Source organism: Rhizobium sp. Leaf321 (genome assembly GCF_001423215.1).
Classification (GTDB): domain Bacteria; phylum Pseudomonadota; class Alphaproteobacteria; order Rhizobiales; family Rhizobiaceae; genus Neorhizobium; species Neorhizobium soli.
This window is the reverse complement of sequence record NZ_LMOF01000008.1, coordinates 56,548-114,218: the sequence shown is the minus strand read 5'-3', so window position 1 is coordinate 114,218 and position 57,671 is coordinate 56,548. Positions and strand designations below refer to the sequence as shown.

The following is a 57,671-nucleotide window of genomic DNA, read 5'->3' as shown; positions in this document are numbered from 1 at the left end:
TTTTCAGGATTGCCGAACGAGACGCGACTGGAGGCCCCGATCACCTTGTGGACGGTCTTTAGATCGACGCTGGCGTTTTCTTCGACCGTGATGACGAAGAACTGGTCCTTCTTGTCTTTGACGAACAGATTCTTGGTATGCCCGCCCGGGATCTCGTCACGCAGACTGGCTGATTCCGATACCGTAAACACCGGTGCATGCGCTTTCGTCTTGTGGGCAATATCGAGGCTATCGAGAAAGGCGAACAGGTCTTCTGCAGTTTTTGGCATGATCGATCTTGGCTGCTCTTGAGGTGTTGGCCCCGGCCGGCGGGGTAAGGATGGCGGACTATAGACAGATTGTTCGGACCGGCCAAGATGCACGCTTTGGCGCAAACCCTTGTTTCGCAGGGGCTTTCGAAGCTCCTGAAAAATTCTTCATCGAGATCGTCATTTCCCTGTTGCATTTGAAAAAAGTCTGGGCCATATACCGCCCGTCGCCGGCAACGAGCGGCACCGACGATCCAGACTACCACCGGGTCGACGGTTTATGAGCGGGTGTAGCTCAGTGGTAGAGCACAACCTTGCCAAGGTTGGGGTCGAGGGTTCGAATCCCTTCGCCCGCTCCAAATTCTCCCAAAAAACAAAAAGTAATAACGACGGCGCGGCTGGGCCAAGGCTCAGCATTGTCGGTCCTATGTCCGCCACCAGTAGCGGGACAGAGGCCACCTTGTGGCAGCCTCCGCTCTCACGGCCTCAGCTCTTCGAAAAAACGTAGTCGGTTTCCTGGCGCAGGGTTTCGCCCGGGCGCAGCACTGCATTGGGGAAAGTCTCGTGGTTGATGGCGTCGGGCCAGATCTGGGTTTCCAGGCAGAAGCCGGCGTAAGGCGCGTAGTGGCGGCCTTCCATGCCGGGCATCGGCAAGGCGAGCTTGAAGCCCGCGTAGAACTGGATCCCCGGCTCCGTGGTGCGCACTTCGAGCGACACGCCGGAATACAGGCTGCGGGCAAGCGCGACCGAGCGCTTGGCAGTCCTCTCCTCCGAGAGGCAGTAGTTGTGATCGAACGGCACCTGCTCGCCATCGGCACCGGTCCGCTGGATCGGACCCATCTCGCTCAGGTCGAACGTGGTGCCAGCAAGCGGCATCAGGACGCCGGTCGGCACCATCCTTTCATCCACCGCCGTCAACTCAGCCGCGGCGATCATCATGTCGTGGCCGAAAATGTCGGGACGACCGTCGAGATTGAAATAGGAGTGCTGGCAGACGTTGGCGGGCGTCGGTTGGTCGGTCACCGTGTCGTAGATCACCGAAAGCACCCCGTCTTCCATCAGCTGGTAGGTCGCGGTGACGGTGCAGTTGCCGGGATATCCGGCGCGTCCATCCGGGTCGGTGATCTGCAGCACGACTCGGTCTTCCGCGTGATCGACGATCGACCAGATGCGCCGGGCGATACCGTCGGATCCGCCGTGCAGATGGGTTACGCCGTCTTCGTTGAGTTCCAGCTGGTATTCTGTGCCGTCGATCGAGAAGCGGCCATCGCCGATGCGGTTGGCGCAGCGACCCGGCGTGGCGCCGAAATAGGGTGAATAGGCTTCATAATCCGCGAAATTGTCGAACCCCAGCACCAGAGGCGGCTCGTGGCCGGCAAGCCGCAGATCCTGAATAACCGAGCCCCAGGTAAGAACCTGGGCCGTCAGCCCGCCGCCCGATAGGGTGATCCGATGCACCGCCTTGCCGCTCTTCGTCGTGCCGAAAATCTCGAATTCATGACCCGTCATAACCCATCTCCCGAATGTTTGCGGCAAACTGCGTGATTTCGGTCAAAGCTGCAACGAGGCCAGCGGAAAAATCCGTCAGGCTATCATCCAGCAAGGATGACGGGGCAGAAACCGGTCTCCATCACTCGGTGCCGATTTTTTCGACGTCGTAAGGCGTCGTCTGGTAGATCTCGTTAATCCAGTTTCCAAACAGCAGATGCGCATGACCGCGCCAGCGGTTGAGCGGAGCCAGCGTATCGTCGTTGTGCGGAAAATAGTCGTGCGGCATCTTGATCGGTATGCCGGCATCGACATCGCGGAAATACTCGTCGGCGAGCGAGGTGGAATCGTATTCCACGTGATTGAACATGAACAACCGCCGGCCGGCCCGCTCATGCACGAGGCAGAGGCCCATCTCGTCGGATTCCATCAGGATCTCGAGATCGTTGCCGGCCTTCTCAACATCCTCCCGACGAACTTCCGTCCAGCGCGACACCGGAACCTGGAAATCGTCGGAGAAACCGTTGAGATAGACCGACGCCGGCGACAGGTTGCGGTGGCGATAGACCCCGAATGCCTTTTCCTTCAGCCCGTGCTTTGGAACGCCGTGGAAATGATAGATGGCGGCCATCGCCCCCCAGCAGACATTCATGGTGGAATGCACGTTGGTAGTGGTCCAGTCGAAGATTTCCTTCATTTCCTGCCAATAGGTGACGTCCTCGTATGGCAGGGTTTCCACCGGCGCGCCGGTGATGATGAAACCATCGAACTTGCGGTGCTTCACCTCTTCCCACGTTTCGTAGAACGACAGGAGATGGTCTTCCGACGTGTTCTTTGCCTTGTGGCCGCCGATGCGAACCAGGGAGAATTCGACCTGCAGCGGCGAGGCGCCGACAAGGCGCGCCATCTGCACCTCGGTCTTGATCTTGTTGGGCATGAGATTGAGAAGCCCGATCTGCAGTGGCCGGATGTCCTGCCTGACCGCCATCGTTTCGGTCATCACGCGCACGCCCTCGGAAACGAGCGTGTTGAAGGCAGGCAGCGTATCGGGGATCTTGATCGGCATCTCTTCAACCCAAAAACAAAAAGCCGGCACGAAGAATCGCAGCCGGCCCGTGGGAAGTTTTTGAAACTCTTCTCGCGGCCCTTTAGCGACTTTTTTTACGTGGCTGCAAGCCGGCCGGCCAAATCACCACGGAATTTCGACTTTTCAAATAATCCTTGCCACGCCCGCCGTCAATGGCAGCAAAAATACCCGCTTTCGCCGCATCAATGCGACACGCGCCTTTCCCTTGTCAGCCGGTTTAGGATAAGGGCATGGGCAATGGCCAACTCGACCTTCACGATCCTGCTCGGCGGTGACCTCACCGTAACCGACCGACTGCAAAAGGCAGTTGCCGCAAGCCGCTTCATCGCGGCCGACAGCGGCATGCGCCATGCAGAGGCGCTGGGTGTGATGCCGGAGCTCTGGGTGGGCGATTTCGATTCCTCCGACGCAGACCTGATCGCGCGCTTTCCGGATGTCGAGCGCCGGACCTATCCGCCGGAAAAGAACGAGACGGATGGCGAGATTGCGACGGCTGAAGCGATCGAACGCGGCGCGACGCGGCTGATCCTGATCGGCGCGCTGGGCGGCGAACGGTCCGACCATGCGCTCCAGCATTTTCTGCATGCGATGAGCCTTGCCGAGCGCGGCCATGACGTTCTCCTGACATCCGGTGAGGAAGAGGCCGTGCCGTTTCTCGCCGGCACGATGACGCTCGACCTGCCCAAGGGCACGTTGTTTTCCGTCATCGGTTTCACAGGCCTTGCAGGCCTCGACATTCTTGGCGCGCGCTATCCACTCAAGGATTACACGCTGCCCTTCGGTTCCTCCCGCACCGTGTCCAACGTTGCAGAAGGGCCCGTCCAATTCCATTTACGTGACGGGAGGGCGATGATCCTTGCCCGTCCAAACGATTTTTCCGGAGCATAGACGCCGCATGGCACCGCCAATTCTGAAACTCGACGATATCGTTCTAACCTTCGGCGGCACGCCGCTTCTCAACGGAGCTGCCCTGCAGGTGGAGCCCGGCGACCGCATCTCTCTCGTCGGCCGCAACGGCTCGGGCAAATCGACGCTGATGAAGATCGCCGCTGGCATGGTGGAAGCGCAGTCGGGTGAGGTTTTCCGGCACCCCAATGCGACGATCCGCTATCTCGAACAGGCGCCGGATTTTGCTGGTTACAAAACCGTGCAGGCCTATGCGGAAGCGGGGCTTGGACCTGGCGACGATCCCTACCGCGTCACCTATCTGCTGGAGCATCTCGGCCTGACAGGAGAGGAAGACCCGGTCAGGCTTTCCGGTGGCGAGGCGCGACGCGCAGCACTTGTCCGCGTCATGGCACCGGAACCGGATATCCTGATGCTGGACGAGCCGACCAACCATCTCGATCTTCCGACCATCGAATGGCTGGAAGACGAGCTGCGCAAGACCCGCAGCGCGCTCGTCGTCATCAGCCATGACCGTCGCTTTCTCGAAAAGGTCTCCAACGCCACCGTCTGGCTCGACCGCGGTACGTCCCGCCGCCTGTCGCGCGGTTTCGGCCATTTCGAAGCCTGGCGCGATCAGGTTCTCGAAGAGGAAGAGATCGAGCAGCACAAGCTCGGCAAGGCGATCGAGCGCGAAGAACACTGGATGCGCTACGGCGTGACCGCAAGGCGCAAGCGCAACATGCGCCGCGTCGGCGAGCTGCAGAGCATGCGTGCCGACTACCGCGGCCACAAGGGACCGCAGGGCTCCGTTCAGGCCTCCGTCGCCGAAGGTCGCGAGTCCGGCAAGCTGGTGGTGGAAGCGGAAAACATCACCAAGACCTATGACAAGCCGATCGTCGCGCCGTTCTCGATCCGCATCCATCGCGGCGACCGGATCGGCCTGGTCGGCCCGAATGGTGCCGGCAAGACGACGCTTCTCAAGATGTTGACGGGCCAGCTCGCCCCCGACAGCGGCTGGATCAAGCTCGGCACCAATCTCGAGATCGCCACGCTCGACCAGAAGCGCGAGGACCTAGATCCCGCCGACACGCTGTCGCATTATCTGACAGACGGCCGCGGTGAAACGCTGCTGGTCAACGGCGAACAGCGGCATGTGGCGGGCTACATGAAGGACTTCCTGTTCCAGCCGGAACAGATCCGCACGCCGATCAAGAACCTCTCCGGTGGCGAACGCGCAAGGCTGATGCTGGCCCGCATGCTGGCAAAGCCGTCGAACCTTCTGATCCTCGACGAACCGACCAACGACCTCGACATCGAGACGCTGGACCTCTTGCAGGAAATCGTCGCGGGCTATGCCGGCACCGTCATTCTCGTCAGCCATGACCGCGACTTTCTCGACCGGACCGTGACTTCGACGATCGCCCCGACAGACCCGGATGCGCCTGATGGCCGCTGGATCGAATATGCCGGCGGCTATACCGACATGCTGCAGCAGCGCAAAGGCATGGCCGACGAAAAGCGCCGCGCCGATAAGGCGGAAAAGGCGAAGACGGACAGCACTGCTCCGGCTGCCACCAAGTCAAAGGGCAAGCTCTCCTTCAAGCAGAAGTTCGCGCTGGAAAACCTCCCCAAGGAAATGGCCAAGGCGCAGGACGAGATCGCTACATCCGAACGCAAGATGGCCGATCCCAAACTCTTCGCCAAAGACCCGTCGGCGTTTTCAAAGCTTGCCGCAGAGACGGCAAAACTACGCGATCGTGTCGCCAAAATGGAAGAAGAATGGCTGGAGCTTGAGATGCTCCGAGAACAGATTGAAGGATAGTTAAAGAATTCCTATACTTAACAAATAAATATCCACCGTTTTATTTGTCGCGAGCCGGAACAAACATTCCCCGGTGACGTTCGGCATCCATCAAGTGGTCGAAATGCGTAGTGCGGTATGAATGCCGACATGCCGACCAGATGGAAACAAAACGGTTAGGAATGTCCAATGCTGACTAATGTGATGCGTCGTCGGCTGGCGAGTGATGCAATGGAACAGCGCGTTCTGATCGTCGAGGACGAATTCCTGATCGCGCTTGATGTTGCCGAGACTGTCGAGAGCATGGGTCTCAAGGTTGCAGGCTTTGCCAGCGCCCGCAAGCACGCCCTGTCGCTCGGTGCATACGCCGATATCGCGCTGGTCGACGTCAATCTCTCCGACGGCCGGACCGGTCCGGAAATCGGACGCGAACTCGCTGCCGAATACGGCCTGACGGTCATCTTCATGACGGCCAATCCGGAAGACGTGAAAGACGGCGTCGAGGGATCGCTCGGCGTTCTGACCAAGCCTGTCATGCCGCATGTGGTAGAGCAGACAATCGACTATGCCATCGCCAACCGTCTTGGCGGCATGGCGATCGTGCCGCGTGACCTCAAGATATTCCGCAACGACTCCCAGTCAGGCTACGCGCTCAACGCCTGAACCTTGTTGTCAAAGAACTACTAGCAAGAAAGCCGTCCGGCACGCCGGGCGGCTTTCTTGCTATCGAGACTGCTATCGCACGATGCCTTTCGGTCCTTTGGCCCTGAACGCAAGACGGCAGGGTTCGACACCACTTGCCAGACAATTCCTTCACCGTTACATCTACTCCCGCTCTAACGGGGTGCTGCGCGGTAACGTGCGGCTGAGAGGCTTTCAGCCAACCCGCGGAACCTGATCCGGCTAACACCGGCGGAGGGATTAGACGGCTCACGCTCAGCGCCTATTCCCCTTGTAGATTGATTTTGAAGGAGGCGTTGATGCGCAAACTCTTGCTATCGCTCACCGTGGCTGCGGCCACCATCATCCTGACGCCGGCCGCAAGGGCCGAGGACAAGGTGCTGACTATCTACACCTATGAAAGCTTCACCGCCGACTGGGGCCCCGGCCCCAAGGTGAAGGCGGCTTTCGAAAAGACCTGCGCCTGCAAGGTCGAATTCGTGGCTGTCGCCGATGGCGTCGCACTTTTGACCCGGCTGAAGCTGGAGGGTGAGACGACCAAGGCCGATATCGCGCTCGGGCTCGACACCAACCTGATTTCGGAGGCGAAGGCCACCGGCCTGTTCGAACCGCATGGACTGCAGGCATCGTCCGGCGACGGCGGCATCAGCGTTCCCGGCAATTACGCGGACGATACGTTCCTGCCCTATGACTACGGCCATTTCGCCGTCGTCTACGACACGAAGACCATCAAGAACCCGCCGAGGAGCCTGAAGGAACTGGTGGAAGGCGATCCGTCGCAGAAGATCGCGATCGAAGATCCGCGCACCTCGACACCGGGCCTCGGCCTGCTGTTGTGGATGAAATCCGTCTATGGCGACAAGGCGCCGGAAGCCTGGGCAAAGCTGAAGGGCCGCATCCTGACCGTCACACCCGGCTGGTCGGAAGCCTATGGCCTGTTTACCAAGGGCGAAGTGCCGATGGTGCTCTCCTATACGACCTCGCCCGCCTATCACATGGTGGAAGAGAACGAGAACCGTTACCAGGCGGCCGCGTTTTCCGAGGGCCATTACGTGCAGATCGAAGTGGCCGGCATGCTGAAGGGCGCCCGTGACAAGGATCTCGCCCGTGACTTCCTCAAATTCATGGTGTCGCAGGGTTTTCAGGACGTGATCCCCACTACCAACTGGATGATGCCGGTGACGAAGACGTCGCAACCGCTGCCCGACGCTTTCGGCAAGCTGGTCATGCCGGAAAAGACATTCCTGATGGGATCCGACGAAGTCGCGAAGAACCGCCAGGCATGGATCGACGAATGGCTGAACGCCATGAGCATGAACTGATCGGCTGAACCGGGCATGCTGCTGACCGCTGCCGAGCGAAGACGGGGGATTTCCGGAGGGGTGCTGAGCCTCGTCGCGATCGCGCTTTTCGTCGGCATCGCGGTCTCGGCCCTGCTGCTCTGGGATGCCCCTGATACGCAGGGGCGATTGTTCACGGCCTATACCGGCCGGATCCTGCAGTTCACGCTGTGGCAGGCGGCGCTCTCGACCCTGTTCTCCGTATGCCTGGCGCTTCCCGTCGCACTTGCTTTGGCAAGACGGCCCCGTTTCATCGGTCGGGTCTGGATCGTGCGGCTGATGGCGCTGCCGATGGGCCTGCCGGTTCTGATCGGTGCGCTGGGTCTGATCGGCATCTGGGGTCGCCAGGGTGCCGTCAATGGCCTCCTATCGACATTGGGGCTGGAGCAGCCGATCAGCATTTACGGGCTGACCGGCATTCTTCTGGCTCATGTCTTCTTCAACCTGCCGCTGGCCGCCCGGTTGTTTCTCGTGGCGCTTGAGCGGCAGCCGGCGGAATACTGGCTTCTCTCGTCCAGCCTCGGCATGAAGCCCCTGTCGATCTTCCGTTTCATCGAAGCGCCGGCCCTGATCCGGGTCGTGCCGGGGATTGCCGGGCTGATCTTCATGCTCTGCGCCACCAGTTTCACGCTGGTCCTCATTCTGGGCGGTGGGCCGGCGGCAACGACACTGGAAGTGGCGATCTACCAGTCGCTGCGCTTCGATTTCGATCCGCCGCGTGCCATCGGACTGGCCGTGCTGCAGATTGCGGTGACGGGCCTGATCCTTGCCGCACTCGCGTTTTTCCCCGCCCCCGACGGCACGCATATCACTGCCGGCCGCGCCACCCGCCGCTTCGATGGACGAACATGGGGCGCAAGGCTGTGGGACGGCTCAACCATCCTTGCAGCAACCCTGTTCCTCATCCTGCCGCTCGCCTCGATCTTCCTTGCCGGCATCAAGGCCGATCTCTGGCGGCTGGCGTCCAGCCCCGCATTCCTCAACGCCGCCTATACAAGCCTGTCGATCGCGCTCTTGTCCGGGCTGCTGGCCGTCAGCGTCGCATTGGCGATCATCCATGCGCGCATTGCCATAAGGGATCTCCGTCATCCCGGCATCCCGGCGCGCGGGCTGGCGGCGATGCTGGGTGCGACGTCGTCGCTGGTGCTGCTGGTGCCGCCGGTCGTGATCGGGACAGGCTGGTTCCTGCTGCTTCGCCCGTTCGGAGATGTCTCGCGTTTTGCCCCCGCACTGGTCGCGGCCATCAACATGCTGATGGCCCTGCCCTTCGTGATGCGGGTGCTGGAACCGGCGATCGAGGATCATCGGCGGCAGACGGCACGCCTGGCCGCGAGCCTCGGCGTAACAGGCTTCTCGAGGCTGCGGCGGATCGACCTGCCCTTCCTGATCGGCCCAATCCTTACGGCACTGTCGTTTGCCATGGCGCTCTCGCTCGGCGATCTCGGTGCTGTGGCCCTGTTCGGATCCTCGGAACTGACGACCCTGCCCTGGCTCGTCTACAGCAGACTATCCAGCTACCGAACCAACGACGCCGACGGGCTTGCCCTGCTTTTAGGCATGATATGTCTAGCGCTGACGATCCTCGGAAGTCTGAGCCGCCGAAAGGGATACGATGGCTGACAGCATCCGCCTGGAAAAGATCGCGCTGCAACTCGGCACCAAACGGTTCAGCTTCGATATTGCCATGACCGACGGCGCGATTACCGCCGTGACCGGGCCGTCTGGTTCGGGGAAATCGACCCTCTTGAACCTGATCGCGGGCTTCGAGATACCGGAGTCCGGCCGCATCCTGATTGCCGGCGAGGACGTGACCCACGCCCATCCCTCAAAGCGGCCGATCTCGCTGGTGTTCCAGGACAACAATCTGTTCGCTCACCTCGATCTCGTCACCAATATCGGCCTCGGTGTCGATCCGTCGCTGAAGCTTTCGCGTGAGGACAGGGCGAGAATATCGCAATCACTCGAACGTGTCGGGCTTTCAGGCTTCGAGACACGCAAACCGGGAACGCTGTCCGGCGGCGAGAGGCAACGCGCTGCCTTCGCGCGGGTGCTGGTGAGAAAGAGGCCCGTTTTGCTGATGGACGAGCCGTTTGCGGCGCTTGATCCCGAACTCAGGGCTTCGATGGCATCGCTGCTTCTGGACCTGCACCGCGAAACCGGCAATACGGTGGTGATCGTCAGCCACGACCGCGCCGAGGTTCAAAAGCTTGCCGATGTGGTGGTCGCCGTCGACGATGGCACGATCGTGAACTCCGCCGCAAACACGGCTATTCCTTACGCCCGCTAGAGGCCAGTCGACGGAGCGTCGTCACGAATAGAGACAGGCGAAAACCAACGTTATCGCAGTGCCACAATTTGGTCTTGCGGCGATGTCATCGCCTTGGTTTATCAGAAGTCAATTGCAAACGCGCCGGCTGAACCTATCTCTTTTATCTGTGCATGCGATGCGAAAATCGGTACGAAGCGAAGGTGAACAGGACTGACGGTGCAGAAGACACGGATCAAAACACGCGAGGACGCGACACCCGGCAGGACCGGGCAGACCAGCGCACCGCGCCGTTGGAGACGCTTTGCCGTCGTGTTGCTCGCAGGTGCAGCACTCGCAGGCTGTCAGTCCGTGTTCGACCAGGCCTATACGCCGAACGTTTCTCCATCAGACTCGCCTCAGATCGTCGACGAAGTTCAAAAGAACGATCCGCGGGCGCAGATGGGTGCACGCGAGCATCCCCGAATCGTTGCAAGCTATGGCGGCGAATATCGTGACGCAAAGACCGAACGGCTGGTTGCTCGGATTGCCGGTGCGCTGACCGCTGTTTCGGAAAATCCGACGCAATCCTTCCGCATCACTATCCTCAATTCCCCGGCGATCAATGCCTTCGCCCTGCCCGGTGGCTATCTCTACGTCACGCGTGGACTGCTGGCGCTCGCCAACGACGCTTCGGAAGTTGCGGCCGTGCTGTCGCACGAGATGGGACACGTCACCGCCAACCACGGCATCGAACGCCAGCGGCGCGAGGAAGCTGAAGTAATCGCCAGCCGGGTGGTCGCCGAGGTGCTGTCCAGTGACATCGCCGGCAAGCAGGCGCTTGCCCGCGGAAAGCTGAGACTTGCGGCGTTCTCCCGCCAGCAGGAACTGCAGGCGGACGTGATCGGTGTGCGGATGCTGGGCGAAGCTGGCTACGACCCTTACGCCGCTGCGCGCTTCCTCGATTCGATGGCGGCCTATGCGCGCTACTCGGCGGTTGATCCCGACAGCGACCAGAGCCTGGACTTCCTGTCCAGCCACCCGAATTCCGCCCAGCGCGTCGATCTGGCCCGCCGGCATGCCCGCAATTTCGGCCAGGAAGGCGTCGGCGACAAGGGTCGCGACTATTTCCTCGCCGGCATCGACGGTCTTCTCTATGGCGACAGCCCCCAGGAGGGTTATGTCCGCGGCCAGACCTTCCTGCACGGGGGCCTTGGAATACGCTTCGACGTTCCGCCGGACTTCCGCATCGACAACAAGGTCGAAGCCGTGTTGGCGACGGGACCAGGCGAGACCGCGATCCGTTTCGACGGCGTCGCCGCTGGCGACACCAGCAGCTTGCCCAACTATCTGACCAGCGGCTGGGTGGCCGGGCTTCAGCCGGAAACCGTGCGCGAGACGACCGTCAACGGCCTGCCGGCGGCAACAGCACGTGCATCCGCCGAACGCTGGGATTTCGATGTGACCGTGATCAAGGTCAATGATCAGATCTTCCGGTTCCTGACGGCAGTACCGAAGGGCAGTCCGGCGCTGGACACCACCGCACAGATCTTGCGCAACAGTTTCCGCCGCATGACCCCTACGGAAATCGCGTCGCTGAAGCCGCTCCGCGTCCGCGTCGTGAGCGTCGGGCCACAGGATACGATGGCATCGCTCTCAAGCCGGATGATGGGCACCGACCGCAAGCTGGACCTGTTCAAGCTGATCAACGCCATTCCGGTCGGCGCGACATTGTCACCGGGCCAAAAGGTCAAAATCATTTCCGAATGAGGCTTGTATAAAAGCTTCAAAGCGCGAAGGCCGTTTCAAGGGCCTGCGCGCTTTAAAGCATCGTATCGAGATGTCGCGACCGCCAGAGCGGCGCGGGCACAGTGTGTTTAGGACACAAGCGCCATCTGCGGATTTGCGGTGACGAGTGCCGACTTCAGCTTCTCGATCGCGCGGCTTTCGATCTGCCGCACACGCTCCTTGGAAATTCCGAGCTTGGCACCCAGCGCTTCCAGCGTCGCACCGTCATCCGTCAGCCTGCGGGCGCGGATGATCATCTTTTCGCGGTCGTTGAGCTTGGTGAGGGCACCCTGCAGCCATTTCAGGCGACGCTCGCCATCAATCATGCCCGAAACCTGTTCGTCCGGCAGTGGTTCGCCGCTGGCCAGCATGTCGAGGCGTTCGCCACTGTCGGCATCACCGGAAATCGTTGGAGCCTGGAGCGACGAGTCATTGCCGGAGAGACGGGCATCCATTGTCTGCACGTCGGAAACGCTGACGCCGAGTGCGACGGCAATTTCCTCATGGATGGCCTGGGCCGTGAGGTTGGAGTCGCCGCGGGCAAGTTTTGCGCGCAGGCGGCGCAGATTGAAGAACAGCGCCTTCTGGGCTGAACTCGTACCACCGCGAACGATCGACCAGTTGCGCAGGATATAGTCCTGCATGGAGGCACGGATCCACCAGCTGGCGTATGTGGAAAAGCGGACATCGCGGGCCGGTTCGAACCTTGCCGCAGCCTCGAGCAATCCCACATAACCTTCCTGAACGAGATCGCTCATGGGTAGACCGAACCCACGGAATTTCGACGCCATCGCGATGACGAGACGCATGTGGGCGAGTGCAATCTGGTTTCGAGCGCCCTGATCCTGGCGGTCTTTCCAACGGATTGCGAGATCACGCTCTTCCTCGCGGGCGAGATACGGAGCCGACATCGCTATCTTGATCATTGTGCGGTCTGCGGACATGGCTGTCATAGTGTTCTCCGTGGTGCCGTGATCGACAAAGGGCAAAACCAAAAAAAACGCTGAATTGCGGGATTACCGATATTCCAGCCTTGATTTTTGCGAATTTCTGCCGATGTCCCTCAAGTGTCTCGCGGAGGTCTTGGACCGGTTAGGCAATCGCCCCGCTATTGGTTAGGACGGAGAACACGCAGCACGATGCAGCATTAAATTCGCCGTTCCGGCGGGTTAACGCGCTTGTGTTGTAAAGGTTCCAACAAAAAACCCGGCACTAGGCCGGGTTTTGGTGTTGTCTTTCAGAGATAAAATCAGGCTGCTTCTTCTTCCTGAGCTTCATCTTCCTCAACTGTCTTGCCGCGCTTGGGACCCTTGGCAAGGTTGACCTCGATCAGGCGAACAGCTTCCGTATCGGACATCTTATTGACGGCGGCAATTTCGCGCGCCATGCGATCCAGCGCCGCTTCATACAGCTGACGCTCGGAATAAGACTGCTCGGGCTGGTTTTCGGCGCGGAAAAGATCGCGCACCACTTCTGCAATGGAAATCAGATCACCGGAATTGATCTTGGCATCATATTCCTGCGCGCGACGCGACCACATCGTGCGCTTCACGCGGGCCTTGCCCTGGACCACCTTCAATGCACGTTCGACGAAATCCGTCTCGGAGAGCTTGCGCATGCCGATGCTCAAGGCCTTGGCGACCGGAACCTTCAGGCGCATTTTGTCCTTTTCAAAATCGATCACGAAAAGCTCGAGCTTCATGCCCGCGACTTCCTGTTCTTCGATAGAGGTGATCGTGCCGACGCCATGCGCAGGATAAACAATCGATTCACCAGTTCTAAAGCCCTGGCGTGCGGGAGAATTCTTTTTCAGTTGGGTCGTCATTCGATTCACAAACTCCCTTTGACTCACCCGTTTTATCGGGTCTGGGGAAACCGGGTCTGTCAGGCCCGGATGAGACGGGGGAAACCGTCGGGTCACTCCATACTGATCCGACAACGCGCGCAAAAACAGACCAACTCGCGAAACGGCGACGACAACATCAAAGTGTTGCAATGTCACGGGGAACGCGGGGAGCGATCTGTTTCTTTCGTGATGTTTTTCGGGCACGCGAGTGCCACCTTGTGGAACAGTGAGTAAGCTCTACCACAAAAAAGTGCGGAAATCAATAATTTGCTTTTATTCTTGCAAGCCGCGTGACAGTCGGACAGTGCCCAACCAAAAGACAGCTGATTCGAGCGGGTGACGGGCGCACCGTCACCATCCGGGTTTAATCGCCGGAACCCGGCTCTGCCGAGAAGTACTTTTCATACTTGCCTCCTTCGCCGTCCATTTCCTTGGCCTCCGGAAGAGGATCCCTCTTCACGGTAATGTTCGGCCAGATCTGCGCGAAGTCGGAGTTTACCTTCAGCCACTTGTCGAGACCCGGTTCCGTATCAGGCTTGATGGCCTCAGCCGGACATTCAGGCTCGCAGACGCCGCAATCGATGCATTCGTCCGGGTGAATGACCAGAAAGTTCTCACCTTCGTAGAAGCAATCGACCGGGCACACTTCGACACAGTCTGTGTATTTGCAGCGGATGCAATTGTCTGTCACGACGAATGTCATGCGAAACTCCGAATATCGCAGATTGCGGCACGCTGCCGACGAAAGGTGCGGCAGGCGAAAAGCCGGCAGGCTTCAGCACTCAAGGAAGTCATGCTTTTCGAGTGTCACCTAATGCCTTTGCTGCAACTGCGCAAGAATAAACCGTGCGTAAAAACCGGGTCTTGAGGGCGGATTTTCTAAACCTAGTTTTCGCCCGCTTCGGGAAACAGGCGTTCGGTCTCCCGCCTTTCCTTCTTCGTCGGACGCCCCGAGCCCGGCAGGCGTTGCGCCTGCTCGAACGCCGTCAACTTCTGGCGTTCCTCCGGAGGCGGCGTCAGATCTTCGTAGAGAAGCCGCGCCTCTTCGAATGGACCCCGCCGATCACCACCGGACTTGACCACCAGAACCACATCGCGCCGTTCCAGCTTGATGTCGAGGCGGTCCCCGGTCTTGACCTGATAGCTTGGCTGAGACACCAGCGCGCCGTTGATCCGGATGCAGTTGGACTGGATCAGCGACTGCGCGATGGAGCGTGACTTTGCCATGCGCGCGAAAAAGAGCCACTTGTCGATGCGCTGTCGCGAACCTGCATGCAGCTCTTTTTCAACCATGCGCCTACTTCTTCATCTGCTCCTTGAGGGCAGCAAGCTTGGCAAAGGGCGAATCCGGATCGATCGGCTTTTCCTTGCGCGGTGGCTTGGCCTCAAAGCGAGCGGGCTGTGGTCCCTTGTTACGGTCCGGACGATCGTTACGATCTCCGCGCTCGGGACGATCGCCCCGGTTTTCAGGACGACGGTTGTTGTTGTCGCGGTTCGGACGACCACCGTCACGGCGCTCGCCATCCCGACGACCATCGCGGCGGCCTTCGTTGGGAGCGGCTTCGCCCTGGGGGCGGGCTTCCTGGGTGCGGCCTGCTGAGGCAGCACCGGCATTGCGCTGACCCTGGCCGTTACCACGGCGATCACCCTGCTGTGGCCGACCACCCTGGCGCTGGCTATTCTCGCGACCGCCACCCGGTCGCCACAGGAGAACAGGCTTTGCTTCTTCGGGTTCGACGGCAGCGGCAGCTTCAGTCGAGGCGGCTGTCTCGGCCTGAGCGTCCGGCTCGGCCGTTGCAGTTGCGTCAACGGTTTCAGCTTCCATGGACGCGGCGACGTCAGGCGCCGCAGCTTCTTCACTTGCAGCGTCTTCTGCAGGAGCAGCGTCTTCTGCAGAAGCAGCAGCCTCGGCAGGCGCCGCAACCTCAGCGGAAGCTTCGGTTGCTTCGACCTGATCGCCTTCGGCAGTCGGTGCGGCCTCGTCTGCTGCAGCCGTTGGCGTGGCAGGGGCAGCCGCAGCTGGCTCCTGGCCAGCCAGGAATGCCTGCGCCTCTTCAGGCTTCACGGCATCGGCGCGATAGCCGAGGCCTTTCAGAATTTCTTCCATATCGTCAGGCGTTGCGCCGAGGATCGACAGCATGGCTGTCGTCGTCACGAAGCGGCGACCGTCATAGGCGCCTTCCGGACGCGGGCTGGAGCCCGGCTTCCACTGCAGCAGCGGACGGATGAGATCGGCCAGACGCTCGAGAATGTCGATACGAACGGCACGCTTGCCGAGGAAGCGGAAACCGGCGAGCTTGTAGAAGGTACGCTCGAAAGCAGGATCCGCGACGACCGATGTGCGGCCGGCAGCAAGCGCCGGAATGAGATCGCCGTAACCCGGCTTGTCGATGCCGTCGTTCTTCAGCGCCCAGAGAAGCGTGATAAGCTCCGCCGGAGCAGGCTTCAGCAGCGCCGGCATGAACACATGGTAGGCGCCGAAGCGGATGCCGTAGCGGCGCATCGAAGCGCGCGCATCCTGATCGAGCGTCTTCACGTCTTCGGCAACATCGCGCCGGAACATGACGCCGAGGTTTTCGACCAGCTGGAAGGCCAGGCCCTTGGCGAGACCCTGCAGGTCTTCAGCGCGCGACAGATCGTCCAGCGGCTTCAGCACGGTCGCGATATGATGGTTCACGAAACGCTCGATGCGCGCAACGACGTGTTCGCGGGCATTGCCGGTCAACTGCTCGTCGGCAAGCAGGATCAGGCGCGGGCGCATGATATGGTCGCTCGACGCAAGCCGGCCGACAGGTTCGCCGAGCCAGCGCACGGAACCGTCCGAGCCGACAGCAAGGTCGTTGTTGCCGGATGCATAAAGCCGCGCGGCGCGTGCCTCGAACTCCAGCGCAAGCGCCTTTTGCGCGGCACCCTGGACGGCCTTCGCATCTGGACCCTCCGTGCCGGCTATAGGCGTGAATCGGAATCCAGCCAATTGCCCCACATGATGGCCTTCGACGAAGACATCCCCATTCACACTGATTTCAGCTTCCAGCATCGCATTCTCTCTTAGGCGCTTCATGAGCACAGATGTCCTGCGATCAACAAAGCGTTTCGTCAACCGTTCATGTAACGCGTCCGACAACCTATCCTCGATTTCCCGTGTCTTTTCTTGCCAGTGTGTCGGATCGGCAAGCCAGCCAGGGCGGTTCGAAACATAGGTCCAGGTACGAATCTGCGCGATTCGGGCCGACAGGGTGTCGATTTCTCCGTCGGTCCGGTCGGCCCGGCGAACCTGTTCTGCCATGAATTGCTCGTTCACCGTGCCGAAGCGCACAAGATCCGAGAAAAGAGTCGAAATGAGGTCTGCGTGTTGCGCAGGGGCAATCCGCCGATAGTCCGGCAGAGCGCAGGCCTCCCACAATTTTTCCACCCGCTCCGGCGTTGTCGCCGTATCGCGAATTTCTGCGTAGCGCGACAGATAGTCGAGCGCCTGGATATCGATTGCCGGCAGCGCGCGGGCAAGACCCGCCACGGTCGGCGGCCGGTCGAGACTGGCGCGCAGAGCGGCAAGCGAGGAATAGTCGACGCTTTTCGTGCGCCACTGCAGCACTTTCACCGGCTCGAAATGATGACCTTCGATCCGCTCGACCAGTTCGTCGTCTAAAGGCTGGACCTGTCCGGTCACGCCGAAGGTTCCGTCGCGCACATGGCGGCCGGCACGCCCGGCAATCTGCGCCAGTTCGGACGGATTGAGATTGCGGAACTGATAGCCGTCGAACTTGCGGTCCTGAGCGAACGCAACGTGATCCACATCGAGATTGAGGCCCATGCCGATCGCATCGGTTGCGACCAGATATTCCACATCGCCTTCCTGATAGAGAGCGACCTGTGCATTGCGGGTCCGCGGGCTCAAGGCGCCAAGCACCACGGCCGCACCACCGCGCTGGCGGCGGATCAGTTCGGCGATCGCATAGACCTCTTCAGCGGAGAAGGCGACAATGGCGGAACGCTGCGGCAGGCGGGTGATCTTTTTCTGGCCGGCATAAAACAACTGCGACAGACGCGGCCGTTCGACCACGGTGATACCGGGAAGCAGCCGTTCGAGGATCGGCCGCATGGTGCCGGCGCCGAGCAGCAACGTCTCCTCGCGTCCGCGAAGATGCAGGATGCGGTCGGTGAAGATGTGCCCGCGCTCGAGATCGCCGGCCAGCTGTACCTCGTCGATGGCGACGAAGGCGGCCTTTGTCTCGCGCGGCATCGCCTCGACGGTGCAGACGGAAAAGCGCGCCATATGCGGCGTGATCTTTTCCTCGCCCGTGATCAGCGCGACATTGTGATAACCGACCTTCTCCACGACACGCGTATAGACCTCGCGTGCAAGCAGGCGAAGGGGCAGACCGATGACACCGGAACCGTGCGCAACCATGCGCTCGATGGCATAATGGGTCTTGCCGGTATTGGTGGGGCCTAGCACGGCCGTGACGCCGCGGCCGCTGAGAATCATGGGCTGAGAATGCAAAGCCAGTTCCTGCTTATCCGCCGATGCGATCCTCCACGGAAACGCAATCGCAGTATCAGATGGCCATGCTCGACGATAAACGCAAGCCGATATGTTGTCCTCGACAAGGCGAGACCACGATTTCCAGGATCAACATGTGTACGATACGCAAGCCAGTTTCGTTCGAACAAACGTGAACGAATCGGCGACGATTGCGGATTCCGGAGCGTTCCCGATCTGTTTCGAACATTACCCGGCTTTCCGACGCATGGCCAAAGTGTAACCCGTTAACCACACGCCACGGGCAAGCAAGTGGTGAGTGGAACAAAAGTTCCCATGCTACGTTTTCTCGGCAATCCCAACCGGACATGTCGAGCCGGTAGGTCAGCGGAGTACAAGCCTATGCTCGGAACCATCCTACTTATCGTACTGATTTTGCTTTTGATCGGCGCGCTGCCGAATTGGGGGCACAGCCGGAACTGGGGTTATGGTCCGTCCGGCGGTCTCGGCCTTGTTGTGCTGATTATCATCATCCTCCTGCTGATGGGCAGGATCTAAAAGCGGCGAAGCCGCACGTTACCAAGGGAAGGAAAGTGACATGAAAAAAGTTTTGCTCGTCGGCGCTCTCGTCGGAATGCTGGCATCCTGCACATCCACTGAAAAGGGCACTGCAATCGGTGCTGCTTCGGGCGCCGTTATCGGTGGCGCTGTGACCAACAGCTGGGGTGGCGCTGCAGTCGGCGCTGTCGGCGGCGGTCTGGTTGGCGCTGCTATCGGCGAATCGCAGAAGCGCAATGGTTACTGCGTCTATCGCGACCGTTATGGCCGTACATACGAAGCACGTTGCCGCTAAGTCCTGCGTGTAGTCGCAGAATAGAAACCGGCGTCCCATGGGCGCCGGTTTTTTTGTATCCGCTTACCCGGCGAAATACTGACCGCCATTTGCGCTGAGCGTCGAGCCGGTAATGAATCCGGCTTCTTCAGAGGCTAGAAACAGCACGCAGCGGGCGATTTCTTCCGGTTCGCCCAACCGTCCGACAGGTATCTGCGGGATGATCTTCTCATCCATCACCTTTTGCGGGATGGCACGCACCATGTCGGTGCCGATATAGCCGGGGCAGATCGCATTGACGGTGATGTTCTTCGAGGCCCCTTCCTGCGCAAGAGCCTTGGTGAAGCCGAGATCGCCAGCCTTGGCGGCGGAATAGTTCACCTGCCCCATCTGGCCCCTCTGGCCATTGATCGAGGAGATGTTGATGATGCGGCCGAAGCCGCGCTCGCGCATGCCGGGCCACACCGGATGGGTCATGTTGAACAGGCCGGAAAGGTTGGTATCAATGACCTCCTTCCACTGCTGTGGCGTGATCTTGTGAAACATGCCGTCGCGGGTGATTCCGGCATTGTTGACGAGGACGTCGACAGGCCCGAGCTGCGCTTCGACTTCAGCGATGCCCTTCACGCAGGCATCGTAATCCGACACGTCCCACTGGAACACCGGAATGCCCGTCGCCGCGTGAAACTCAGCGGCCTTTTCGGTATTGCCCGCAAAATTTGCGGCGACCGAATAGCCTGCCGCTTTCATGGCAGTGCTGATCGCAGCCCCGATGCCGCGCGTGCCTCCTGAAATCAACGCGATACGCGCCATGTAAACTTCCTTTCATACCGTCGCCGCCGTCAGCGTAACGGAGCTGCTCACGCCGGTAACGTGGGCAGCTGCCACCCAGTGCTAGAGCGCTTCCAGACACATGGCGACGCCCATACCACCCCCGATGCAGAGCGTCGCAAGCCCCTTTTTCGCGCCACGGCGCTTCATTTCGAACAGCAGCGTATTGAGAATTCGCGCACCCGACGCACCGATCGGGTGACCGATGGCGATCGCTCCGCCGTTGACGTTGACGAGCGACGGATCGAGGCCCAGATCCCGCGTGACCGCGCAGGACTGTGCGGCAAACGCCTCATTCGCTTCGATCAGGTCGACATCGCCGATTTTCCAACCGGCTTTTTCCAGCGCGCGACGCGAAGCCGGGATGGGGCCAGTTCCCATGATCTGCGGATCGACGCCGGCGGTGGCCCAGGAGACGATGCGCGCGAGCGGCGCAATGCCACGACGACCGGCTTCGTCCTCCGTCATCAGCAACGCCGCGGCTGCGCCATCGTTGAGGCCAGATGCGTTGGCGGCAGTCACTGTGCCTTCCTTATCGAAGGCCGGCCGAAGCTTCGCCATCCCCTCCAAAGTCGCACCGGCACGGATGTATTCGTCGTTTTCGACGCGAACATCGCCCTTTCGGGTCTGGATCAGGAACGGAACGATCTCGTCCCTGAAGCGGCCAGCAACCTGCGCTGCCTCCGCTTTGTTTTGCGAGGAGACCGCAAACTGATCCTGTTCCTCGCGCGACAACTGCCACTGGCGGGCGATGTTTTCAGCGGTGATGCCCATGTGATAGCCGTAGAACGCGTCGGTCAGGCCATCCTTGATCAGCGTATCGATCATCTTGAAATCACCCATCTTCACGCCGCCGCGCAGATGTGCGCAATGCGGGGCCATCGACATGGATTCCTGGCCTCCCGCGACGATGATTTTGGCATCGCCGAGCGCGATCTGCTGCATGCCGAGTGCGACGGCACGAAGACCGGAACCGCAGAGCTGGTTGACGCCCCAGGCCGTCGCCTCCTGCGGCACCCCGGCCTTCATCGCCGCCTGGCGGGCGGGGTTCTGTCCCTCGCCGGCAGGCAGGACCTGGCCCATGATCACCTCGTCCACTTCACCCGGTTCCACGCCACCGCGCGCCAGCACCTCCTTGATCACCGCGCCGCCAAGTTCGTGCGCGGGCACGTTTGCAAACGCGCCATTGAAGGAGCCGACGGCCGTTCGTGCTGCGGCTGCGATAACGATGGATGGATTGGACATGATGTCTCCTCTTTCCGTTTCTTGGCACCGAGACTGGCAAAGCCTGAGCGCCCTGTCAAACGCCCGGTTTTCGCCCGAAACACCCGGTTTTTCATCGATTTGCTGCGCAGCATGGTGATCCATCGCGGCGCACAAATCGATTGTCAGTTGCGCCAATTTAAGCTTACATTCGAGGCGGGAGAAGATGCCAAGCACTAATAATCGCGCGAATGGCGAAGTGGAGGGAAATCATGGCAAAGACCGAAGGTGACGTGACGATCAAGAAATACGCTAACCGGCGTCTCTACAACACCGGAACAAGCACATACGTGACGCTCGAAGACTTGGCTAAAATGGTCAAGAAGGGCGAGGTATTTACGGTTCAGGATGCCAAGACGGGCGAGGACATCACGCACTCGGTTCTGACCCAGATCATTTTCGAGCAGGAGTCCAAGACGGGAAACACGCTTCTGCCGGTGTCCTTCTTGCGACAGCTGATTTCCTATTACGGTGATCAGATGCAGATGGTGGTGCCGACCTTTCTCGAACACTCGATGAAGACGTTTACGGACCAGCAGGTGCAGATGCGCGAGCAGATGACGAGTGCGTTCGGTGACACGCCGATCGCCAAGAACCTGCACCTTCCGATGCAGATGATGGAAGAACAGGTGCGGCGCAATACGGACATGTTCCGTCAGGCCATGCAGATGTTCGCGCCCTTTGCCGGTGCCGCGACGCCGCCTCAGCACCAGTCCGCCCCACCATCGGGCAAGAAGGCGGAAGCCAAGGACATCGACGAACTGAAGGAGCAGCTCCGCGCGCTTCAGGGTCGTCTCGACAGCATGAGCACCTGAACGGCACCTGCTGCGGGAAGAAACGCGCCTTACCGAGCGCGCAACAAAAAAGGCCGGCAAAGCCGGCCTTTCAAGCAATCATCAGAAAAGCTTACGCGCTTTCCTTCGGCGTCAGAACCTGACGGCCGCGGTACATACCGGTCTTGAGATCGATATGGTGCGGACGGCGCAGTTCGCCGGAGTTCTTGTCCTCGACGAATGTCGGGGTCTTGAGAGCGTCAGCAGAGCGGCGCATACCGCGCTTCGACGGGCTCGTTTTTCTTTTAGGTACAGCCATTTTCGTTACTCCACTTCGTGCAAAACAGGGATTTCCGGCCGGAACTGAGGCCGAACATTCCATGTCTCGATCTCGGAAATTTGGCGCGCTTATACATGCCAACCGGGTACTTGACCAGTCCCTGCAGGGATATTGGCGGGATTTTTTCGCAAACCACGCCGAAACACCTCAGGCCTCGTCTTCTTCGACGATTGCTGTCTCCTGAAGGGCCGCTTCCTGCCATGAAACCCAGGCCGGATGCGACGTCATTGCCTCCATATACGCAAGCGTGTCGGCGTCGTCTACCAGATCATAGACCGCAAAGCGATTGACGACCGGCGCAAACATCGCGTCCGCTGCGGTAAACTCGCCAAACAGGAACGGACCGCCGGATTTTGCCCGCAGTTCCCGCCAGATCGTTCCGATCCGGGCGACGTCGTCCATCACCCCGTCGGGGAGATCGATGCGGCGCTTCGGCCGGCGAAAATTCATCGGGCAGGCATTGCGCAGCGCCCGAAAGCCAGACAGCATCTCCATCGAGATGGAGCGGGCGACAGCACGATCCGCAGACGACGCCGGCCAGATCCCGTTTTCGGGAAAGAGCTCGGCCGCGTATTCGATGATCGACAACGACTGCCAGACACGCACATCGCCATGATGCAGCACTGGCACCTGGCCATTGGGCGAGATCGCCTTGTAGCGGGGATTGCCGGCCGGATAATCGAACGGGATCAGCACTTCCTCGAAAGGAACGCCGGCAGCTGTGAGCGCAATCCAGGGCCGGAAGGACCAGGACGAATAGTTCTTATTTGCGATATAGAGGACGAGTTTTTCCATCGGCGCGGTTTCCATCAGGTCTCGGAATCGAAAATCATCAGTTCGTGGAAATGGTTCATGTCCTCGAACGAGCAGAATGCCGGCGGCCGCAACTCCAGCACCGGGGCCGCGCGCTGGATCTTTGCTGTCACCTCGTCGAGCATCGCCTGCCAGGCCGGCAGCGCTGCATCCGACAGGCGCTCGATCACATAGGCAAAGGTAATGTGGAAGGCATAGTCGTCGTGATCCGGATGACGATAACCGAGGAGCTTCGCCAGCGCATCGCGCCAGGCCTTCATCGCCCTGCGGTCACTCTCTGCCTTCCCCTCGACCACCAGACCCGACGGTTTGGCGCTTTTCACGGTGACCTGGAACGGATCCAGCGTCGAGAACCCTTCGAGCCGGGCCGCCATGATTTCCGTCATGTCCTCGATCGGCGTCTCGAGCGGCATATCGTCCGGCCAGAAGCGAGGCTTGCGGCGATACTCGATGACACCCTGGAACAGCGTCATGTGGAGGCTGGTGGTCGGTGTGAAGAGAAAACGCTCGGCTTCCGGCATGTCGAGATATCGCTCACGGGCCGCGACAAGCAGCGCCTGCGTTGCCGATCCTTTCTCCAGATGGCAGACGATCGTGTTGCCGGGCTCGGGCAGAAAGCCGCCTCGCCGTCCGTAACGCGTTCCGAGCCGCGGCGGCGGTTTTGGATTGTGCGTCGCCGAGTATTTGAGGAGATCGGGCGAAATCAGTCTGGCATCCATCGGCGGTCCACTTTCTGCGTATACGCACTCACAAAGCGTGCTCGATGCGCTCTTAAGCCAGCGTCGATACTGACAGATGATGTGAGGGACGTTTAACGCTTAGTTTTGACGTCACCCATAAATGCATTTGATGTAATCGCTGGATGCGCGCGCGCGCCGTTCCACGACACCCGCCAGCCGCTGCATTCCGCGGCCGGGCTTGCTGGCGACCCGCGTGTGCGGATTGGGAAGTGCGACGGCGAGCAACGCGGCTTGGCGGGCACTCAGCTTGGCGGCTGGCACCTTGAAATGATACTGCGCCGCCGCTTCAGCCCCGTAGATACCAGGTCCCCATTCTGCGACGTTGAGATAGATTTCCATCAACCGCCATTTCGGCCAAATGAAATCCTCAGCCAGCGCCAGCGGCAGTTCCAGCCCTTTACGGATGAAGGAGCGGCCGTTCCATAAAAACAAGTTTTTGGCCGTCTGCATCGGAATGGTGCTCGCGCCACGCGTTGCCTCGCCGTCCAGTGCATCCTGCACGACGCCGCGCATCTGGCGCCAGTCGACGCCGCCGTGGAAACAGAACTGGCCGTCCTCCGACATCATCACGGCCCGCACGAGATTGGGCGAGATGTCCTCGATATCAACCCACTGGCGGTCATACCCGCGCAGAAGAAACAGTTCCGACATCATGAGGGTGGACACCGGCCGCGTGAATGGCAGCGCATAGACCGGGATGAGAAGATAGGGCAGCACCACCAGCGCAATGACGAACAGGATGACGCGCCGGAGCCACGTGGTGTTAGGCAGGCGAAACCGTCGTGCGGGCCTCACGGGTTCGTCTTCTTCGGCATGCTGTTCAGGTGCGATATCCAAGGTGCTTCTACCCGCCCGTTTAAAGTTTCATAGCCGGTGGCGCTTTCGAAGGCCAGTCCACCGGCTGAAACTTCGGCAATGCTGGTAAATCGACATTGCCTGTATCGTCGCCCCATGCCAAACAGCCCGGCATGAACACGACCGTTCCTGCATTCGAAAGCCGGTTGAAAGACAGCGCAGTCGCCACCGAGGCGCTGCTTGTGTCGCTTCTTTCGGATCAAACGCTGCCCGACGAAGTCACGCGCCCGGCCCATCTGATGGCCGCGATGCGCCATGGTTCGCTGAATGGCGGAAAGCGCCTGCGACCGTTCCTGCTGCGCGAAAGCGCGCTTCTGCTTGGTGGGAACGAACAGGCCGCCCTGCGCATCGGTGCCGCACTCGAATGTCTGCACTGTTATTCGCTGATCCACGACGACCTGCCCGCCATGGACGACGACGACCTTCGCCGTGGTCAGCCGACGGTCCACAAGGCATTCGACGAGGCGACCGCGATCCTTGCCGGCGATAGCCTGCTGACCTACGCCTTCGACATCATCGCAGCGCCTGAAACAGCCCTGCCGGACCGGGCAAAGACGGAACTTGTTCTGGCCCTCGCCCGCGCCGCCGGTTCCGGCGGCATGGTGGGTGGCCAGGCGCTCGATCTGGCTGCGGAAAAATCGGCACCGGATGAGGCCGGCATCACCACGTTGCAGGCGATGAAGACCGGTGCGTTGATCCGCTTCGCCTGCGAGGCAGGTGCCATCATCGCCGGTGCAGATCAGGAACACCGTCAGCGCCTCAGAAAATTCGGCCAGGTCATCGGGCTTGCTTTCCAGCTTGCTGATGATCTTCTCGACATCACCTCCGATGTCGAGACCATGGGCAAGGCGACCGGCAAGGATGCCGCCCGCGGCAAGGGCACGCTGGTTGCCATGCATGGCACAGGCTGGGCGGAAGAGAAGCTCGATACGCTGACGGCAGAGGCCGTCGACCTGCTTGCGCCCTACGGCGAAAAGGCATTTATTCTGCAGCAGACGGCGCGCTTTATCGCCAGCCGTCAGAACTGACGAGACGGGACAAAGGCAAGCCTCCCGGATCAGACCCGAGGAGTAAAGTATGCCGGATGTATTCGCCTACCTGCCCTATATCTGGCCAGCCTATCTCGCCTATCTCATCGCCGTCCTCAGCCCCGGACCTGCGAATTTCGCCATTATCGGGATGGCGATTTCGCATGGCCGTCGCAACGGCGTGATCCTGGCACTGGGCGTCTTCTGCGGCTCGCTGACCTGGGCCTGCGCTGCCGCACTAGGGCTCGCCGCAGTCCTGCGCAGCTACGCGATCGCGCTCGAAATCATGAAGGTTCTCGGCGGGCTCTATCTGATCTATCTTGCCTGGAAGGCATACCGCTCGGCGCGGACCCCGGATATCGAGACCGCATCGAGCGAGAGCAGGACGCCCTATACGGCAAGGCAACTCTGGCTGCGCGGCTATGCCATCCACGTCACAAATCCGAAGGCGATCTTCGGCTGGCTGGCGATCATTTCCCTCGGCCTGCCCGCGGATGCACCGCCTTCGGCAATCCTGCTGATCGTCGGCATCTGCTCGAGCTCGAGCCTGGTCATCTTCACCGGATATGCGGTTCTGTTTTCGACCCGCCACGCGCTTCGCGGCTACAAGGCCGCGCGGCGCTGGATCGAAGGCACCATGGCGGTGTTCTACAGCATTGCCGGCGTGAAACTGCTGACGAGCCGGATCTGACCGGCTCGTCGACATCTGTGCGAACTCAGCCCTGCTCGATCGGCGCGATCGCGACTTCGACGCGGCGGTTCTGGGCGCGACCATCCGGCGAGGCGTTGGAAGCGACCGGCTGCGACGGGCCGTAGCCCATGGTCGAGACACGGCGCTGATCGACGCCGCGACCACCGAGATAGTTGGCGACCGAGACGGCACGGCGTTCCGAAAGCGCCTGGTTGTGCTGCAGGCTGCCGGTCGAATCCGTGTGACCGTTGACGTCGATATAAGTCTTGCCGAACTTGTTGAGCACGATCGCAACCGAATCGAGCGTGGCATAGAACGGCGGAATCACCTGGTCCTGATCGGTGGCGAAGGTGATGTTCGACGGCATGTTGAGAATGATGCGGTCGCCGTTGCGGGTGACCGATACGCCGGTTCCCTGCAGCTGCTGGCGCAGTTCGGCTTCCTGGCGGTCCATGTAATTGCCGATGGCACCACCGGCGAGACCACCGATCGCCGCGCCGATCAGCGCATTGCGGCCCTTGTTGCCGCCGCCGATCAAAAGACCGCCGACTGCGCCGAGACCGGCACCGATGGCAGCGCCACCCGCCGTGTTCGACATTTTCTGCTGACCCGTATAGGGATCGGTCGTCGTGCAGGCAGAGAGATACGTCGCGCAAGCTGCGACGATAGCAATTTTTTTCAACATATGAATCAGTTTCCCCGTCGTCCGTAGTACCTCTCATTTACCATGAAATACGGCAATAGCGAGGAGAGGCAGCGGCAGCCGGGATAAGGAATTATCCCTATCCGGGAATGACGCTTACTCGGCGGCGGTTTTCTGGCCGAAGCGGTTCTCGATGTAATCGATCACCAGCTTTTCGAAATCCTGAGCGATATTGGGGCCGCGCAGCGTCATCGCCTTCTGACCGTCGATAAAGATCGGGGCGGCAGGCGTCTCGCCAGTGCCGGGCAGCGAGATGCCGATATCGGCATGCTTGCTTTCGCCGGGGCCGTTGACGATGCAGCCCATGACGGCGACGTTCAGCGCCTCGACGCCCGGATACTTTTCGCGCCAGATCGGCATGTTCTTGCGGATATCGTTCTGGATGTTCTGGGCCAGCTCCTGGAACACCGTCGACGTGGTGCGCCCGCAGCCGGGACAAGCGGCAACCACCGGAATGAACTGGCGGAACCCCATGACCTGAAGGATTTCCTGCGCAACCTGCACTTCGCGGGTGCGGTCACCATTCGGTTCCGGCGTCAGCGACACCCGGATCGTATCGCCGATGCCGTGCTGCAGGACATAACCCATGGCAGCCGACGAGGCGACGATGCCCTTGGTGCCCATGCCAGCCTCTGTGAGGCCAAGATGCAGCGCGTGGTTGGAGCGCTCGGCCAGCATCGAATAGCAGGCAATGAGATCCTGCACCTGGCTGACTTTTGCGGAGAGAATGATCCGGTTGCGCGGCAGGCCGATGTTTTCCGCAAGCTCGGCCGAAATCAGCGCCGACTGGACGATCGCCTCGTGCATCACCTGGCGTGCCGAAAGCGGCGAACCGGCTTCGGAATTGCGGTCCATCAGCGTCGTCAGAAGATCCTGGTCGAGCGAACCCCAGTTGACGCCGATGCGAACAGGCTTGTCGTGACGGATCGCCATCTCGATGATGTCGCCGAACTGCTTGTCCTTCTTGTCCTTGAAACCGACATTGCCCGGGTTGATGCGGTATTTTGCGAGCGCCTCGGCGCAGGCCGGATGATCGGCCAGCAGCTTGTGGCCGATATAATGGAAATCGCCGATCAACGGCACGTCGAGGCCGAGGCGCAGCAGACGCTCGCGCACCTTCGGCACGGCGGCAGCGCTCTCGTCGCGATCGACGGTGATGCGGACGATCTCAGAGCCTGCCTTGTAGAGCGCCGCAACCTGCGCAACGGTCGCATCCACATCCGCCGTATCGGTATTGGTCATCGACTGGACGACGACGGGCGCACCACCACCGACGATCACACCGCCGACATCGACGGCAACCGTGGCGCGGCGGGGCTTCGGGTCATATTCAATCGGTGCGTTCATGGGATCGTCTCGTTGCCTTTGCCCTGGGGCTAACTGGGGGCATAAACCGTCTTTCAGGTGGCGTATGACCGCCGGCTTGTCAACCAGCGGCCATGAATAGTTGGGTCAGTGATGCGCGCCGTCCGCATGCCTTGCAAGGTTCGAGAGAAGCAGCGTCACCAGGATCAGCACCGACAATCCCGCGAAAATGCTGCCAAGTCCCGTATGCTCAGCGATAAAGCCGATTGCCGAAGGTGCAACGAGAATTCCGGAATAGCCCATGGTGGTGACCACGGACAAACTGACGCCCGCCGCCATGCCCGGCAGATTGCCGGCCGCGGAAAACAGGATCGGCACGATGTTGGAAATGCCGATGCCGGCGAGAGCAAAGCCTGCAATGGCCATCGTCGAACTGGTCGCAAAACCGATCGTCAGCATGCCCAGCATGGCGATGACGCCGCAGACCCGAAGCGTATTGACGGCACCGAACCGGTCGCGGATGAGATCGCCTGCAAAACGCATTGCCGCCATCGTGAACGAGAAAGCCGCAAACGCAAAGCCGGACAGTGTCAGCGACGCCGAAAGCTCGTTGCGCATGTAGAGAGCGCCCCAATCAAGAATGGATCCCTCGGGGATCATGCAGAACAGCGCCATGATTCCGAGCAGCCAGGGAAGCGGTGACGACGGCAGGCGGCGTCCGGCACCGGCCGCCCTCTCCTCCGGATGCGGCGCATCCTGAAGCACCATTTTCCAGGCGACGGCGATCATGACGGCGGCGACGACGGTTACGAAAAGCGCATGCGGAAGAACGCCGATCCGTTCAAGAAGAAAGCCACCGGTCGAGGCGCCGAGCAGGCCGCCGAGGCTCCAGAACGCGTGGCAGGATGACATGATCGCGCGGCGCATGCCTTTCTCAGTCGCAACGGCATTGGCATTCATTGCCACATCCATCGCGCCGATCAGGCCGCCGAACAGAAACAACGCAACCGCTCCGCTCCAGACGCTGCCAATCAGCGACAGCAGAAGAAGCGTCGGCGTCAGCAGGACCGCGGTGACCTTGGAGACAATGCTCGATCCGAACCTTGCGATCTGGCTGCCGGCGATCGGCATCATCACGATGGAGCCTAACCCGAAAATCAGGATCATCACGCCGAGCGACTTTTCGCTCAGCTCCAGACGTGCCGCAAATTCCGGGATCTTTGGCGCCCAGGCACCGATCATGAAGCCTTTCATCAGAAACAGCAGCGATACGCCGATCCGCTCCGGTGTGATGAAAGCACGTCGGGTCTTGGCTTCCGCCGGCGAAGACAAATCGTTCATCAGGTTGCTTCCTCCAGGCGCTGAGATTTATTTAAATCGATTTAGATTGCAATCTTCCGCGCTCAGCATGAGTTTCACGATTTATGTCTCCGGTTCACGCTTGTCACCCCTTAGCAACGACGGATGGAGCGCGACGAAGCTGATTGCAATCGCTGCAGAACGCCTTAAGCATTCGGATATGCAATGATATGAGGCGTCGGTATCCGGCGTGTGACTTTCTTGAAATCCAGCATCGGCAGCGGCATTCTTCTCGTCAGTACCTCCTACTTCGTGTTCACGCTTCATGATGCGGTGATCAAGCTGCTGGTGGTCGATGTCGGCGTCTGGCAGATCATTTTCTTCCGAAGCCTGACGGTTCTGATCGCCTGCCTCGTCATCGGGGGACGCGGTTTCATCCCGCGCGTTGTCCGCTCGCCGATCGTGCGGCCGATGATGGTGCGCAGCGTTATCCTTCTCGCCGCATGGGTTTCTTTCTACACCGCAGCCAAGTCCCTGCAATTGGCCGAACTGACGACGATCTATTACGCCAATCCGATCGTCGCCACCCTGCTTGCTATTCCGGTTCTGCGCGAAAAGGTGCCCGCGGTCCGCTGGGTGGCGATCATCCTCGGCTTCGTCGGCGTGGTGATTGCCGCAAATCCGGCCGGGTTGACACTTTCGCTCCCGGTCGGTCTCGCGCTCCTCGCGGCAATCCTCTGGGCCATCGGCAGCGTTCTCTTGCGCAAGACGGCGATGAACGAGAAGACCCTTGTCCAGATGACGCTCACCAACTTCTTCTTCGTGGTGATGACCTTCGTCATGGCCGTGCTGACATGGCAGCCGGTCGATCTGAAAAGCGGTGCGCTTCTGGCGCTCGTCGGCATTCTCGGCGGCACCGCCCAGGCGACGCTGTTCGAGGCGATGCGACGGGCGCCGGTCTCGGTGCTTGCCCCGTTCGAATATTCCTCGCTGATATGGGCGTTCGTGCTGGGCTACGCCATCTGGCAGGACATTCCCGCAAGCAATGTCGCCGCCGGTGCCGCACTGATCTTCTGCGCCGGACTGCTGATCGTCGCCAGCGAGCGGCTGGCGGCGAGGCGCTATCGCCTCGCTCAACCTGCGGACGGATCGGACGGACCGAGGGGCGTCTGAGTCGTCAAGAGTTTGACCCGTCAGGACCCGTAGACGACGAGCAGATCCTTGGCGTCGATCTGGTCGCCGGCCTTGACCAGCACTTCGGCAAGCGTGCCGTCTTTTTCAGCATGCAGCGCGGTTTCCATCTTCATCGCTTCGATGGAGACCAGCACGTCGCCGGCCTTGACTGCTTGACCCGACGCCACGAAGACGCGGGAAATGACGCCCGGCATCGGCGCACCCAGATGCAGGGGATTGCCGATATCGGCCTTCGCCCGCACCGCCGAACCGCTTCCGCCATGCGCCCTGTCCGGCACCTTGATGCGGCGCGGCTGGCCGTTCAGTTCGAAAAAGGCGGTGACCATGCCCTGCGCATCCGGCGCGCTTGTCGCCTGGTTGACGATGACGAGCGTCTTGCCGCGTTCGATATCGGCAAACAGCTCTTCGCCATCCGCGATCCCGTAGAAATAGGCATGCGTCGGCAACACGGAGACCGGACCGTAGGTCTCTGACGCCAGGGCGAAGTCGGTGAACACTTTCGGATACATCAGATACGACGCGAACTCGAAGTCGTCGACCTTGCGCTCCAGCTTGTCCTCGATCGTCTTGCGCTCGGCATCGAGATCGGCGGGGGCAAGCAGCGAACCGGGAACGTCGGTATAGGGCTGATCGCCCTTCAGCGCTTTTTTCTGGAGCGCCTGCGGCCATCCGCCCGGAGGCTGGCCGAGATCGCCCTTCAGCATCGACACGACCGAATCCGGGAAGGCGATGTCCTTGGCCGGGTTTTCAACGTCGGCCACGTTCAGATCCTGGCTGACCATCATCAGCGCCATGTCGCCCACCACCTTGGACGACGGCGTGACCTTGACGATATCGCCGAACATCCGGTTCACATCGGCATAGGTCTGCGCGACCTTGTGCCACTTGCTCTCGAGACCGAGCGAACGGGCCTGTTCCTTGAGGTTGGTAAACTGGCCACCCGGCATTTCATGCAGGTAGACTTCCGAGGCCGGACCCTTGAGATCGCTCTCGAACGCCGCATACTGGCCGCGCACCGCTTCCCAGTAGAACGAGATCTTGCGGATCCATTCCGGATCAAGCCCGGTATCGCGGTCTGTTCGCGACAGCGCTTCGACGATCGAACCGAGGCAGGGCTGCGACGTGTTGCCCGACAGCGCATCCATCGCCGCGTCGACGACGTCGACGCCGGCATCGACAGCCGCAAGCACGGTCGCAGCCGAGATGCCCGACGTGTCATGCGTGTGGAAGTGGATCGGCAGCGAGGTCGCTTCGCGTAGTGCCTTGAAAAGGACGCGGGCAGCCGCGGGTTTCAGCAGGCCCGCCATATCCTTCAGCGCGATGATATGAGCGCCGGCCTTTTCGAGTTCTTCCGCCAGTGCGACGTAATATTTGAGATCGTATTTCGGGCGCGCCGAATTCAAGAGATCGCCGGTATAGCAGATCGCGGCTTCGCAGAGCCGGTTCTCCTCGTTCACCGCATCCATCGAGACGCGCATGTTGTCGACCCAGTTCAGGCAATCGAACACGCGGAAGACATCGATGCCGCCCTTGGCGGCCTGTTGGACGAAGTATTTCACGACATTGTCGGGATAGTTCTTGTAGCCGACGCCGTTTGCGCCGCGCAGCAGCATCTGCAGGAGGATGTTGGGCGCCGCCTCGCGGATCAACGCCAGCCGTTCCCACGGGTCCTCGGTCAGGAACCGCATCGACACGTCGAAGGTGGCACCACCCCAGCATTCCAGCGAGAACAGGTTCGGCAGCGCGCGTGCATAGACCCCGGCCACGCGGGCGATGTCATAGGTCCGCATGCGGGTAGCGAGCAGCGACTGGTGGCCGTCGCGCATCGTCGTGTCGGTGATCAGCGCCCGGCTTTCGCCCCGCATCCACTCGGCGAATTTCTTCGGGCCGAGTTCATCCAGCTTCTGCTTGGTTCCAGCGGGAATATCGCCATTGATATACGGCAGAACAGGCTTTGCAGCCTTTTCCGACGGGGCCGGACGACCCTTGGTTTCCGGATGACCGTTGACGGTGACGTCGGCGAGATAGGTCAGAAGCTTGGTGGCGCGGTCGGCGCGCTTGACCTGTTCGAACAGTTCCGGCGTCGTGTCGATAAACCGCGTCGTATAAGAATTGTCGCGGAATTTCGGGTGGGTGATGATCGCTTCGAGGAAAGTGAGGTTCGTCGCGACGCCGCGGATGCGGAACTCGCGAAGCGCCCGGTCCATGCGGGCGATCGCTTCCAGCGGCTGCGGCGCCCAGGCCGTGACCTTGACCAGCAGCGGATCGTAGAAGCGGGTGATGATCGCGCCCGTATATGATGTTCCGCCATCGAGACGGATGCCGAAACCCGACGCCGAGCGGTAGGCGGTGATACGGCCGTAATCCGGAATGAAATTGTGCTCGGGATCCTCGGTGGTGATGCGGCACTGCAGCGCATGGCCGTTCAGCCGGATGTTCTCCTGCGCCGGAACGCCCGATTCCGGCGTGCCGATGGCAAAGCCGTCGAGGATGTGGATCTGCGCCTTGACGATATCGATGCCGGTGACGACTTCGGTCACCGTGTGCTCCACCTGGATGCGCGGATTGACCTCGATGAAGTAGAATTTGCCGGTATCGCTATCCATCAGATATTCGACCGTGCCGGCGCCGACATAATTGGTGGCGCCAGCGATCTTCAGCGAATAGGCAGCGAGTTCGGCCCGCTGCTCCTCGGAAAGATAAGGCGCCGGGGCGCGTTCCACGACCTTCTGGTTGCGCCGCTGGATCGAGCAGTCACGCTCGAACAGATGCACGACGTTGCCATGGGTATCGCCAAGGATCTGGCTTTCCACATGGCGGGCCCGCTCGACCAGCTTTTCGAGATAGACCTCGTCCTTGCCGAAGGCCGCTTTTGCTTCGCGCTTGGCCTCGACGACTTCCCTGGCGAGGTCCTTCGGATCGCGGATGGCACGCATGCCGCGACCGCCGCCGCCCCAGGACGCCTTGAGCATGACCGGATAACCGATCTCCTCGGCCATCTTCGCCACGACATCCATATCATCAGGCAGCGGTTCGGTGGCAGGAACTACGGGCACGCCGACCGAAATGGCAAGATTGCGCGCCGCCACCTTGTTGCCGAGCTGGCGCATCGTATCCGGACGCGGGCCGATGAAGATGATGCCCGCCGCGTCGCAGGCATCGACGAATTCGGGGCTTTCCGACAGGAGGCCGTAGCCTGGATGAATGGCATCGGCGCCCGAAAGCTTGGCAACCCGGATTACCTCTTCAATCGAAAGATAGCTCTCGATCGGGCCCATATCCTTGTCCAGATGCGGACCGCGACCGACCTGATAGCTTTCGTCCGCCTTGAACCGGTGCAGCGAGAGCTTGTCTTCTTCCGCCCAGATCGCCACCGTCTTGATGCCGAGCTCATTGGCGGCACGAAAGACGCGGATGGCGATTTCGGAGCGATTGGCGACGAGAATTTTCGATATCGGCAAGACAAGCCTCCCCAGGTGCCTCGAATGGTGCACCGCAAGAGATCAACATCTCCCGCATTAGGCAAGGGCTATTTGGTCGATAGCCGGCGTCACGGACGGTTCAGGTCACCAGCCCATGGCGAAATGCCATGGCCACCACATGCTGTCGGTTCTTCGCTTTCAGCTTTTCCTGGAGTCCGTTGATATACCAGTCGACCGTGTGGTTGGAAATGTCGAGCGAACGCGCGATCTCGTGCGATGTCATGCCGTCGGCAAGGAGCGCCATGACTTCCATCTCGCGACGGGTGAGCTGGGTATCCAGTCTGGCCGAGGCCTCGAGCGCCGTCGCGTCGCCGGCGATCTCCAGCAGTCTCCAGAAAATGCGCTTGGCGGCCGTGTCGAACAGTGAGATCTCGGTCGGCGATAGATCGATCGGTTTGCCGCCGATGATCATGTTGCCGAGAAATCCGTTGCGTCCATGGATCGGAAACACGTAGCCGTCGTCGAGACCATGGCGGCCCGCTTCCTGCATCATCCGGTCCATCCGCGAACGATGCGGATCGGACTTCAGGGCAAGGATCGAATCGCGCCAGCGGAACGGGCGATGGGCCGCATTCAGCATCCGCATGACAGGGTCGATGACGGTATATTTGCGCGCGCGATAGACCTCGACCCAGCTGTCCGGCCAGCGGGAGATCAAGGTCATTCCCTCGGGATCCGTTTGCCCTTTTCTCAGGACGATTGCATAGAATTCGAAACCGTAGGTTTTGAGGAGTGACGCAAGATTGTTCGCCACTTCCTTCGTCGTTCGTGCCTCTTCAACCAATACAAGCAACTGCACAACAAATTGGATGCTCAAATTCGCCCCCAGACCGTCTCCCCGACGATCGGCTTTATTCTTATAAAATACCGACGCCGGCATAGAACCCGACCGCCCGCTTAACATAGTTATCATTTATACCACGTACATGCCGAAATCTTGTGATTGACGCAGCGATCAGGATCGGCATCAGCATACCGCATCGGTAACCTAACTACGGGCGAACCCTTGCTCTCACTGGATTATTTTCGGAAAAGAAGTTCACCGGCTAGGTTCGTCTCGGATTCGCCCTGTCCTTGCCATAACTATGCTGCCAATCGTTTCATGCCTGCACTTCAATAGGAGTTGCGCCCGTTGACGCTCTTCCAAGTTTACGCCCGAGCTTTGCAATATCTGACGAAGAACCGCTGGCGGGTCGCCGCGGTCGTCGTCGCCAACATTATTCTGGCCATCATCACGATTGCCGAACCGATTCTGTTCGGTCGAATCATCGACGCGATCTCCTCCAAGAGTGACGTCACCAACGTTCTGCTTCTGTGGGCAGGCTTCGGGGTCTTTAACACCGTCGCATTCGTGCTCGTTGCACGCGAGGCCGACCGTCTGGCCCACGGGCGCCGCGCTTCGCTGCTGACGGAAGCCTTCGGACGCATCATTTCAATGCCGCTGTCCTGGCACCACCAGCGCGGCACGTCGAACGCGCTACATACGCTGCTGCGTGCCTCCGAAAGCCTGTTCGGTCTGTGGCTGGAATTCATGCGAACGCATCTCGCGACCGCCGTTGCAATCCTGCTGCTGATCCCGACCGCCATCTCGATGGATTGGCGCCTCAGCATCGTGCTTCTGATCCTCAGCATCTTCTACTGGATCATCGGCGTTGCCGTGATGAAGCGCACGAAGGAAGGCCAGGCCGCGGTCGAAACCCATTACCACCAGGTTTTCAGCCATGTCAGCGATTCGATCAGCAACGTCTCTGTGATTCACAGCTACAACCGCATCGAAGCCGAAACTTCGGCCCTCAAGAACTACACCAAGGATCTGCTGAAGGCGCAGTATCCGGTGCTGGACTGGTGGGCTTTGGCCGGCGGCCTTAACCGCACGGCATCGACGGTCTCGATGGGCGTGATCCTTGTGATCGGCACTATGCTGGTGCAACAGGGCAAGATCCGCGTCGGTGACGTCGTCGCCTTTATCGGCTTCGCCAACCTTCTGATCGGCCGCCTCGATCTTCTGCGCCAGTTCGCAACCCAGATTTTCGAAGCCCGCGCCAAGCTCGAGGATTTCTTCGTTCTGGAAGATTCCGTCGAGGAGCGCGCCGAACCGACGGATGCACGCGATCTGGGAGATACGGTCCGGGGCGAAGTGGAGTTCCGCGACGTCTCCTTCGGCTTCTCCAACACGAGCCAGGGCGTTCACGACGTATCGTTCATCGCGCAAGCGGGGGAAACGATTGCGATCGTCGGCCCGACCGGTGCCGGCAAGACGACGCTGATCAATCTCCTGCAGCGGGTCTATGATCCGCAGCAGGGCAAAATTCTGATCGACGGCGTCGATATCGGCACCATCACCCGCAAGTCACTGCGCCATTCCATCGCGACCGTGTTCCAGGACGCGGGCCTGCTCAACCGCTCGATCAGCGACAACATCCAGCTGGGACGAGAAGGTGCAACGCGGGAGGACATCGTCCGGGCGGCAGAAGCCGCAGCTGCGGCCGAATTCATCGAAACGCGTCTCAATGGCTACGACACGACGGTCGGCGAGCGTGGCAACCGCCTGTCGGGCGGCGAGCGCCAGCGTATCGCCATCGCCCGTGCGATCCTGAAAAACGCACCGATCCTCGTTCTCGACGAAGCAACCTCGGCGCTTGATGTGGAGACGGAACAGCGCGTGAAGGCGGCGATCGACAAGCTGCGTCAGAACCGCACCACGTTCATCATCGCGCACCGGCTCTCCACCATCCGCGACGCCAACAAGGTCATCTTCCTCGAGGGTGGGCGGATTGCCGAAATGGGCACCTACGACCAGCTGAGCCGCAGCGGCGGCCGGTTTACGTCGCTCCTCACCGCCAGCGGCATCGTCATCGACGAGGACGAGGAAGGCCACAAGCTCCCGGTACCCGCCGAGCACGCCTAAGCTCTCGACCACTTATACCGATCGAACATCAGACTCCTCGCTTCCAGAAATGGAGGCGGGGGTTTTTTGTGAGGTAATGCGGGAGCACCGCTTTTTCGCGTGAGCTTCTGCCTACGCGGCTTTGCAAGTGCTTGCCATACAAAGCGCGTGAGCGGCGCGCGGGTTGGGTCCCGACCTGTTCCTGCCGGGATCCATGCCGCGCATTGTGAGCGGCATCCCGATCGGCTGGCACTATACGTGGACATCATAGCAGGACATCGCCCCTCCCCCGGATCGGCCGACACTTCTCCTCACCGGGCACAAACCAACAAAAAACCCCGCTGCCATTGCTGGAAGCGGGGTTTCTGTTTGGGATACCGGCAGGAGGCAGGACGTTCGACGTCCGGCGGGATCAGCTTTCTGCGGGCGGAGCCGGCAATGCGCTGGTCGTCGGCGCCGCAAGGTTCAAGCCGTTGACCGGATCGACAGCGACGCCACCGATCGACGCCTTGCCGTCCTTGACCACAATCTCGTGGGTGACACCATCGAGGGTAAGTTCGGCGGTAAAGCCGTCCCAGCCGCTCGGCAGGACCGGATCGACAAACAGCGTATCGCCAGCACGGCGGATGCCGAGAATGCCTTCGACCGCGGCGCGGTAGAGCCAGCCGGCGGAACCCGTATACCAGGTCCAGCCGCCGCGGCTCTGATAGTCGCCGGCACCGTAGACGTCGGCTGCAACCACGTAAGGTTCGACGCGGTAGGTTTCGGCGGCATTCCGGTCAAGCGCATGGTTGATCGGGTTGAGCATCTGGAAGCACTTCCAGGCATCGTCGCCGCGCTTCAGCCGGGCGAGCGCGAGCACGACCCAGATTGCACCATGGGTATACTGGCCACCGTTTTCACGCACGCCGGGTGGATAGGCCTTGATGTAGCCCGGATCCCTGCGCGTGTCCTGGAAAGGCGGGGTGAAGAGGCGGATGATACCCGCATCCTCGTCCACGAGCTTGTCCATGACCGCGTTCATAGCCTGCTCGGAACGATCCGGCCTGCCTTCGCCAGACAGCACACTCCAGGACTGGCCGAGCGAATCGATGCAGCATTCGTCGCTCTTGGCCGAGCCGAGCGGAGAACCGTCGTCGAAATAACCGCGGCGGTAATACGCACCGTCCCAGCCATCCGATTCCAGCGCAGCCTTCAGCGTATCGATATGCTTGCTCCAGCGATCGGCACGCGAACGATCCTTGCGGGCTTCCGCATAGGGCAGGAAGTTTCGAAGCGCAGCCGCCAGGAACCAACCGAGCCAGACGCTCTGACCACGACCGGCCATGCCGACACGGTTCATCCCGTCGTTCCAGTCGCCACCGAGAATGAGCGGAAGATCCAGGTCTCCGGTCCGCTCAACCGCGAGATCGAGCGCGCGTGCTGCGTGTTCGTAGAGATCGGCGACCTCGTTGGAGATCTCCGGCTGGATAAAGGCGTCGTGCTTGTTCTTTTCCAGCAACGGTCCGGTGAGGAACGGCAGCTTCTCATCGAGCATCGACAGATCGCCGGTCACCGACACATACTGGTGGATCGCGTAGGCAAGCCACACCACGTCGTCGGAGATCGTCGTGCGAACACCGGCGCCGGTGTTGGGAAGCCACCAGTGCAAGACATCGCCTTCGCGGAACTGCCGCGACGCCGCATTGAGGATCTGCTTGCGGGCAAGCGACGGCTCATGCAGCAGGAACGCGAGCGTATCCTGCAACTGGTCGCGGAAGCCGAAGGCACCCGATGCCTGGTAGAAGGCGGTACGGGCCATGATGCGGCAACCGAGTGCCTGATAGGGCAGCCAGTGATTGACCATGTTGTCGAGCGACTTGTCCGGCGTCGAGATCTTCAGGCGGCCGGTGAAACCGCTCCAGAAGCTGCGGTTCTCCGAAAGGATATCCTCGAACCGGTCGCCGCGAAGCGCCAGTGCAAGGCTTGCCGCCTCCTGCTTCGTGGCAGCATCGCCAAGGAAGAAGGTGACTTCGGTTTCTTCACCCGGCGCCAGTTCGACGTCGTAGGCAAGTGCTCCGCACGGGTCGCCGTCGAGATCGAGCGAGCCGCTGAGGCTTGAACCGGAAACAACCGCTGCCGGCAACTGCACCGAACCGAATTTGCCGACAAACTCCCGACGGCTTGCCGTAAAGCCCGACGGTGTCTCGTGCATGCCGAGGAAGGCAAAGCGCGAGAAGTTGATGCTGAACGGGTTGGTCGCAAACAGCGTGCCCGTCGCCTCGTCACGGCTGGACAGGATGAATGGCGAGGTCTTGGCAGGATTGGTGCCCAGCAGCCATTCGACATAGCCGTAGATGCGCAGCTTCTTCGTTTCCGAACCGGTGTTGCGAAGCTTCATATGCGAAAGCTTCGCGGACCGGTTGCGGTCCACCGTCTGGGTCAGCGACAGCTTGACGCCATCTTCCTCGGTCGAGAACACCGAATAGCCGAGGCCGTGACGGGTTTCGAACACGGTTTCCGGACGACGCGACAGAGCCGCGAACGGCGTGACCACGGTGCCCTTGTCGATATCGGCCACGTAGAAGCCTTCACCGGGACGGTTGATGACGAGATCGTTGGTCCACGGCGTCATCTGGTAGTCGCGCGAGTTCTGCGCCCAGGTAAAGCCTGCGCCTTCCGCGGAAACGTGGAAGCCGAAATTGTCGTTGGAGATGACGTTGATCCACGGATGCGGCGTCGACTGGCCGCCGTTGAGGCGCACGACATATTCGCTGCCATCTGCGGAGAAGCCGCCAAAACCGTTCCAGAATTCGACTCCGGCCGGACCTTCGCTGGTCTCGACGGGAGTGGAATAGATCTCGCCATTCAGCAGCGGACGGCGATCGACTTCGATCTCCTGATCCTTCGGTGGGGCGAAGATCGTGCTGGTCCGGTTCAACTGATCGCTGATGCGGCCGTTGCGCGCATGAAGCACGACGCGGGATGCGGCAATCAGACCATCGGCGCCGGCACCTTCGATCAGGTCGCGGCGCAGCGTGAAGACGTGCTGGCGTCCACCTTCCTGACCCATGCGGGCAGACATGTGTTCGATCGACGTCTGTACTTCCTGGGCACCCTCGGTTGCCCGCTCGTTGAAGATGACGAGATCAGACACAACGCCGCGCGAGCGCAGGTACTGCTGCGCAAGGATAGCTTCCTTGGCAACCGGCATGTCGTTTTCGTCATTGATGCGCAGCGTGAAGATCGGCAGGTCGCCGGACACCGCCGACGGCCAGAGGCCGGACTGTGCCTGCATGCCGGCCTTCAGCGTCGGTTGATCGGCCCGAAGCTGCATGTCCGGATAGACCAGATAGCGGGCGAGATGCTGGAAGGCCGCGGCATCCTGCGAAGTGACGCCGAGATGGCGCATCTGCACCTGCGTGCGGGTCCAGGCCTGGGTCAGTTCGTTCTGGAAGGTTTCGGCATGACGATAATGTTCGATCGCCTTATCGAGATCCTCGCGCCGTGGCGCGGCGATCGTCCAGAAGATAACGCTGACCTTCTTGCCCGCCGGCACACGAACCGTGCGGCGCAGCGACAGGATCGGATCGAGCGTGAAGCCGTCGGTGTTGGACAGCGACGCACCCGGATCGAAAGCCGCAGCTTCCGACAGCGTGCGACCCCGGCCGAGGAACTTGCGACGGTCGGTCTCGTATTCGGTCGGTCGCGAAGACCCGGCATTGTCGGCGGCAAGATGTGCCACGATCATGTCGGGATCGCTGAGGTCGCGCTTGTTGCGCCAGGCGCGGATGACGTCGCCACGCTTGCCGATCTCGGTGCGGATAAACATGCGTGAGAACACGGGATGGCCACTGTCGCCATCGTCGCCGGCAATCACAGGCTCCATGTAGGAGGTCACTTCGATGAAGCGGTCCTCGTCGCCCATGTTGAGCAACGTCACGCGACGGCCTTCGGCATCGTGTTCGGTGCCGACGATGACTTCGACCGTGCTGGTCAGTTCGCCGACCGTCTTGTGGAATTCGGCCTTTTCGTCACCGAACACCGTCTTGGTCTGCTCGCCTTCGGCGCGGCGCGGTTCGGCCGTGGTGGACCACCACTCGCCGGATGTCGTGTCGCGCAGGAAGATGAACTGCCCCCAGCGGTCTTCGGTCGGATCCGCCTTCCAGCGGGAAACCGAAAGGTTGTTCCAGCGCGAATAGCCGGAACCGGTCGCCGTCAGCATCAGCGAGTAATGGCCGTTGGAGAGCAGAACCAGTTCGCGGTCCTTGGTGGCCGGGTTGGTGACCGTGCGGATTTCCGGACGCAGCAGTTCGCCGCCGCCGGTACCTGGCTTTTCCTCGTGCTTGGCGCTCATCACAGGAATGTCGCGCGGTGCCTTTTCCTGCAGCAGCAGTTCCGCCGCTTCGATTACAGGATCGGCGTGGAAGAGTTCGCGCAGCAGACCGTTCATGACGACGTTGGCGACGGCTGCAATCGACATGCCATGGTGGTGGGCATAGTAGTTGTAGACGACCGCACAGCGCTTGCCTTCCGGCACGCGGGTCGGCGTGAAGTCGACCGCATCATGGAAGCCGTAGATGCCGAGTGCGCCAAGCTTGCGCAACTCGTTGAGGTTTTCGACGGCCGCGATCGGATCGTACTGGCTGGCGAGGATCGAGGCATAGGGCGCGATAACGGCATTCTGGCCAAGACCGCGTTTCAGACCGAGCGTCGGCACACCGAAGTTGGTGTACTGATAGTGCATCTGATGATCGAGCGCGTTGAACGCGGCTTCCGAAATGCCCCATGGCGTGCCGAGACGGCGGCCGTGGTTCATCTGTTCCTTGACGATCAGGTTGTTGGTCTGGTTGAGGATACCACCCTGACGCTCCTGCATGACGAGCGGCGGCATCAGGTATTCGAACATCGAACCCGACCACGACACGAGCGCACCGCGCGCGCCGATCGGCACGACGTGACGGCCAAGCTTGTACCAGTGCTCCGTGGGCAGATCACCCTTGGCAATCCCGAACAGGCTGGTGAGACGCGCTTCGGACGCGAGAAGGTCGTAGCAGGCCTCGTCGACCTCGTTGCTTTCGACCCGGTAGCCGATCGACAGAAGGCGGCGGTCCTTGCGGAACACGAACTTGAAGTCCATCCCGAAGGCGATCTTGCGGGCACGGTCACGCAACACGGCGAGACGGTCGCGCAGTTCCTCGATATTGCCGTTGTCGAACGTGCTGTCGCCGATATGCGCTTCGCAGACGGCAACCAGCGACGCTGCCCACTTGGTCACTTCCTCGCTCTGCGCGGAACGCACCTCATGATCGAGATTGTGCGACAGCTTCTGGATGTCGCGGGCAAGCACCGACAGGTTGATGATGCGGATCGAGGCGAACTCGTGCTCGCGCTTGACGGCGGCAAGCGCGTTGGAGAAGCCGATGATACGCTCCTCGAGACGGCGGCGCAGCGGACGCACGGTCTTGCGATCGTCCGGCAGCGACTTCAGCGTTTCTTCGAGAATGCCGACGACATCGCCGAGACCATCGAGATTGCCCTGGAGATGCGCAGAAGGCGCTTCCGCCCAGACACGGCAGGCAGATGAGATGGCGATCAGATGGCCAGCGAAATTGCCGCTGTCGACCGACGACACATAGCGCGGCATCAGAGGCTTCAGGGTATCGGTGTGATACCAGTTATACATGTGGCCGCGGAACTTGTCCGCACGCTCGACGGTCGCAAGCGTCTGCTCGATCCGTTCGATCGTTTCGGTAAACGAGATCCAGCCGAAATGCCGCGCCGAGACGATCGACAGAAGGTAGACGCCGATATTGGTCGGAGACGTCCGCTTGGCGATCGAGGGATTTGGCTTTTCCTGGTAGTTGTCAGGCGGCAGGTAGTTCTGCTCGGCCGTGACGAAGGTTTCGAAATAGCGCCAGGTCCGCCGCGCGATCTTGCGCAGCTCGACCGAGACGTTTTCCGGTACGAACAGCTTGTCTTCAGTCTCAGCGGACTGGCTGACATACCAGGCAACCAGCGGCGAGAAGATCCACAGGATGGCGAACGGAATGCCGACCAGGAACGCGTTGTCGCCCGGAAGTGCCGCAAGGATTACCGAGAGAACGGCAATCGCCGGCGCATGCCACATGGCACGGTAGTAATCGGTGGGGCTGCCCTGGGCGCCCGACTGGATCGAGGCCGCGGTCTTCCATTCCAGCATCAGCTTGCGGCTGACGAGCAGGCGATAGAGCGAACGGGCGATCGCATCGGTCATGATGCAGGCGGAATCCGCGATGAACACGATGCGCAATGCGACTTGCGCATTGGTGGAACGCACATCCGACCAGACCGAATAGAAATGGGCGCTCGTGACATTGTCGCTGGAGCGCGGAAGAAGGTTGGTGAGAAGCGAGATGGTGGGTGCCACGAACAGCGAGAAGATCAGCAGGATCTGCCAGATCAGCGCACCGAGCGGATCCATGAAGTACCAGCCGAGGATGGAGGCGAAGAACCATGCGATCGGGGTCAGCGACCGGCGCAGGTTATCGAGCATCTTCCAGCGGCCAAGAGCGCTGACGCCCCGCTTGGCTTCGAGAATGTAAGGCAGGAGCTGCCAGTCGCCACGCGCCCAGCGATGCTGGCGCGAGACCTCGACCTCGTAGCGAACCGGGAAATCCTCGACCAGCTCGACATCGGTGATAAGCGCGCAGCGCGAGAACGAGCCTTCGAGAAGGTCGTGCGAGAGAACGGCGTTTTCTTCGATACGGCCCTTGAGGGACGTCTCGAACGCGTCGACGTGATAAAGACCCTTGCCGGTAAACGAGCCTTCGGCCGTCAGGTCCTGATAGACATCAGAGACCGCAAAGACATAGGGATCGAGACCGCGGCCGACCGAAAACACGCGCTGGAAGACAGAGGCTTCCTTGCCGGTCGTCAATGACGGCGTCACGCGCGGCTGCATCAGACCGTAGCCGCGCACGACCTGGTGCGTATCAGGATCGATGACGGGACGGTTGATCGGGTGATGCATTTTGCCGACCAGCTTGGTCACCGCATCGCGGATCAGGCGGGTGTCGGCATCGAGCGTCATGACATACTGGACATTCTCCGGCACCATGTTGGCGCCCTGGAGATAGGTCGTGTCACGATCGCCGCGGAGCAGAAGATTGAGTTCGTGCAGCTTGCCACGCTTGCGCTCCCAACCCATCCAGGCGCCTTCGTTCGGGTTGAACAGGCGGCGGCGGTGCAGGAGGTAAAAGCGCGTCCCCGCCTCTTCCATGTAGCGGGTGTTCAGCGCTGCAATCTCGCGCTTGGCATATTCGAGGATTTCAAGATCAGCTTCCTGTTCCTCGAACTTGGCATCGCGCCAGTCGCTGAGGAGGGCAAAATAGATCTCGCCCTTGGGGTTGGCCAGATAATGGACTTCGAGATTGCGCACGAGTTCATCGACCGTATCCCGGTCGGCGATCAGGCAGGGCACCACGACCAGCGTGCGCGCCTCCTCGGGAATGCCTTCCTTGTATTCGTATCCGACAAGCCGGGCCGGTTTGACGAAATAGGTCACGACCGTATTGAACAGACCGGTCGCGCCTTCCGACGCGGGCAGCGCGAACATCAGAAGCAGGAAGAAGACGACCACCAGCGGAATGGCAGCCGCCACGAGGAAATAGCCGGTAACGGCGAGCGCCAGAAAGGTTAAAAGCATAACCGGGCCGCCGATGGCGAACCAGCCAAGCTTGCGGTAGGCGCGCACAGCCCGCTGCAGAAGCGGCGGCTGGTAGCCGACGGCCGTCTCCAGCTCCTTGCGGCGGCGCCCGACGATGAAGGCGCCGATATTGGTTTCGCGCTCGTCCGGATTGTGCGCCCGTGCTGCGATCGCAAGATCAACGGCAGCCTGGGTCACCTCGGCTTCGCTGCGCTTGGAAACGCGGGCGATCTTTTCGATGCGGCTGCGGAAGGCATTGCGCGAGCCGAAATCGAGCGCTTCGTAATCCGTGTGCTCGCGGAAGATCTTGTCGATCTGCGAGACCTCTTCGAACCAGACACTCCACTCCGTATCGTCGATCAGGCGCAGGCTCTTGATGATGTTGCCCATCGTCACGTTGCCGGACGACAAGCGGCTCTGTTCCGCCTGCATCACGGTTTCGACAGCCTTGCCGGACGCGACCAGCCGCTTCTCCAGCCATTCGATGGCAAAGCCGGAATTCTGCGAGGCATTGCGCAGGCGATAGAGGAACTGGCTGGTAAACGTGTTGTCGTCGGTAAGGCCTTCGAGGCTCTTCAGGAGCTCGGCACCGGCAGTCTCGTCGTTCAGACGAATGATCTCGTCGGCGGCATCGTTGGCGCGGCGGCGCATGTTGCGCGAGCGATCGACGCGGCTGGCGATACGACGCAGGTTCTCGATGAGAACGAAGCGGATGAACGATGGCAATGCCCAGAGTTCGCCGATCTCCAGCGGCTCGTCGGTCTGGTAACCCTCGACCATCTCGGCCAGCGTTTCGCGCGAAATGCTGCTGTGGGTGTGCGCTACATAAAGCCATGCCAGCGAGAGAACGCGCGGGATTTCCTGGCTGCCGATCTTGGTGGTCGGCAACTGCTTGAAGAATTTCTTCGGGAAGTCGCGGCGGACTTCCTGGATCGCTTCCTCGACGATGTAATAGTTGTCGAGCAGCCATTCCGCGGCAGGCGTGATCGAAGCACCCGCATCGACATCCTGCGCGGCGGCGCGATAGACCCTCAGAATTTCCTTCTCGTTTTCCGAGTGACGCGTGAAGAACTCGAATTTCATGAAGCCCGGCAGATCGGCTGCACCTTGCCGACCCAGCGTTTCTCCACATTGCCGAAGATCATCAGCCGTAAAATACGTCGCGCGGATCGAATCGTTATGATCGATCTGCTTGCTTTCCGTTTCGCGGGTAGAAGCCGAAGGCTGAATATCAGGGGACATGGATGAACTTCTGAATGAATTTCGTTTCACGAACTAAGATGCGAAGCATGAGATAGAGAGCGATCCTTATATTGCAAATCGTGGATCAATCGCTATCGCATCTGCTCACGCAGTAAGACATTGTCGGCTCTAGGGCCAACAGCCTGAATAAATGCTGAATGCGAGGCTGTTCATTTGCCTGAACGATGATGGCACTGCTAAACGTGAACGATACGAGTGAGCAGCTTGGACGCGTTTGCAGGCAGATAGGGTGATGGAACGATGACGATCAAGTTTACCAACGACATGAGCGAAGTTGTGGCAACCCGCCACTTTCTGCATCAGCATCCCGAACTTGGCCTCTCAGAATTCACCACTTCGGACTATATCGCGGCAAAGCTTGAGGAATTCGGTTACGCCGTCACCCGCGGCCTCGGCAAGACCGGCATCGTTGCGACCCTGAAGAACGGATCGAGCGATCGGTCGGTCGGCATTCGCGCCGATATCGACGCGCTTCCGATCGAGGAAGAAACCGGCGCGGACTATGCCAGCCTCAACAAGGGCGTCATGCATGCCTGCGGTCACGATGGCCATACCGCCATGCTTCTGGGTGCCGCAAAGATACTCGCACAGCGCAAAAACTTCGACGGCACACTCAATCTGATCTTCCAGCCGGCCGAAGAAAATTTCGGCGGCGCCAGGCTGATGATGGAGGACGGACTGTTCGATCGCTTTCCCTGCGACGCCGTCTTCGGCCTGCACAATGACCCGAGCCTGCCCTTCGGCAAGATCTTCGTCAAAGAAGGGCCTATCATGGCGGCGGTCGACGAATGCCGTATCGTCGTCAACGGCCGCGGCGGCCATGGTGCCGAACCGCAGGATGCCGCAGACCCGATCGTCGCCGGCGCCAGCATCATCATGGCGCTGCAGACTGTCGTTTCCCGCAACATCCATCCACTCGATCCGGCCGTCGTCACGGTCGGCGCGTTCAACGCCGGCATCGCCAGCAATGTCATTCCGGAGCGGGCAGAAATGGTTATCACCATCCGGTCCTTCGACCCTGCCGTGCGAGGAAAGCTGGAGGAACGGATCCGCGGTGTAGCAGTTGGCCAGGCGGCAAGCTACGGCATGACAGCGACAATCGAATATACCCGCGGCTACGACGCGACCGTCAACCACAAAGCGGAGACGGACTTTGTCAGGGACCTGGCGAAGAAGGTTGTCGGCCCGGAAAACCTTGCCGAAATCGAACGGCCGATGATGGGCGCCGAGGACTTCGGTTATTTCCTTGCAGAGAGGCCAGGCACCTATTTCTTCTTAGGCACCGCAAGAACCAAGAACGATCCCCCGCTCCATCATCCGAAATTCGACTTTAACGACGACGCCTTGCCGATCGGGACGAATTTCTGGGTGGAACTGGCAGAAGCCTATCTGCCGACGACACAGGGCTGAAACAATAAGCCTTCCGATCCGGGCGCGGATCGGATGGCTTCGTTGCTATTGAAACCTTGAATTTCGGAAACGTGTCAGGCGAGAATACCGAGCGTGACTGCCCCGATGAACACGAAGGCGGCAGTCACAAGGCCTGCATATGCTACCCACTGCCACCTGCTGACGACGCCCGGGGCGCGGTGAGGGAATGCCCGAGTATGATGCTGGATCGGCTGCATGCGAACCTCCCGGTTTTGTGTCTCTTCCCATGTAGTTTAGCTTAACTCTACCAAGCTGATAGAGATAACTTTCTCCTGAGCACCACGTTCCTTGGAAAATACTTTTTTCTTAACGCCCCAACGTGCCGGTTAACGGTTTATTATGCCTGCGGCCTAAAACGAGACCTCAGGCGGCAAACCTGTCGAGCGCCAGGCGGAAAACGTCCGGGTCGATATTGCCGCCCGAGCAGACCGCAATCACCGTCTCGCCAAGGCTCTCGCCATGGAAAAGCGCCGCCGCCAGCGCAACCGCGCCGCCCGGTTCAACGACGATCTTCAGACGGTTGAAGGCAAGTGCCACCGCATGCAGCGCTTCATCTTCCGTCACCACTATGCCCGGGTCGCAGAGACGCGACATGATCGGAAAGGTAATCGTGCCAGGCTGCGGCGTGACGATCGCGTCGCAGAGCGAACCTGATTGTGTGGCGTTCTTCTGGATCGTTCCGCTCGCAAGCGAACGGGTCACATCGTCAAAGCCTTCAGGTTCGCAGGGATGCACGGTAAAGCCCGGTGCACGTGCTTCGAGCGCCAGCGAAATCCCGGATATGAAGCCGCCCCCGCCGGTCGGCACCAGAACACTGGCCTGCGTGATCCCCTCTTCCGCAGCCTGTTCGGCGATTTCCAGACCTGCCGTCCCCTGCCCGGCGATGACAAGCGGTTCGTCGAATGGCTTGATGAGGGTCAGGCCTCTTTCGGTCGAAAGCTGCCGGCCGATCTCGTCACGATCCTCCCTGGCGCGATCGTAGAGCACCACTTCGGCGCCGTAGGCCCGCGTGTTTTCAATCTTGATGCGCGGCGCATCGGCGGGCATGATGATGACGGCCGGAATGCCATGCATCCTGGCCGCCAGCGCCACGCCCTGCGCATGGTTCCCGGACGAAAAGGCGATAACGCCCTTCGCGCGAACGTCCGCCGGAAGATACGAAATTGCTGACCACGCGCCACGGAACTTGAACGAGCCGGTCTGCTGCAGGCATTCGGGTTTGACGAAGATGCGGCGCCCGGCGATGTCATCCAGAAACGACGAGGACAGAAGCGGCGTGCGGCGGGCATGGCCGGAAAGACGGCCGCGCGCGGCTTCGATCATGGCAATATCGGTCATCGGGAAATCCTTGGGGACGAACAGGCGAGACCCCGAACCTATTCGCCGATGCTGCAGGCGTAAAGATGCCGACGGCCGACAAGTGCCGCTATCCTTCAGCCGTTGAACCGAGTTTCACCACCGTCTTGATTGGAAGATGGTCGGACGCGAGCCGCGCAAGCGGCGTGTCATGGGTCACGACCCTTTCGATCAGGCCCGGCCGGTTCGCCATGATGCGGTCGAGCGCAAGCACCGGCAGTCGCGACGGAAAGCTCGGCACCGCCGGCGGCAGGCCGAATACGGTGGCGAGTGTGTTGAGCGCCGAGCGGTCACCCAGCCGCCACTCGTTGAGATCGCCCATCAGCACTGTCGGATGCTCGTCGCGGGAGCCGATGATCTCGAGCAGCATGCGCGCCTGCTGCTGACGCGACCGGTTGAGAAGACCAAGATGTGCCGCAATCACGCGAAGTGTGCTGCCATCCTTCATCTCCAGTTCGGTGATCAGCGCCCCGCGCGGCTCCAGCCCCGGCAGTTTGACCTGATGCACGTCGCGGACGAGACCTTCGCGGAAAAAGATCACATTGCCGTGCCAACCATGCGCCTTGGCGACGCCGGAGATCGGCACCGGAAGCAGCCCCGTTTCACGCTCCATCCAGCCAAGATCAAGCAGTCCGCGACGTTCGCCAAACCGGCTGTCCGCCTCCTGCAGAGCAATCACATCCGCGCCGATTTCGCGGATCACGTGAGCGATACGTGCCGGATCGAACTTGCGGTCGATGCCGACGCATTTGTGCACGTTGTAGGAGGCGATCAGCATGCCGCTGTCTCTGTCATGCACGGAATGAACGCCTTCGCCGCGGTTCTTGCGGGCCTTGATCGATGCCAGGATGCTGGCCGGAAGGTTGGGACGTTTCTGATGCATGATATCGCGCTTCGGTCTTGCCGGTTTAAAGATAGGGCGATCCCAACCAAAGAACTTTCTCGATCAGGCGAACGGGAAACGGCCGTGATCTCAGGCTGTGAAGCGTCACCTCGGTCGAAGTGGAAATCATCAAGTCTATCCTTCGTTCCAAAGTTCGCGCAAAAGCCTCGTCCAGCACTTCCAGATCCACCTCGAAATTCAGCCGCAGCGAACGCGGATCGAGATTGGAAGACCCCACATAGGACCAGCGGCTGTCGACGGTCAGAAGCTTGGAATGATTGAAAGCGCCGCTTGCCCGCCAGATACGGCAGTAGTTCTTCAGCATCTGGTCGAACTGCGCCGTCATCGCACGATCGACAAGCGTCAGGTTGTTCGCGCCGGGCACCACGATATCAACCCGCACACCGCGCCTTGCCGCCGTAACCAGCGCGGTAATCAGCTCCCGGTCCGGCAGAAAATAGGGCGACACGATGCGGATCGATGACCGGGCGACGGAAAATGCGCCCATCAGCATCTTGTGGTTGGTCTCGACACTACGGTCCGGTCCGGTCGAAACGACCCGGGCAATGACCGCCTTGCCGGGTTCCGCCGCGGGCGCGACAAGCTCCCACGCATCATCTTCCAATGTCTCGCCCGTGGTGAACTGCCAGTCGGCTGCGGCAACGGCAAAAAGGTCGGCCACCAATGGCCCGGTAACCTTGAAATGCGTATCGAGCGAAAACCCATCGCCATTGAATTCGCTCGAGAAACTTTCGCGAATGTTGATGCCGCCGGTAAACGCGACGCGGCCATCCACGACCACGATCTTGCGGTGGGTTCGAAGGTTTGCGTAAGGCAGCCGCAAGCCGACAATGACGTTGCCGTTGAAGACGCTGACCCCGACGCCGCCATCGCGCAGCATGCCGAGTACGCTTGGAACCGAGTAGCGGGCGCCGACCGCATCGATCAGCACACGCACTTCCACACCCCGCTTTACCGCAGCAATCAGGGCCTCGACAAACTGGCGTCCGATCCTGTCCCGATCGAAGATGTAGGTTTCCAGAATGACGCTCTTCTTCGCCTTGCGGATTGCACCCAGCATGGCGGCATAGGCGGCGTCGCCGGTATCCAGCGAAAGAATCGAATTTCCGGATGTGAGGTGATGGGAAGTCACCCGGTCTCCCAGCGTCTTCATCGCGCGGAACCGGTGACCAAAATCCTTGATGATCAGTGCATCTGTCGCGTCGTAGGAGGCAAAATGTGCCCACTCGCGGCCCTGCAGCAGCGCGCGGCGGTCACTGATGACCGTTCGGCGGATGCGATTGACGCCGGCAAGCATATAGAGCGACGCGCCGATGATGGGCGACAGGACGATGATGCCGACCCAGCCAATCGCCGAGCGCACCTCTTCCTTCGTCATGGCCGCATGGATCGCGGCCGCCGTGCCGGCAACGAGCGAAAAGACGAACAGGATGTGCGGCCAGTAGGTATGGAAGAGGTCAAGCATGAGGCGAATATATGCACCCCATCGCTTTGGGCAATCGGAGCCGGACAAAGGTTAGCCCGGCTCCTGATGACATCAGGCGTCGAGCTGCTTTTTCAGCACATCGAGCGACGCTTCGAATGTGTCGAACAGCACGTCCAGCTGTGACTCATTGATGATGAGAGGTGGGCAAAGCGCCAGCGAGTCGCCGATCGCACGGCTGATCAGCCCCTTCTCGACCATGATCGAAAACAGTTTCGGGCCGAGCTGACCGGTGGCAAACCCTTCGCGCGGAGCAAGTTCGAGTGCACCGATGAGACCGATGCCGCGCGCTTCGATCGCCAGCGGATGACTTTCGAGTTCCTTCAGGCGCGACTGGAATTTTGGCGCAAGCGCCCGGACGTTTCCGACCAGATCGCGCTCTTCGATGATCGCGATATTCTCAAGCGCAACGGCCGCCGCCACCGGGTGGCCGGCGGCGGTGACGCCGTGTCCGAACGTGCCGATCTTCGCGGATTCGTCCGCGATCGGGGCGTAGACGTTCTCGTTGATGAGAAGCGCCGAGATCGGCTGGTAGGACGAGGAGATCTGCTTCGACAGCGTCATGAAATCCGGTTGCAGATCGAAGGTTTGCGTTCCGAACATATTGCCGGTGCGGCCAAAGCCGCAGATCACCTCGTCGGCGATGAACAGGATGTCGTATTTCTTGAGGATGGCCTGGATGGCCGGCCAGTAACCGGCAGGCGGCACGATCACGCCGCCGGCACCCATCACCGGCTCGCCGATAAAGGCTGCAACAGTTTCGGGGCCTTCGCGCAGGATCAGGTCCTCGAGTTCCTTGGCACACCGTTCGACAAAGGCAGCCTCGCTCTCGCCCTCAAGCTTGAAGGCGCGGTAATGCGGGCAGGATGTGTGGAATATGCCGGGCAGCGGCAGATCGAAAGAGCGGTGGTTGTTCGGCAGACCGGTCAGGCTCGCGGAAACGGCGGTCACGCCGTGATAGCCCTTGATCCGGGAGATGATCTTCTTCTTCTCCGGCTTGCCCATGGCGTTCGACCGGTACCAGATCATCTTGATGGCCGTATCGTTGGCTTCCGAACCCGAATTCGTGAAAAACGCCTTCGACATCGGCACCGGCGCCATCTGCACCAGCTTTTCGGCAAGCTCGATCGACGGGCCGTTCGCCCGCGATGTGAACGTATGGTAATAGGGCAGCTTGCTCATCTGCCGCGTGGCGGCCTCGACCAGCCGGTTTTCACCAAAGCCGACAGCGACGCTCCAGAGGCCGGACATGCCTTCGATATATTTCTTGCCGTTGTTGTCGTAGACGTAGATGCCTTCGCCGCGTTCCATCACGAGCGCACCGTCGCGCTCCAGAGCGCGGGCGTTCGTGTAGGAGTGCATGTGATAAGCCTTGTCGCGGGCTTCCATGGAATTGGGCTGTACCGTCACGAAGGGCCTCCTCTGCACCTGACTGATTTTGGCGTCATTCTTACGGCGAAACGCAGATCTTGGACAGCGCAAAACACTGTCCAAGAACTTCTCCGTTCGAAATAGTTGACACGACGGATTACATGTTCACTTCACCGTCATTGCGGCGACCGGCGGCTCGGTACCGGCAGGCATCGGGCTGATATAGGCCTGGCCCTTCAGCCGCTTTCTCAGATCCATCCAGGCAGCCTCGCGCAGCTGCTCGCTTTCGAGCGCCGCCAAACCGGTGGCGGCCATCGCTTTGGCAACCGACACCATGCCCTTGTGGGCAAGCTCGCTCTTGCCCTGCGCAACCACCTGCCAGGTATGAAGCTGGGTGCCGATGGCAAGCGTTGCGCCATAGGCCTGCACGGTCGGCACCACCCAGCTGACATCGCCGACATCGGTCGAGCCGCCCATCTGGCGAAGCTCGCCGTGGGCCGGAAGCACGAAGTCCGCCAGGGGAACATCGCGTTCATCAAGCCGCTCCTGGCGCCAGCTCGCCGCGATATCCTCCGGCGTCAGCGTCGCACGAATCTTGGCCGCAAATTCCTGGTCGGCGGCATCAAAAGGTGGCGGGCCGAGGCTTTCCCAGACATCCTGCATCGCATCCATCAGCGGCGTGTTGACGACGAGGTTGGAAACGCCGGCAAGGATTGTGCTTTCCACCTTGGTCTCGGTCATCAGCGCCGCACCTTCCGCGACCTTCTTGACCCGCTCGATCAAAGGTAGCAGGCCCGGCAGTTCGGGTGCGCGAATGACATAGCGGACCTTGGCATGCGCCTGGACGACGTTCGGCGAAATGCCGCCGCTGTCGAGAACCGCGTAGTGGATGCGGCAATCGGATGGCATGTGTTCGCGCATATAGTTGACGCCGACACTCATCAACTCGACGGCATCGAGCGCACTGCGGCCAAGCTCCGGAACCGCCGCGGCATGCGCCGCACGCCCGGTAAAGGTAAAATCGACACGGCAGTTGGCAAGCGATGTCTCGCGCTGGACGCCTGCGAAATTGCTGGGGTGCCAGCTGATGGCGATATCGACATCTTCAAATGCGCCGGACTGCACCATGAACGCTTTGGCAGCCCCGCCCTCTTCCGCCGGGCAGCCGTAATAGCGCACGCGTCCCGGCGTTCCGTTGGCTTCGAGCCAATCCTTGAGAGCCGTTGCGGCAAGAAGCGAGGCGGAACCGAGAAGATTATGGCCGCAGCCATGGCCGTTTGCGCCGGCAGTGATCGGATCGTAAGCGGTTTCGCCCGCCTTCTGGCTCAACCCTGCAAGAGCGTCGAACTCCCCGAGAAAGGCAATCACCGGTCCACCTTCCCCAGCCTCGCCGATCAGCGCGGTCGGAATGCCGGCCACGTTATCGGTGATCCGGAACCCTTGCGTTTCCAGCATTTCCCGATGCGCTGCCGCGGACAGGGTTTCCATGTAGCAGGTTTCCGGCGTCTCCCAGACGCGGTCGGACAGCTCCCGGAAAACCTCGGTCTTGCGGTCGATAAGAGTTAAGATGTGGGGAAGATTGGAATTTACGGTCGTCATAATATGCGCCTCGATCAAGCATTCGGTCCTGAAGGCGCCAAACCCTAACCGTTTCCCGCCCAATAACAATGGACCAGCAGCTTAAAAAATAAGCGCGGCTGAAAAAATCAACACGCCGCGCTCGGCAACGCAACGCGTGAAACTTGGTATCTCGACAAGTGCATCATAATCGCTATGCTCGCGCCCGACGTCACAGGAAGACCAAGGATACCGCAGAAGACGATAACAATTTTGCGTAAATAAGGCCGACGCCGTGAGTTCATGCTCATGAAAGCCGAATACTTGGAAATCCGTCGTCAATTCGAGAAAACGTGGGTTGAGTGCCGAAAAGGTATCGGAGATCCGTCGAAGACTGAAGAATACGGTCAGCAAACAAAAGATTTGCGACCAGGAGGTGAGACACACAAGCAGGATTGACGCGCACGTAAGCGTATCATCAAATTCAAAACACGGCCTAGCCTGGCAGTTAGCCGGCTCAAGGTCATTGGGAGACCGATATGAAATACAAGCTCGCCCTTGCCACAGCCCTGCTGTCGGCAACAATTTTCGCAGGCGCTGCGAACGCCAAGACCTTCGTGTATTGCTCCGAAGGTTCGCCAGAAGGCTTCGACCCCGGCATGTACACCGCCGGCACGACGTTCGACGCTTCGGCCCACCCGATCTACAACCGCCTGCTCGAGTTCAAGCCTGGCACGACGCAGCCGGAAGCCGGTCTTGCCGAGAGCTGGGACATTTCGTCCGACGGCACCGTCTACACATTCAAGCTGCGCCCGAACGTGAAGTTCCAGACCACGGAATTCTTCACACCGACGCGCGCGCTGAATGCCGATGACGTGATCTTCTCCATCGGTCGTCAGATCGACGAGAAGAACGCCTGGAACAAGTACATCAACGGCGCTTCCTGGGAATATGCCGACGGCATGGGCTTCCCGAAGCTGATCAAGTCGATCGAAAAGGTCGATGACCTGACCGTGAAGATGACGCTGAACCGTCCGGAAGCACCTTTCCTCGCCAACCTGGCCATGCCTTTCGCTTCGATCCTGTCGAAGGAATACGCAGACAGCCTCGACAAGGACGGCAAGAAGGAACAGCTCAACCAGAACCCGGTCGGCACCGGCCCGTTCACCTTCGTCGCCTACCAGCAGGATGCCATCATCCGCTTCAAGAAGAACGCCGATTACTGGGGCACCGCTCCGAAGATCGACGACCTCGTCTTCGCGATCACCAGCGACGCTGCCGTTCGTTACCAGAAGCTCAAGGCCGGCGAATGCCACCTGATGCCTTTCCCGAACGCCGCTGACGTCCAGTCGATGAAGTCGGACCCGAACCTCCAGGTTCTGGAGCAGGAAGGCCTCAACATCGCCTACCTCGCCTACAACACGACCCAGGCTCCGTTCGACAAGCCGGAAGTGCGCATCGCGCTCAACAAGGCGATCAACAAGAACGCGATCGTCGACGCCGTCTTCCAGGGCATGGCAACGCCTGCAACCAACCCGATCCCGCCGACGATGTGGTCCTACAACAACTCCGTCAAGGACGACACATACGATCTCGAAGCCGCCAAGAAGATGCTGGCCGATGCTGGCGTCAAGGACCTCTCCATGAAGGTCTGGGCGATGCCGGTTTCGCGTCCCTACATGCTGAACGCGCGCCGCGCCGCTGAAATCATCCAGGACGATTTCGCCAAGATCGGCGTCAAGGTCGAGATCGTTTCCTACGAATGGGCAGAATACCTGCAGCGTTCGAAGGCAAAGGACCGCGACGGTGCTGCCATGCTCGGCTGGACCGGCGACAACGGTGACCCGGACAACTTCCTCGACACCCTGCTTGGTTGTGACGCCGTCGGCGGCAACAACCGCGCTCAGTGGTGCAACAAGGAGTTCGACGAACTGGTGAAGAAGGCCAAGGTCACGTCCGACATGGCCGAGCGCACCAAGCTTTATGAGCAGGCGCAGGTCGTCTTCAAGAAGGAAGCACCTTGGGCAACCCTCGATCACTCGCTTGCTATCGTCCCGATGGCAAAGGGTGTGACCGGCTTTACCCAGAGCCCGCTTGGCGACTTTACGTTCGAGACCGTCGATATCGCTGAGTAATCCAGCCTAATCACAACTTTTTGCCGCGGGGAGCGTTGCGTTTCCCGCGGCATTTTCTTATGAGACGCCCAAAAATGCGGCGCGACGCCGAAATGGCTCGGTTCGTGGCTTGACACGGTCTGAAATCGACCGGAGCCCCTTCCACAAAGGCTTACAATGTTTGGTTTGCTACTGCGGCGCCTCGCCGTGCTGATCCCGACCTTCCTCGGGGTCTCGATCATCGCCTTTTCCTTCATCCGGCTCCTGCCGGGCGATCCTGTCATGCTCTTGTCCGGTGAGCGCGTCATGTCGCCCGAGCGGCATGCGCAGATCAGCGCCCAGCTTGGCATGGACCGCCCGATGGTCATCCAGTATTTCGATTATCTCGGCGGCGTGCTGACGGGTGACTTCGGCTCCTCGATCGTCTCCAAGAAGCCGATCCTCGACCAGTTCTGGGCGCTGTTTCCAGCGACCGTCGAGCTGTCCATCTGCGCAATGATCATCGCCGTTGCGCTCGGCATTCCCGCCGGCGTCATCGCCGCCATGAAGCGGGGTTCGATCTTTGACCAGGGCCTGATGGGCATCGCGCTGGTCGGCTATTCGATGCCGATCTTCTGGTGGGGCCTGCTGCTGATCATTCTGTTTTCCGGCACGTTGCAGTGGTTCCCGGTTTCGGGTCGCATCTCGCTTATGTTCTACTTCCCGCAGGTCACCGGCTTCATGCTGATCGACTCGCTGCTGTCCGGGCAAAAGGGTGCCTTCTCCTCGGCCATCAGCCATCTGGCGCTGCCGTCGATCGTGCTTGCCACCATCCCGCTTGCCGTCATCGCCCGCCAGACCCGCTCGGCCATGCTGGAAGTGCTGTCCGAAGACTACGTGCGTACCGCCCGCGCCAAGGGCCTGTCGCCGTTCCGCGTCGTCGGCGTGCATGCGCTGCGCAACGCGATGATCCCGGTCATCACCACCATCGGTTTGCAGATCGGCGTCATGCTTGCGGGCGCGATCCTGACCGAGACGATCTTCTCCTGGCCGGGCATCGGCAAATGGATGGTCGATAGCGTCTTCCGGCGCGACTACCCGGTCATCCAGGGAGGCCTGCTCCTGATCGCGGCGATCATCATGACGGTCAACCTCATCGTCGACCTCATGTACGGCCTCATCAACCCCCGTATCCGCCACTGATCCGCCGACAGAAGAAGGAGAAAAATCCCATGGCAGATGCAATAGCCGCCAAGACGCCAGACATCGTCACGACCGGGCAGATGCGCCGCCAGATGCTCAAGGAGTTCTGGTTCTACTTTTCCGAAAACCGCGGTGCCGTCATCGGCCTGTTCGTTTTCATCGCTCTCGTGGTCGTAGCCGTCCTCGCTCCGGTGATTGCCCCGCATTCACCGTTCGAACAGTATCGTGACGCCGTGCTGCGGCCGCCGGTATGGGCCGAAGGCGGCAGCTGGAGCTTTCTTCTCGGAACAGACCCTGTCGGTCGCGACATTCTTTCGCGCCTGATCTACGGCGCACAGTATTCGCTGTTCATCGGCCTGTTCGTGACGACGCTGTCGCTGCTCGGCGGCATTCTCGTCGGCCTGATCGCGGGCTAC

At 60.5% G+C, this 57,671-nt stretch carries 44 protein-coding genes, 1 tRNA gene and 2 riboswitches (2 of these 47 only partly in view); of the genes, 20 read left to right on the top strand and 25 right to left on the bottom strand.

From position 1 onward, the window contains the following. Positions 1–269, bottom strand: partial view of a prolyl-tRNA synthetase associated domain-containing protein gene (locus tag ASF70_RS17580; protein ID WP_062462247.1) — the 5' portion only. The gene continues 229 nt to the left of window position 1, outside the view; 269 of the gene's 498 nt are visible here — the first part of the coding sequence; its start codon is at positions 267–269; the stop codon falls past the left edge of the window. 50 nt (positions 270–319) lie between these two features. Here ASF70_RS17580 and ASF70_RS17575 point away from each other — a divergent pair, with 50 nt between their 5' ends. Together ASF70_RS17575 and ASF70_RS17570 are read left to right on the top strand one after the other, a co-directional pair. Then, the gene (locus ASF70_RS17575) at positions 320–532 is read left to right on the top strand and encodes a hypothetical protein (RefSeq protein WP_139283769.1); all 213 of its coding nucleotides are present in this window, start codon (positions 320–322) and stop codon (positions 530–532) included. Beyond that, positions 533–607 (top strand) — tRNA-Gly (locus ASF70_RS17570). 127 nt (positions 608–734) lie between these two features. Here the strand turns inward: ASF70_RS17570 and ASF70_RS17565 are convergent. Both ASF70_RS17565 and metA read right to left on the bottom strand, forming a co-directional pair. Beyond that, positions 735–1,757 carry an aldose epimerase family protein gene (locus tag ASF70_RS17565; protein ID WP_062581578.1) on the bottom strand — a complete coding sequence of 341 codons (1,023 nt, stop codon included), beginning with the start codon at positions 1,755–1,757 and terminating at the stop codon, positions 735–737. 121 nt (positions 1,758–1,878) lie between these two features. Beyond that, a complete protein-coding gene (gene metA / locus ASF70_RS17560) occupies positions 1,879–2,802 on the bottom strand; it encodes a homoserine O-succinyltransferase (protein WP_062581576.1) in 924 nt (307 codons plus the stop codon). Positions 2,803–2,864: 62 nt separating this feature from the next. Next, a riboswitch (SAM riboswitch) is annotated at positions 2,865–2,942 on the bottom strand. 118 nt (positions 2,943–3,060) lie between these two features. Between metA and ASF70_RS17555 the strand changes: the two genes are divergently transcribed. From ASF70_RS17555 to ASF70_RS17525, 7 genes are all read left to right on the top strand, one after another. Next, positions 3,061–3,711, top strand: a complete 651-nt coding sequence (locus ASF70_RS17555; RefSeq protein WP_062462235.1) for a thiamine diphosphokinase — start codon at positions 3,061–3,063, stop codon at positions 3,709–3,711. Positions 3,712–3,718: 7 nt separating this feature from the next. Continuing rightward, a complete protein-coding gene (locus tag ASF70_RS17550) occupies positions 3,719–5,533 on the top strand; it encodes an ABC-F family ATP-binding cassette domain-containing protein (RefSeq protein ID WP_062581574.1) in 1,815 nt (604 codons plus the stop codon). 168 nt (positions 5,534–5,701) lie between these two features. Further along, positions 5,702–6,175 carry a response regulator gene (locus ASF70_RS17545; RefSeq protein WP_062462225.1) on the top strand — a complete coding sequence of 158 codons (474 nt, stop codon included), beginning with the start codon at positions 5,702–5,704 and terminating at the stop codon, positions 6,173–6,175. 167 nt (positions 6,176–6,342) lie between these two features. Beyond that, positions 6,343–6,450, top strand: a riboswitch (TPP riboswitch). Between the two features lie 42 nt (positions 6,451–6,492). After that, positions 6,493–7,515, top strand: a complete 1,023-nt coding sequence (thiB, locus tag ASF70_RS17540; RefSeq protein ID WP_062581573.1) for a thiamine ABC transporter substrate binding subunit — start codon at positions 6,493–6,495, stop codon at positions 7,513–7,515. A gap of 15 nt (positions 7,516–7,530) precedes the next feature. Continuing rightward, entirely contained in the window at positions 7,531–9,153 is a 1,623-nt protein-coding gene (gene thiP / locus ASF70_RS17535) for a thiamine/thiamine pyrophosphate ABC transporter permease ThiP (protein WP_062581572.1), read from the top strand. Further along, the gene (locus ASF70_RS17530) at positions 9,146–9,820 is read left to right on the top strand and encodes an ATP-binding cassette domain-containing protein (protein WP_062581571.1); all 675 of its coding nucleotides are present in this window, start codon (positions 9,146–9,148) and stop codon (positions 9,818–9,820) included. Before thiP ends, ASF70_RS17530 begins: the two co-directional genes overlap by 8 nt. Positions 9,821–10,111: 291 nt before the next feature. After that, the gene (locus tag ASF70_RS17525; protein WP_244474110.1) at positions 10,112–11,548 is read left to right on the top strand and encodes a M48 family metalloprotease; all 1,437 of its coding nucleotides are present in this window, start codon (positions 10,112–10,114) and stop codon (positions 11,546–11,548) included. Positions 11,549–11,655: 107 nt separating this feature from the next. Here the strand turns inward: ASF70_RS17525 and ASF70_RS17520 are convergent, their stop codons facing one another. The 5 genes from ASF70_RS17520 to ASF70_RS17500 form a co-directional block, all read right to left on the bottom strand. After that, positions 11,656–12,519 carry an RNA polymerase factor sigma-32 gene (locus ASF70_RS17520; RefSeq protein WP_062462213.1) on the bottom strand — a complete coding sequence of 288 codons (864 nt, stop codon included), beginning with the start codon at positions 12,517–12,519 and terminating at the stop codon, positions 11,656–11,658. Positions 12,520–12,815: 296 nt separating this feature from the next. Further along, positions 12,816–13,391: a CarD family transcriptional regulator gene (locus ASF70_RS17515; RefSeq protein WP_062462212.1), complete on the bottom strand. Its 576-nt coding sequence runs from the start codon at positions 13,389–13,391 to the stop codon at positions 12,816–12,818. 385 nt (positions 13,392–13,776) lie between these two features. Then, positions 13,777–14,115, bottom strand: coding sequence for a ferredoxin FdxA (gene fdxA / locus ASF70_RS17510; RefSeq protein ID WP_062581570.1), 339 nt, complete (start codon positions 14,113–14,115; stop codon positions 13,777–13,779). Between the two features lie 182 nt (positions 14,116–14,297). Continuing rightward, on the bottom strand, positions 14,298–14,705 hold the full coding sequence (locus tag ASF70_RS17505; protein ID WP_062462206.1) for an RNA-binding S4 domain-containing protein: 408 nt from the start codon (positions 14,703–14,705) through the stop codon (positions 14,298–14,300). 4 nt (positions 14,706–14,709) lie between these two features. After that, a complete protein-coding gene (locus tag ASF70_RS17500) occupies positions 14,710–17,919 on the bottom strand; it encodes a helicase-related protein (RefSeq protein ID WP_062581569.1) in 3,210 nt (1,069 codons plus the stop codon). A 375-nt stretch (positions 17,920–18,294) separates the two neighbouring features. Between ASF70_RS17500 and ASF70_RS23725 the strand changes: the two genes are divergently transcribed. Both ASF70_RS23725 and ASF70_RS17495 read left to right on the top strand, forming a co-directional pair. Next, a complete protein-coding gene (locus tag ASF70_RS23725) occupies positions 18,295–18,450 on the top strand; it encodes a DUF3309 family protein (RefSeq protein WP_082471964.1) in 156 nt (51 codons plus the stop codon). Positions 18,451–18,490: 40 nt separating this feature from the next. Beyond that, the gene (locus ASF70_RS17495; RefSeq protein ID WP_062462199.1) at positions 18,491–18,745 is read left to right on the top strand and encodes a YMGG-like glycine zipper-containing protein; all 255 of its coding nucleotides are present in this window, start codon (positions 18,491–18,493) and stop codon (positions 18,743–18,745) included. A 63-nt stretch (positions 18,746–18,808) separates the two neighbouring features. On the opposite strand, the gene ASF70_RS17490 is transcribed toward ASF70_RS17495, so the two are convergent. Both ASF70_RS17490 and ASF70_RS17485 read right to left on the bottom strand, forming a co-directional pair. Continuing rightward, a complete protein-coding gene (locus ASF70_RS17490; RefSeq protein WP_062581568.1) occupies positions 18,809–19,537 on the bottom strand; it encodes a beta-ketoacyl-ACP reductase in 729 nt (242 codons plus the stop codon). Between the two features lie 81 nt (positions 19,538–19,618). Then, entirely contained in the window at positions 19,619–20,800 is a 1,182-nt protein-coding gene (locus ASF70_RS17485; RefSeq protein WP_062581567.1) for an acetyl-CoA C-acetyltransferase, read from the bottom strand. A 230-nt stretch (positions 20,801–21,030) separates the two neighbouring features. Here ASF70_RS17485 and phaR point away from each other — a divergent pair, with 230 nt between their 5' ends. Beyond that, positions 21,031–21,633, top strand: coding sequence for a polyhydroxyalkanoate synthesis repressor PhaR (gene phaR / locus ASF70_RS17480; RefSeq protein ID WP_062462624.1), 603 nt, complete (start codon positions 21,031–21,033; stop codon positions 21,631–21,633). 91 nt (positions 21,634–21,724) lie between these two features. Here the strand turns inward: phaR and rpmF are convergent, their stop codons facing one another. The 4 genes from rpmF to mtgA form a co-directional block, all read right to left on the bottom strand. Beyond that, a complete protein-coding gene (gene rpmF / locus ASF70_RS17475; RefSeq protein WP_062462189.1) occupies positions 21,725–21,910 on the bottom strand; it encodes a 50S ribosomal protein L32 in 186 nt (61 codons plus the stop codon). 168 nt (positions 21,911–22,078) lie between these two features. Next, positions 22,079–22,726, bottom strand: coding sequence for a glutathione S-transferase family protein (locus ASF70_RS17470; protein ID WP_062583007.1), 648 nt, complete (start codon positions 22,724–22,726; stop codon positions 22,079–22,081). A gap of 14 nt (positions 22,727–22,740) precedes the next feature. Beyond that, entirely contained in the window at positions 22,741–23,463 is a 723-nt protein-coding gene (locus ASF70_RS17465; RefSeq protein ID WP_062581565.1) for a DUF1868 domain-containing protein, read from the bottom strand. Positions 23,464–23,574: 111 nt separating this feature from the next. After that, positions 23,575–24,321: a monofunctional biosynthetic peptidoglycan transglycosylase gene (mtgA, locus tag ASF70_RS17460; protein ID WP_062581563.1), complete on the bottom strand. Its 747-nt coding sequence runs from the start codon at positions 24,319–24,321 to the stop codon at positions 23,575–23,577. A gap of 131 nt (positions 24,322–24,452) precedes the next feature. On the opposite strand from mtgA, the gene ASF70_RS17455 reads away from it, so the two are divergent. Continuing rightward, a complete protein-coding gene (locus ASF70_RS17455) occupies positions 24,453–25,367 on the top strand; it encodes a polyprenyl synthetase family protein (RefSeq protein WP_062581562.1) in 915 nt (304 codons plus the stop codon). Between the two features lie 49 nt (positions 25,368–25,416). Beyond that, positions 25,417–26,058, top strand: coding sequence for a LysE family translocator (locus ASF70_RS17450; protein ID WP_062581559.1), 642 nt, complete (start codon positions 25,417–25,419; stop codon positions 26,056–26,058). A 25-nt stretch (positions 26,059–26,083) separates the two neighbouring features. Here ASF70_RS17450 and ASF70_RS17445 read toward each other — a convergent pair whose 3' ends face one another. From ASF70_RS17445 to ASF70_RS17435, 3 genes are all read right to left on the bottom strand, one after another. After that, complete coding sequence (locus tag ASF70_RS17445) at positions 26,084–26,743, bottom strand: OmpA family protein (RefSeq protein ID WP_062462176.1); 660 nt, start codon at positions 26,741–26,743, stop codon at positions 26,084–26,086. A 114-nt stretch (positions 26,744–26,857) separates the two neighbouring features. After that, a complete protein-coding gene (ispG, locus tag ASF70_RS17440) occupies positions 26,858–28,108 on the bottom strand; it encodes a flavodoxin-dependent (E)-4-hydroxy-3-methylbut-2-enyl-diphosphate synthase (RefSeq protein WP_062581557.1) in 1,251 nt (416 codons plus the stop codon). A gap of 105 nt (positions 28,109–28,213) precedes the next feature. Then, positions 28,214–29,407 carry an MFS transporter gene (locus tag ASF70_RS17435; protein ID WP_062581555.1) on the bottom strand — a complete coding sequence of 398 codons (1,194 nt, stop codon included), beginning with the start codon at positions 29,405–29,407 and terminating at the stop codon, positions 28,214–28,216. A 219-nt stretch (positions 29,408–29,626) separates the two neighbouring features. Here ASF70_RS17435 and ASF70_RS17430 point away from each other — a divergent pair, with 219 nt between their 5' ends. Then, positions 29,627–30,538 carry a DMT family transporter gene (locus ASF70_RS17430; RefSeq protein ID WP_062581553.1) on the top strand — a complete coding sequence of 304 codons (912 nt, stop codon included), beginning with the start codon at positions 29,627–29,629 and terminating at the stop codon, positions 30,536–30,538. Positions 30,539–30,558: 20 nt separating this feature from the next. Here the strand turns inward: ASF70_RS17430 and pyc are convergent, their stop codons facing one another. Continuing rightward, positions 30,559–34,020 carry a pyruvate carboxylase gene (pyc, locus tag ASF70_RS17425; protein ID WP_062581551.1) on the bottom strand — a complete coding sequence of 1,154 codons (3,462 nt, stop codon included), beginning with the start codon at positions 34,018–34,020 and terminating at the stop codon, positions 30,559–30,561. Between the two features lie 100 nt (positions 34,021–34,120). Beyond that, positions 34,121–34,858 carry a LuxR family transcriptional regulator gene (locus ASF70_RS17420; protein WP_062462620.1) on the bottom strand — a complete coding sequence of 246 codons (738 nt, stop codon included), beginning with the start codon at positions 34,856–34,858 and terminating at the stop codon, positions 34,121–34,123. Between the two features lie 315 nt (positions 34,859–35,173). Between ASF70_RS17420 and ASF70_RS17415 the strand changes: the two genes are divergently transcribed. Further along, positions 35,174–36,949 carry a glucan ABC transporter ATP-binding protein/ permease gene (locus ASF70_RS17415; protein ID WP_062581549.1) on the top strand — a complete coding sequence of 592 codons (1,776 nt, stop codon included), beginning with the start codon at positions 35,174–35,176 and terminating at the stop codon, positions 36,947–36,949. A 391-nt stretch (positions 36,950–37,340) separates the two neighbouring features. On the opposite strand, the gene ASF70_RS17410 is transcribed toward ASF70_RS17415, so the two are convergent. Next, positions 37,341–45,836 carry a glucoamylase family protein gene (locus tag ASF70_RS17410; protein ID WP_062581547.1) on the bottom strand — a complete coding sequence of 2,832 codons (8,496 nt, stop codon included), beginning with the start codon at positions 45,834–45,836 and terminating at the stop codon, positions 37,341–37,343. Between the two features lie 261 nt (positions 45,837–46,097). Here ASF70_RS17410 and ASF70_RS17405 point away from each other — a divergent pair, with 261 nt between their 5' ends. After that, a complete protein-coding gene (locus ASF70_RS17405) occupies positions 46,098–47,267 on the top strand; it encodes a M20 aminoacylase family protein (RefSeq protein ID WP_244474077.1) in 1,170 nt (389 codons plus the stop codon). Between the two features lie 384 nt (positions 47,268–47,651). Here ASF70_RS17405 and ASF70_RS17400 read toward each other — a convergent pair whose 3' ends face one another. The 5 genes from ASF70_RS17400 to ASF70_RS17380 all read right to left on the bottom strand — a co-directional run bounded on the left by ASF70_RS17400 (position 47,652) and on the right by ASF70_RS17380 (position 54,001). After that, the gene (locus tag ASF70_RS17400; RefSeq protein ID WP_062581545.1) at positions 47,652–48,626 is read right to left on the bottom strand and encodes a threonine/serine dehydratase; all 975 of its coding nucleotides are present in this window, start codon (positions 48,624–48,626) and stop codon (positions 47,652–47,654) included. Between the two features lie 88 nt (positions 48,627–48,714). Then, entirely contained in the window at positions 48,715–49,527 is an 813-nt protein-coding gene (locus ASF70_RS17395; protein WP_062462152.1) for an endonuclease/exonuclease/phosphatase family protein, read from the bottom strand. Between the two features lie 25 nt (positions 49,528–49,552). Next, positions 49,553–51,013 (bottom strand): phosphatidylserine/phosphatidylglycerophosphate/cardiolipin synthase family protein, encoded by a 1,461-nt coding sequence (locus tag ASF70_RS17390; protein ID WP_062581543.1) that lies wholly within the window; start codon positions 51,011–51,013, stop codon positions 49,553–49,555. A 72-nt stretch (positions 51,014–51,085) separates the two neighbouring features. Further along, positions 51,086–52,441, bottom strand: coding sequence for an aspartate aminotransferase family protein (locus tag ASF70_RS17385; protein WP_062581540.1), 1,356 nt, complete (start codon positions 52,439–52,441; stop codon positions 51,086–51,088). 126 nt (positions 52,442–52,567) lie between these two features. Continuing rightward, entirely contained in the window at positions 52,568–54,001 is a 1,434-nt protein-coding gene (locus ASF70_RS17380) for a M20 family metallopeptidase (RefSeq protein WP_156461875.1), read from the bottom strand. Between the two features lie 497 nt (positions 54,002–54,498). Here ASF70_RS17380 and ASF70_RS17375 point away from each other — a divergent pair, with 497 nt between their 5' ends. From ASF70_RS17375 to ASF70_RS17365, 3 genes are all read left to right on the top strand, one after another. After that, positions 54,499–56,094 (top strand): ABC transporter substrate-binding protein, encoded by a 1,596-nt coding sequence (locus tag ASF70_RS17375; protein ID WP_062581538.1) that lies wholly within the window; start codon positions 54,499–54,501, stop codon positions 56,092–56,094. Positions 56,095–56,250: 156 nt separating this feature from the next. Continuing rightward, positions 56,251–57,255 (top strand): ABC transporter permease subunit, encoded by a 1,005-nt coding sequence (locus tag ASF70_RS17370; protein WP_062462141.1) that lies wholly within the window; start codon positions 56,251–56,253, stop codon positions 57,253–57,255. 29 nt (positions 57,256–57,284) lie between these two features. Continuing rightward, positions 57,285–57,671, top strand: the 5' end (the start) of a protein-coding gene (locus ASF70_RS17365) for an ABC transporter permease subunit (protein WP_062581537.1). Its footprint extends 531 nt past the window's final position; the window shows 387 of its 918 coding nt (coding positions 1–387); its start codon is at positions 57,285–57,287; the stop codon falls past the right edge of the window.

What these genes read in the sequence shown, in the direction of transcription:
- ASF70_RS23725 (WP_082471964.1), top strand. Translation starts at nt 18,295, where the DNA reads ATGCTCGGAACCATCCTACTTATCGTACTGATTTTGCTTTTGATCGGC.
- ASF70_RS17375 (WP_062581538.1), top strand. Translation starts at nt 54,499, where the DNA reads ATGAAATACAAGCTCGCCCTTGCCACAGCCCTGCTGTCGGCAACAATT.
- ASF70_RS17550 (WP_062581574.1), top strand. Translation starts at nt 3,719, where the DNA reads ATGGCACCGCCAATTCTGAAACTCGACGATATCGTTCTAACCTTCGGC.
- ASF70_RS17400 (WP_062581545.1), bottom strand. Translation starts at nt 48,626, where the DNA reads ATGACCGATATTGCCATGATCGAAGCCGCGCGCGGCCGTCTTTCCGGC.
- ASF70_RS17575 (WP_139283769.1), top strand. Translation starts at nt 320, where the DNA reads ATGGCGGACTATAGACAGATTGTTCGGACCGGCCAAGATGCACGCTTT.
- ASF70_RS17545 (WP_062462225.1), top strand. Translation starts at nt 5,702, where the DNA reads ATGCTGACTAATGTGATGCGTCGTCGGCTGGCGAGTGATGCAATGGAA.
- ASF70_RS17490 (WP_062581568.1), bottom strand. Translation starts at nt 19,537, where the DNA reads ATGGCGCGTATCGCGTTGATTTCAGGAGGCACGCGCGGCATCGGGGCT.
- ASF70_RS17405 (WP_244474077.1), top strand. Translation starts at nt 46,098, where the DNA reads ATGACGATCAAGTTTACCAACGACATGAGCGAAGTTGTGGCAACCCGC.
- ASF70_RS17555 (WP_062462235.1), top strand. Translation starts at nt 3,061, where the DNA reads ATGGCCAACTCGACCTTCACGATCCTGCTCGGCGGTGACCTCACCGTA.
- ASF70_RS17515 (WP_062462212.1), bottom strand. Translation starts at nt 13,391, where the DNA reads ATGACGACCCAACTGAAAAAGAATTCTCCCGCACGCCAGGGCTTTAGA.
- ASF70_RS17565 (WP_062581578.1), bottom strand. Translation starts at nt 1,757, where the DNA reads ATGACGGGTCATGAATTCGAGATTTTCGGCACGACGAAGAGCGGCAAG.
- thiP (WP_062581572.1), top strand. Translation starts at nt 7,531, where the DNA reads ATGCTGCTGACCGCTGCCGAGCGAAGACGGGGGATTTCCGGAGGGGTG.
- ASF70_RS17485 (WP_062581567.1), bottom strand. Translation starts at nt 20,800, where the DNA reads ATGTCCAATCCATCCATCGTTATCGCAGCCGCAGCACGAACGGCCGTC.
- thiB (WP_062581573.1), top strand. Translation starts at nt 6,493, where the DNA reads ATGCGCAAACTCTTGCTATCGCTCACCGTGGCTGCGGCCACCATCATC.
- ASF70_RS17390 (WP_062581543.1), bottom strand. Translation starts at nt 51,013, where the DNA reads ATGCTTGACCTCTTCCATACCTACTGGCCGCACATCCTGTTCGTCTTT.
- ASF70_RS17380 (WP_156461875.1), bottom strand. Translation starts at nt 54,001, where the DNA reads ATGACGACCGTAAATTCCAATCTTCCCCACATCTTAACTCTTATCGAC.
- ASF70_RS17470 (WP_062583007.1), bottom strand. Translation starts at nt 22,726, where the DNA reads ATGGAAAAACTCGTCCTCTATATCGCAAATAAGAACTATTCGTCCTGG.
- rpmF (WP_062462189.1), bottom strand. Translation starts at nt 21,910, where the DNA reads ATGGCTGTACCTAAAAGAAAAACGAGCCCGTCGAAGCGCGGTATGCGC.
- ASF70_RS17435 (WP_062581555.1), bottom strand. Translation starts at nt 29,407, where the DNA reads ATGAACGATTTGTCTTCGCCGGCGGAAGCCAAGACCCGACGTGCTTTC.
- ASF70_RS17495 (WP_062462199.1), top strand. Translation starts at nt 18,491, where the DNA reads ATGAAAAAAGTTTTGCTCGTCGGCGCTCTCGTCGGAATGCTGGCATCC.
- ASF70_RS17455 (WP_062581562.1), top strand. Translation starts at nt 24,453, where the DNA reads ATGAACACGACCGTTCCTGCATTCGAAAGCCGGTTGAAAGACAGCGCA.
- ASF70_RS17410 (WP_062581547.1), bottom strand. Translation starts at nt 45,836, where the DNA reads ATGTCCCCTGATATTCAGCCTTCGGCTTCTACCCGCGAAACGGAAAGC.
- phaR (WP_062462624.1), top strand. Translation starts at nt 21,031, where the DNA reads ATGGCAAAGACCGAAGGTGACGTGACGATCAAGAAATACGCTAACCGG.
- fdxA (WP_062581570.1), bottom strand. Translation starts at nt 14,115, where the DNA reads ATGACATTCGTCGTGACAGACAATTGCATCCGCTGCAAATACACAGAC.
- ispG (WP_062581557.1), bottom strand. Translation starts at nt 28,108, where the DNA reads ATGAACGCACCGATTGAATATGACCCGAAGCCCCGCCGCGCCACGGTT.
- ASF70_RS17370 (WP_062462141.1), top strand. Translation starts at nt 56,251, where the DNA reads ATGTTTGGTTTGCTACTGCGGCGCCTCGCCGTGCTGATCCCGACCTTC.
- ASF70_RS17450 (WP_062581559.1), top strand. Translation starts at nt 25,417, where the DNA reads ATGCCGGATGTATTCGCCTACCTGCCCTATATCTGGCCAGCCTATCTC.
- ASF70_RS17465 (WP_062581565.1), bottom strand. Translation starts at nt 23,463, where the DNA reads ATGGATGCCAGACTGATTTCGCCCGATCTCCTCAAATACTCGGCGACG.
- ASF70_RS17520 (WP_062462213.1), bottom strand. Translation starts at nt 12,519, where the DNA reads ATGACAGCCATGTCCGCAGACCGCACAATGATCAAGATAGCGATGTCG.
- metA (WP_062581576.1), bottom strand. Translation starts at nt 2,802, where the DNA reads ATGCCGATCAAGATCCCCGATACGCTGCCTGCCTTCAACACGCTCGTT.
- ASF70_RS17445 (WP_062462176.1), bottom strand. Translation starts at nt 26,743, where the DNA reads ATGTTGAAAAAAATTGCTATCGTCGCAGCTTGCGCGACGTATCTCTCT.
- ASF70_RS17505 (WP_062462206.1), bottom strand. Translation starts at nt 14,705, where the DNA reads ATGGTTGAAAAAGAGCTGCATGCAGGTTCGCGACAGCGCATCGACAAG.
- ASF70_RS17395 (WP_062462152.1), bottom strand. Translation starts at nt 49,527, where the DNA reads ATGCATCAGAAACGTCCCAACCTTCCGGCCAGCATCCTGGCATCGATC.
- ASF70_RS17530 (WP_062581571.1), top strand. Translation starts at nt 9,146, where the DNA reads ATGGCTGACAGCATCCGCCTGGAAAAGATCGCGCTGCAACTCGGCACC.